Consider the following 56,744-nt stretch of genomic DNA (forward strand, 5'->3'; position numbering starts at 1 on the left):
GTCAGCGTTTCAGTTCGGCGACGAAGTCGTAGTAGTCGTCGCGGCAATACGTTTCGCTCACTTCGATCGCGCGCTGGTCGGCGCCATAGCCGATCCGCGTGATCACCAGCAGTGCCGAGCCCGGCTTCACCGCCATCCATTTCGCGATCGCGTGCGTCGCGTTCGCCGCGCGAAAGTGCTGCAGCGCGCGCACGACGGTCATGCCGCGCGCCTCGAGGTATTCGTACAGCGACGCGCCGAGCACCTGCGGATCGGGCACCACCGCGGCCGGCAGCGTCGAGTGCTCGACGGCCATCACGATGCCGTCCGCGCGGCGCAGCCGTTCGAGCCGCGCCACCGTCGCGCCGGGCGCGAGACCGAGACGTGCAATCTCGTCGCGGCTCGCGGCGCGCAGCGTGCGCGACAGCCACACCGAATCGGGCACGAAGCCGCGCTGCCGCATCTTCGCGGAGAAGCCGACGAGACGCGACAGCGGATCGGCAACGCGCGGCGTGATGAAACTGCCCGCCCCGCGCGCCCGCTTGATCAGCCCCTGCTCGACCAGCAGCGCCAGCGCGCGACGGGCCGTGATCCGCGATACGCCGACCGACACCGACAGCAGCCGCTCCGACGGCAGCGCCTCGCCGGCGCGCCACGCGCCGCCATGAATCGCGCTCGCCAGGTTGCGGGCGAGCTGCAGATAGAGCGGCGTGTCGTCGAGGGGATCGGGCGCCAGTTCGGACCAGCCGGTTTCCATGTGCCTCCGGGTGTCGGACGACGATCTCGGACCGTCGAAAGTGAACGCATTATATAACCACCATAATACCAGTCAACGAACTGGTATTAGCCTCTTGAAAATCCCCGAAAGCCTTGCCCCGCAAGCGTTTTAGTAGCGACAAAGCCTTTGTTTACAAAGGAGTACGGGGTAGGGATTTACCCGAATTGGTATGCAAGGGGACAGTTCCGGTGCTGGATTTGCCGGGTCAGGAGGGCTGGAAACGATACCGGAATAGAACCAGTTCGGCCGATTGGTATGCACCGGACTGCAGCCCACGGGCAGCGTGCCGGCGCTTGCGTCAGTGGAACTCGCGGCTCGATGTGCGCAGGCCACCGAGCAGCGGCGTCAGATCCTCGAAATGCTGCACGACGAGGTGCCTCACGTCGCTCGCGACCTGCCACACGCCGGACGCCGCGAGCAGCCGCGAATCGAGGGTTTCGCGGCGCTGCCGCGCGAGCAGCTCGGGCCGGACGATCAGGTTCACGCAACCCGTTTCGTCCTCGAGCGTCATGAACATCACGCCTTTCGCGGTGCCCGGCATCTGCCGTGCGGTCACGAGCCCGCACGCGCGCGCAAGCCGGCCGTCGGGGCGGTCGTGCAATTCGGCCGCGGACGACAGCCGCCGCGCGCGCAGCGCGGGCCGCAGCAGCGCGACGGGGTGGCGGTTCAGCGTGAGGCCGGTGGTGTGATAGTCGGCGAGGATGTCGTCGGCTTCCGACGGCGCGCCGAGTGCCGGCTTCTGCGCTTCGTCGATCGGTGCGGCGGCGAGCAGGTCGCGCTCGGGTGCCGCCGCAACCGCTTGCCACAACGCATCGCGGCGGTGGCCGGCGAGCGTCGCGAGCGCGTTCGCGGCGGCGAGCGCTTCGAGATCGCGGCGTTCGAGCTGCGCACGGCGCGCGAGCGTGTCGACGTTCTCGAACGGGCCCGCCGCGCGTGCGGCTTCGATCCTGCGGACAGCGGTTTCTCCCAGACCGCTCACGAGCGACAGCCCGAGCCGAACGGCCGGCTGGCCATGTGGGGGCGGCTGGCCGGGCAGCGCTTCGAGCGACGCATCCCAGCCGCTTTGCGTCACGTCGATCGGCAGCACCTGCACGCCGTGGCGCTTCGCGTCCTGCACGAGTTGCGACGGCGGATAGAAACCCATCGGCTGGCTGTTCAGCAGCGCGGCGAGGAAGATTGCCGGTTCGTGGCATTTGAGCCAGCTGCTCGCGTAGGCGAGTTTCGCGAAGCTCGCTGCGTGGCTCTCGGGAAAACCGTAATCGCCGAAGCCCTTGATCTGCTCGAAGATCTGTTCGGCGAACTCGGGCGGATAGTCGCGCTCGCGCATCCCGTCGACGATCTTGCGGTGATATTTCTCCAGATTGCCCTTGCGCTTCCACGCGGCCATCGCGCGGCGCAGCTCGTCGGCCTCGCCCGGCGTGAAGCCTGCCGCGATCATCGCGATCTGCATCACCTGCTCCTGGAAGATCGGCACGCCCTGCGTGCGTTCGAGCGCCGGCTTCAGATCTTCCTTTGGATAACTGACCTTTTCGATGCCCTGACGCCGTTTCAGATAGGGATGCACTGCCCCGCCCTGAATCGGCCCCGGACGCACGATCGCAACCTCGATCACCAGATCGTAATAGGTGCGCGGCCGCAGGCGTGGCAGCATCGACATCTGCGCGCGCGATTCGATCTGGAACACGCCAACCGTGTCGGCGCGGCAGATCATGTCGTAGGTCGCTTTGTCATCCTGCGGAATGTGCTTCAGCGTGAACGGCTCGCCATCCGGCTCCGGCGGCCCGCGCCACGCGGTACGCATGTCGAATGCGCGATGCAGCGCCGACAGCATGCCGAGCGCGAGCACGTCGACCTTCATCAGCCCGAGCGCTTCGAGATCGTCCTTGTCCCACTGGATCACGCGCCGCCCGTCCATCGCCGCGTTCTCGACCGGCACGAGCCGCGTGAGCTTGCCGCGGCTGATCACGAAACCGCCCGAGTGCTGCGACAGATGACGCGGAAAGTTCAGCAGCCGCGCGGCGAGCCGGGCCCACGCCTGGATGAGCGGCGTCGCGGGATCGAGCCCGGTCGTCGAGAATTGCTGCAGCAGGTCGCGGCTGCCGTCGAACCAGCGGTGCGCTTTCGCGACACGATCGACCAGCATCGGATCGACGCCGAGCGCCTTGCCGGTCTCGCGCAGCACGCCGCGCGGACGATAGGTCGAGACGGCGGCCGCCAGTGCGGCGCGGTTGTGCCCGTACTTCTTGTAGATATGCTGAATCACTTCTTCCCGGCGCTGATGCTCGAAATCGACATCGATATCGGGCGGCTCGCCGCGTTCCACGCTGATGAAGCGCTCGAACAGCATCGTGCTCTGATCGGGATCGACCTCGGTGATGCCGAGGCAGAAGCAGACGACGGAGTTCGCCGCCGAGCCGCGCCCCTGGCACAGGATGTTCTGGCTGCGCGCGTATTTGACGATGTCGTAGACGGTCAGGAAGAACGGTTCGTAGCTCAGTTGTGCAATCAGGTCGAGTTCATAGCGGATCTGCTTCTCGACTTTCTCCGGAATACCCTGCGGATAGCGCCCAGCCGCCCCTGCCCGGGTTTCCTGTTCCAGATAGCTCGTCGGCGTGAGCCCCTTCGGCACGATCTCGTCGGGATACTCGTAGCGAAGCGAGCTGAGTTTGAAATCGCACGCATCGAGAATCGCGCACGTCTGCGCGATCTCGTCCGCCGAATACAACTGCCCGATTCGCTGCCGCGAACGCAAATGCTGTTCCGCATTCGGCGCCAGTGCATAGCCGCACTCCGAAACCGGCATCCCGACGCGGATCGCCGTCATCACGTCCTGCAGTTCCTTGCACGAGCGCCGGTGCATCGTCACGTCGCCCAGCGCGACGATACGTACGCCCCGCCGCTCACCGGCCGCACGAATCTCCTCGCGCTGCGCGCCATCCAGCGCGCGCTGCAACTGCACGAGCCCGAGCCGCGCACGTTCGCCGAACGTCGTGCGAAACCACGCAACCTGTGCATCGAGCACGTCGGCCCGCACCGGGTACGCGGGCACGAGAATCGCGAAGCAATCGGGCATGCCGCGCAAGTGTGCGAACTTCGCAGGCGGCGCCGACAGCATCCGCGACGTCAGCGTGTAGGTCCCCTTCGGCGCTTCCATCCGCCGCCACGAAATCAGCTCGGAAAGATTGCCGTACCCCTCGCGATTCTGCGCAAGCAACACGAGCCCGAACGCACCGGGGCCCGGATCGTGGCCGGGCGCGACTTCATCCGGCGTGACGTCGAAGTACGAACCGATGACGAGCGGCAGCCCTTTCGCTTTCGCCGCGACGTGCATGCGCGGTGCGCCGGCGAGCGAGCATTCGTCGGTGATCGCGATCCCGCGATAGCCGAGTTCCGCCGCACGCTCGACCAGTTCTTCCGCATGCGACGCGCCATGCAGGAACGAAAAGTTCGAACGGCAGAACAACTCCGCGTAATCGGGCAGCCAGCTGAATTCCGCAACCATCTTCGTTCACCCGAACAAGCCGTGCAGGAACCAGTGCGGCTCGGACTCGCTCCCCGCCCGCTCCTTGAACACCCAGTAGCACGCCCCGGCCTCGTCCTGCGCAACGCAGTAATCGCGTGCAGCAAACTGACCGTCGAACCACCCGGCCTCGATCCGTTCCACCGACGACATCATCCTGAGCGGCGTATGAAATACCGGCCGGTCCCCGCGCATCAACAGCGGCAGCGGCTCGGCGAGCAGCCACGCGGGCCTCGGCGGCACCGCCGGCGGCCCGCCAGCCGGCTTGCCGGCCTGCGCATCGAGCGGCAGCCAGCGGTTCGCGGCCTCGGGCCGGTGATCGGCAACCGGGGCCGCACGCAATACGTTCTCCGCGCCCAGCCGCGCGACCAGTAATTCGAACAACCGCGCACGCGTCTCGCGCGTACCGCCCGGCTCCGGGAAGAGATCGTCGGCCGGCGGCGCGACCGATTCGACGCGCGTCGCCTTCAGGCGCACCGCGATCACCGCGGCCGGCAACTCGACGCGCGCGAGCCGCTCGCCGAGCAGCCGCATGAAATGCGCCTCGTCGCGCACGGGTGCGGCGAACGCGAGTTCGAGCGGTGTCGGCGGCACGGCCTGGCGGCCGCGCTCGTGTTCGAGATCGAACGTCATCGCGGCCAGCGACAGCTGCCGCGCGGCCAGCCAGCCGCACAGCTGCACGACGAGCCGTCGCGCGGCGAACAGCACGGCTTCCGCGTATTCGACGCGCTCCGGCAATTCGAGCCGCACGTCGAACACCGGCGGCACCGCCATCCACGCCAGCGGCTCGACCGCGTCGCCGTATGCGCGATCGAGCGCGGCCAGCAACGCGGGGCCGCAGCGGCGCTGCAACCCCGCGCGCGGCAGACCGCGCAAATCGGCGAGCGTGCGGCAGCCGAGGCCGTCGAACCAGCCCGCATACGGACGCGCATCGGGCAGCAGCACGCAGGGCAGCCGATCGAGCGAGCGGATGAGCGATGCATGGCCGGCAACGCGGCGGCGGATGCGTGCGCGCGCAGACGTACGCGCAAGCAGCCACGCGCCGCGCCCGGTCGGTGCGGCGGACAGGCGCGCCGCATAACCGAGCGCCGCGAGCGTCGCACGCACCTGGCGGCACAGCGACGGCAGGCCGCCGAACAGCCGCAGGCTCGAGCCGACGTCGACGATCAGCGTGGCTTCGTCGTCGAGCGCGACGCACGGCGAAAAGCGCAGCAACGCGAGCGCGACCGCGCGCAGCGCATCGGCCTCGCGCGCGGGATCGCGTTCGACGAGCTGCGTGTGCGGCGCGAGCGTGAGCACGCCGCCGCGCTTCATGCCCGCGCGCACGCCGTGCCGGCGCGCGGGCGCATCGGCAATCAGCACGACGCCTTGTTCGAGCACCGCGCAGCCTGCTTCGTCTGCTTCGCCTACGCCTTGCGCCGCGTCGTCAGACGGCGGCGGGGCGCACACGTCGAGCGGCAGGCGCGGCAGATGGATGCCGAGCAAGACGCGCATAGCGGCTCTCCACGATGGGCGACGGCAGGTCGAGCACGAGCGGCTCGCTGCGCGCGGGGCCGCGACGCTTGACGATGTCGAGCGACACGCCGCCCGGCACCGGATACAGCGCGACACGCAGCACGGCCGGCGACGGTTGCCGCGCAGCCGATAGCGGCCGCAGCATCACGAACAGCGTGTCGCCCGTGCGCGCGGCCGCGAGATGCAGGCGCCGCAGCGCATCGGGCCGCGCGTCCTGCCAGAGCAGCAGCGCGCCGCAACAGCCGGTCCTGAGCGCCTGCTCGGCGGCCCACAACGCATCGGTGCGGCTGCCGGCGCGCAGCCACAGCAGCGCGTCGGCCGGCACGCCGAGGCTGGCGAGCGCGGTTGCATGCGGCGATTGCGGCGGCGCGACGAGCGCGAGCGGACGCCGGGCGCTGACGGTGCGGGCCAGCGCGGGCGCGAGCAGCCGCATCTCGCCGCAGCCCGGCTGCGCGGCCAGCAGTTCGACGAGCCCGCCGACCGGCCAGCCGCCGCCCGGCAACTCGGCCGACAGCGGTGCGAAGCCGGTATCGATCGTGCGCGGGCCGCCGCGCGCGAGCTGGGAACCGCGCCAGAGCGACGGATGAAGGGATTCGGGAGAAATGGAGGATGCGAGCATGACGCCACCCACAACTGTATGGATATACAGTATATGGCAATGTGCTCGCGTCGCACAGCACCGGTGCGAAACCGGTTTTCATCAGAGGAAAAACGACGAGGAAGCCGGCGCGGCCGTCATGTTACGCCGCACCGCAGCGGGCGTGGCCGGATCGTGCCGCCCGAACGCGCTCCACCGCCATCCGGCCCGAATCGACGGGCCGGCACGCCAACCCGCCGGCGAACCGACACGACGCAGCACCCCGCACCGCGCCGGCCCGCCGGCTGCCCGTCAGCCGAGCAGCAATGCGTCGTCGTCGAGCTGCTCGTGGCGCACCTTCTCGAACATCTGCAGCAGGTCCGGCACATCGAGGCCCTTGCGTGCGTCGCCCGACACGTCGAGCACGACCTGCCCCTGGTGCAGCATCACCGTGCGGTCGCCGTAGTCGAGCGCCTGCCGCATGCTGTGCGTGACCATCATCGTCGTCAGCTTGCTCTCGGCGACGATGCGCGCGGTCAGCTCCAGCACGAACGCGGCCGTTTTCGGATCGAGCGCGGCCGTGTGCTCGTCGAGCAGCAGGATCCGCGACGGCCGCAGCGACGCCATCAAGAGGCTCACGGCCTGCCGCTGGCCGCCCGACAGCAGCCCGATCCGGTCGGTCAGCCGGTTTTCCAGCCCGAGGTTCAGGAGCCGCAGCTTGTCGCGGAACAGCTCGCGCGACGGCCGGTCGAGCGCCGCGCGGAAACCGCGCCGCACGCCGCGCGCCATCGCGAGCGCCATGTTCTCCTCGATCGTCAGCGCCTCGCAGGTGCCGGCCATCGGATCCTGGAACACGCGCGCGACGAGGTGCGCGCGATCCCACGCGGCCTTGCGCGTCACATCCGTGCCATCGATCGCGATACGCCCCGCATCGACCGGCTGGTCGCCGCTGACCGCATTGAGGAAGGTCGACTTGCCGGCGCCGTTCGAGCCGATCACCGCGACGAACTGGCCGTCGGGAATCTCGAGCGACAGCCCGCGCAGCGCGCGCGTCTCGATCGGCGTGCCGGGATTGAACGTGAGTTTGAGATCTTGTGCGGACAGCATGTCATGCCCCTCCGTTCTTGCGCGCGAACAGCTTCTTGCGCGTCGCCGGCAGCACCAGCGCGATCGTGACGAGCGCGGCCGTCACGAGGTTCAGGTCCTGCGCCTTCAGCCCGATGAATTCGCTGTTCAGCGCGAGCGCGATGAAGAAGCGGTAGACGATCGCGCCGAGCACGACCGCGAGCGTCGTCAGCACGAGCCGGCGCGCGGGCAGCAGCGTTTCGCCGATGATCACGGCGGCCAGCCCGATCACGATCGTGCCGATCCCCATCGAGATGTCCGCGCCGCCCTGCGTCTGCGCGAACAGTGCGCCTGCGAGCGCGACGAGCGCGTTCGACAGTGCCATCCCGGCGAGCGTCGCGCGGCCGGTCGCGATGCCTTGCGCACGCGCCATCCGCGGGTTCGCGCCGGTCGCGCGCATCGCGAGGCCGAGCTGCGACGAGAAGAACCAGTCGAGGCCGAGCTTCGCGACCACGACGACGATCGCGAGCAGCGCCGGGCGCAGCACGTAGTCGGGCATCCAGTCGGGCTGCAGCACGGTGAACAGCGTCGGCTCGGTGATCAGCGGCACGTTCGGCCGGCCCATGATCCGCAGGTTCACCGAATAGAGCGCGATCATCATCAGGATACTGGCGAGCAGATCCATGATCTTCAGGCGCACGTTCAGCCAGCCGGTGATGAAGCCGGCCGCCGCGCCCGCGACGATGGCGAACAGCGTCGACGTGAACGGGTCGTAGCCGGCCGAGATCAGCGTTGCGGCGACGGCGCCGCCGAGCGGAAAGCTGCCGTCGACGGTGAGGTCGGGGAAGTTGAGGATGCGGAACGAGATCAGCACCCCGAGGGCGACGAGACTGAAGATCAGGCCGATCTCCAGCGCGCCCAGAAACGAGAACAGAGACATGATGGGGAAATCCTGTTGCTTCCCGGCCGGACGTGTACGGCCGGGCGAAGCGAACGGGCGGCCCCGGGTGGGAGCCGCCCGTCCGGCGGTGTCGTTCAGGCCCGGATCGGACCCGCAAGCGCGGCGGTCGGGCCGCTTACTTGATGACCGTCTTCGCGTCCTTGAGCAGATCCGGCGACAGCGTCACGCCCTGCTTCGCAGCCGCGCCCGTGTTCGCGAACAACTCGAGGTTGCTGCTCGTCTCCGACGCGATCGCGCCCGGCTTCTCACCCTTCAGGATGCGCGCGACGACCTTGCCCGTCTGGCGGCCGAGGTCGCCGTAGTTGATGCCGAGCGCCGCGATGCCGCCGCGCTTCACGCTGTCGGTGTCGCCGGCGACGAGCGGGATCTTCGCTTCGTTCGCGACCTTCACGAGCGCTTCGTACGCGGACACGACGTTGTTGTCGGTGTTCGTGTAGATCACGTCGACCTTGCCGATCAGGCTCTTCGCGGCCGGGCCGATGTCGACGGTACGCGGTGCGGCCGCTTCCTTCAGCGTCATGCCCTGCTTCGCGAGGATCTCCTTGAGCTCCTTCACGACGACGACCGAATTCGCCTCGCCCGGGTTGTAGACCATGCCGACCGTCTTCGCATTCGGCACGACGCGCTTGATCAGCGCGACCTGGCGATCGAGCGGCAGCTTGTCGGACACGCCCGTCACGTTGGTGCCCGACGGGCCCCAGCCCTTCACGAGCTGCGCGGCGACCGGATCGGTGACGCCCGAATAGACGACCGGCACGCTCTTCGTCGCGGCGACGACCGACTGCGCGGCCGGCGTCGCGATCGCGACGATCACGTCGGGCTTGTCGCCGACGAACTTGCGCGCGATCTGCGCGGCCGTGCCCGTGTTGCCCTGTGCGCTCTGGTATTCCCACTTGAGCTTGTCGTCGCCGTAACCTTCCGCCTTCAGTTCGGCGCGCACGCCGTCGCGGATCGCATCGAGCGCCGGATGGTCGACGATCGACAGCACCTTGACGGTCTGTGCATGCGCGGCACCGGCCAGCGCGAGTGCAGCCACGCCGGCCGTGATCGAACGGATCGCGAAAGTCTTGAATCGCTTCATGGGTGAGTCTCCCCCGTATTGTGTCGGTTCTGGATGATGGATTCCCGCCGCCGTCGGGCGGGCGCCGCCGCGCGTGCGACACGCCGGCGATCGGCCCGCACACGCTCCGGGAAAGCGTGCAGCGGCGAACGCACGAGGATACCATTTCCGCAGACCACCGCCTGACTCCGCGCTTTCGCGCGGCACGCCGGATCGCGGCCTGCGCCGACGTCCGGCGACCGCGTGCAACGCCCGCCCGGCGGCGGCTCCGGCCCGCGTCGGCCAACGCGTCAGCCGTGCTCGCGGCTTTACGTTATGCTGTCGGCCGACCCAATCCACTCCATCGGAGGGCAGATGAAACGGGGGATCCGAGCCATCGTATTCGCGGCCGTCGCGCTGGCGCTGCCGGGTGCGGCGTTCGCGCTGACCGACGGCAGCGCGCAATACGACGACTGCATGCTCAACGCGCTGCGCGAAAGCCGCAACGGCGCGGCTGCGCAGTTGATCCAGCGCTCCTGCGACGCGCTGTATCGCAACAACGCGATGCTGCTGCCGCGCGAGCGGCGCTTTCACGAGTGCGTCGTGCAGTCGCTGCCGGGCGTGCGCGACAACTATGCGATCCAGCAGATCATGTCGATCTGCTCGCGGCGCGGCGAGATGTGAACGGACACCGGACGCCGAACACCGGGCGCCAATGAAAAAGGGCCTGCGCGATGCAGGCCCTTTGCGTTCAGCGGTCCGACCGGTGTGCGGCGTTCAGAACGACGCGACCATCGAGCCCTTGAACTGCTTCTTGATGAATTCCCGCACTTCCGGCGACTGGTACGCCTTGACCAGCTTCTTCACCCACGGCTGATCCTTGTCCTTCGCGCGCACGGCGATCAGGTTCGCATACGGGCTCGTCAGCGCTTCGAGTGCGATCGCGTCCTTGGTCGGCTGCAGGTTCGCGGCCAGCGCGTAGTTCGTGTTGATCACGGCTGCGTCGACGTCCGACAGCACGCGCGGCAGTTGCGCGGCGTCGAGTTCGGAGATCTTCAGCTTCTTCGGGTTCTCGGCGATGTCGAGCACCGTCGCGTTGTTGCCGCCCGTGCCGGCGCCCGCCTTCAGCTTGATCACGCCTTGCGTCTGCAGCAGCAGCAGCGCGCGGTTCTCGTTCGACGGATCGTTCGGCACCGCGAGCTTCGCGCCTTGCGGCAGGTCCTTCAGCGCCTTGAACTTCTTCGAGTACACGCCCATCGGCGAGATGTAGGTCAGGCCGGCGCTGACGATCTTGTAGCCGCGCTGCTTCACCTGGCTGTCGAGGTAGGGCTGGTGCTGGAAGCTGTTCGCGTCGAGGTCGCCCGAGTCGAGCGCCGCGTTCGGCTGCACGTAGTCGTTGAACTCGATGACCTTCACGTTCAGGCCTTCCTTCTCCTTCGCGACCTTCTGCACGAGCTGCCACACTTCCGAATCCGGGCCGGCGACCGTACCGACCTTGATCACCTTGTCTTCGGCGTGCGCGCCTGCCGACAGCGTCAGCGCTGCGCCGGTGGCCAGCACGGAAAATACCTTCAGGAGACTGCGACGCTTCATCTGTTTCTCGCTTTCTTGCTTACTGGAAATGGGGCGCGATACGGGTAAGCCCCGACTCGCAGGAAGGGGCAAATGGTGTCACAGGATCGGCGGGAAGTGAAATACATCCCGCTCATATGGGTATGCACCGCAGCGGTGCCGGCGGCCGTCGCACGATCTGGCCGTTAGTTGCGTTTCTAACGTGTCGCGCATCGGCCGGCACGCGTCACATCACCACCGCCTCGTCGGCCGCCTTCGTGCCGAACGCGGGTTCGGCCACCCGCTCGCCGGCCCGGCGCGACGCCAGCCCGCCCGCGTCACTGACGCGGAACGCGCCGATCGCATCGCGCAGCCGCGCGGCCTGTTCCTGCAGCGACGCGGCGGCCGCGGCAGCCTCCTCGACGAGCGCCGCGTTCTGCTGCGTGACCTGGTCCATCTGCGTGACCGCGCGCCCGACCTGCGTGATGCCGCTCGCCTGCTCCTCGGACGCGGCCGCGATCTCGCCCATGATGTCGGTCACGCGCGCGACGGCCTGCAGGATCTCGCCCATCGTCGTGCCGGCCTGGCCGACCAGTGTCGACCCGTTGCGCACGCGCTCGACCGAGTCGACGATCAGCTCGCGGATCTCCTTCGCGGCCGTCGCGCTGCGCTGCGCGAGCGAGCGCACTTCGCCCGCGACCACCGCGAACCCGCGGCCCTGCTCGCCCGCGCGCGCGGCTTCAACCGCCGCGTTCAGCGCGAGGATGTTGGTCTGGAAGGCGATACCCTCAATTACGCCGATGATGTCGGCGATCTTGCGCGAACTGTCGTCGATCTCGCCCATCGTGCCGATCACGCGGTTCACGACGTCGCTGCCGGTGCGCGCGATGTCCGATGCGTTGTTCGCCAGCCCGCTCGCCTGCCGCGCGTTGTCCGCGTTCTGCTTCACGGTCGCGGTCAGCTGCTCCATGCTCGCGGCCGTTTCTTCAAGCGACGCGGCCTGCTCCTCGGTGCGCTGCGACAGGTCGTCGTTGCCGGCCGAGATCTGGCGGCTCGCCGACGCGATCGATTCGGCCGATTGACGGATCCCGCCGATCGTCGCCTGCAGCCGCGCCTGCATGTCGTGCATCGCGGCCATCATGCTCGTGCGGTCGCCCGCGCGCACGGGTACCGGCTGCGTCAGGTCGCCCTGCGCGATGCGCGCCGCGAGCGCGGCCGCTTCGTCGGGCTCGCCGCCCAGGCTGCCGCGCACGTTGCGGATGATCACCAGCATCGCCGCGCTGATCACGAAGCCGATCACGAACACCACCGCGAGATGGACCAGAAGCGTCCGGTAATAGAGGGTGTCGATGTCCTTCAGGAACACGCCGCTCGAGATGTTCCAGTCCCACGGCGCGAACCGCGTGACGTAGCTGATCTTCGGCACGGCGGTTTCGCTGTGCGGCAGGCGCCCGCGGTACTCGGCGAAACCGCTGCCGGTCGCCTTCGCGGCGTTCAGGATCGTCACGAACAGCGGCTTGCCGTCCGGATCGAGATAGTCGCCGACCTGCGTGTTGACGAGTTTCGGCAGCGTCGGATGCATCAGCACGACCGGCTTCGAGTCCATCACGAACACGTAGCCCGAATCGCCGTAGCGCATCGCGGCAAGGCTCGCGAGCGCGTCGCGCTTCGCATCGGCCTCGGGTAGCGTGCCGCTCTGCGCGAGCGCGTGATACGCCTTCACGATGCCGGCCGCCGAATCGACGAGATTCGCGATGCCCGCCTTGCGTTCGTCCAGCATCGTCGCGCGCGTCTCGTACGCGCTCCATGCGCCGACGCCCAGGAGACCGATCCATACCAGCGCAAGCGCGAGCCACAGCTTGCGATTCAAACTCATTCTGCTCATCTGCGTGCCTTTGTCGATGTCGATGCGCGCGAACGGCCTGTCCCGCGCAAACGGTTGCTCTTTTATTTACGGCAACGAGGCTTACAACTTGAATACGCGACGGCACGGCGAGCCGGCGGGCGACGGACCGTGCCGGCGCGACAGCCCCGATCCGCTGTGCTACAAAGACCAGCCGACCGGTGCGCAACGCGCCGGCGTCATTCCAGGGCCATCCATGTACGTCATCGACATCCACTACACCGCGTCGCTCGAGCGCATCGACGACGCGCTCGAACGCCACCGCGCGTATCTGCAGCCGCAGTTCGACAAGGGCATCTTCATCGCGGCCGGGCCGAAGGTGCCGCGCGAAGGCGGCGTGATCCTCGCGGCCCGCATCGATCGCGACGAGCTGGACGCGATCCTCGCGACCGACCCGTTCGTCACCGAGGGGCTCGCCACGTATCGCGTGACGGAATTCCGGATGACGCGCGCCGCATCCGGCTTCAACGTGCCGGCGCTGCCGTAACGCGACGCCTGCGCGACGCGCGCGCAAGCCGACGCGCCGCCCGACGGGCAGCGCATGCAGACAACGGGAAATGGGGGAAAGCGTGACGGCGCAGATTGGCCGTCACGTCATCGCCGGGCCGTGCGCCCGGCGGCTGCCGGTCAGTCGACGAGCAGCTTCAAATCGTGGACCCACGGGCCGGGGCCCTGGCCGTCGCGCACGAACAGACGCAGCTTGCCGTCGCGATCGAACACGTAGCTCGCGGCCGTGTGATCCATCGTGTAGCTGCCGGGCGTCTTGCCGGGCACCTTCGCGTAGTACACGCGGAAATCCTTCGTGACCTTCTTCAGCGCCGCTTCGTCGGCCGGCCGCAGGCCGATGAACGACGGATCGAACGCGGGCACGTACTGGCCGAGCAGCGCCGGCGTGTCACGCTCCGGATCGACGGTGACGAACAGCACCTGCACGCGTTTCGCGGCATCGGGCCCGAGCTGCTTCAGCGCTTCGGACAGTTCGGCCATCGTCGTCGGGCATACGTCCGGACAGTGCGTATAGCCGAAGAACATCACGACCGCCTTTCCCTTGAAGTCGGCGAGCGTACGCACCTTGCCGGCCGTATCGGGCAGCGAGAAGTCGCTGCCGAACTGCGTGTTGCCGGTGATGTCGAGATTCTGGAATTTCGGCGCGTTGTCGCATCCGGCGAGCAGCAGCGCTGCCGTGAATGCGCACGCGAGCATCCAGCCTTGGCGCGCGCGGCGCCCGAACCGTGAATGGAGCATTGCGTTCAAACCGTGCGGTTACACGCCGAGCAGCGGGCGTGCGTAGTGATCGACGAGCAGCGCGGCGAACAGCAGCGACAGGTAGACGATCGAGTAGCGGAAGGCCTTGCGGGCGAGTTCATCCGAATAGTCGCGGTAGATCTTCCACGCATACGCGAGGAACACCGCGCCGAGCAGCACCGCGCTCGTCAGGTAGACGGCCCCGCTCATCCCGGAGATGAACGGCATCAGCGTGACCGCGAACAGGATCACCGTATACAGCAGGATGTGCAGCCGCGTGAACTTCTCGCCGTGCGTGACGGGCAGCATCGGCAGCCCCGCGTTCTCGTAATCCTTGCGGCGATACAGCGCGAGCACCCAGAAATGCGGCGGCGTCCACACGAAGATGATCAGCACGAGGATCCACGCGTCGCCCGGCACCGCGCCGGTGACGGCGGCCCAGCCGAGCGCCGGCGGCATCGCGCCCGATGCGCCGCCGATCACGATGTTCTGCGGCGTCATCGGCTTGAGCAGCAGCGTGTAGATCACCGCGTAGCCGACGAAGGTGGCGATCGTCAGCCACATCGTCAGCGGGTTCGTAAACGTATAGAGCGTCCATGCGCCGACGCTGCCCAGCAGCGCCGAGAACAGCAGGATCTGCGGCGTCGTGATCTCGCCGCGCGCGGACGGGCGCCATGCGGTACGGCGCATCATCGCGTCGATCTTCTGTTCGACGAGGCAGTTGATCGCGAACGCGGCGCCGGCAAGCAGCCAGATGCCGACCGTGCCGCCGATCAGCACATGCCAGGGCACCATGCCCGGCGTCGCGAGGAACATGCCGATCACCGCGCAGAACACCGCGAGCTGCGTGACACGCGGCTTCGTCAGCGCCATGTACTGGGAGAAGCGGCTACCGGGCGATTGGGAGAGGGTGCTTTGCATGGGGACGGTCACGCCGGGGCGGCGTCGCGCGCGGGCTGCGCGACACGGCCGGGGCGGCTTGAAAGGATGCGAAAGTTTAACATGACGACGAGCAGCAGCAGGATCGCGGCCCCGCCGTTGTGCGCGACGGCGACCGGCAGCGGCCACTGCAGCACGATGTTGGTCAGGCCCGTCACGAACTGCAGCAGCACGACCAGCAGCACGCCGTTCGCGGGCCGCCGCAGCGATTCGAAGCGGCGCATCTTCAGCGCGAACGCGACCAGGTACGCGACCACGACGAACGCGAACGTGCGGTGCGTCCAGTGGATCGCGACCAGCGCGTCCTGCGTGATCGCCTCGCCGTCCTTCGTCATCCCGAGCGCGCGCCACAGGTGGAAGCCGTGCTCAAAGTCCATCGGCGGGATCCACTGGCCGTTGCAGGTCGGGAAGTCGGTGCACGCGAGCACCGCGTAGTTGGTGCTCACCCAGCCGCCGAGCGCGATCTGCACGACCAGCAGCACGAGCGCCGCGAGCGCGGCAGCGCGATAGCGGCCGGCCTCCGGGTCATACGACGGCAGCGGCGTTTGCCGCGCCGCGAGCCAGCCGAGCGTGCCGAGCAGCGTGAGGCCGAGCAGCAGGTGGATCGTGACGATCACCGGCTGCAGCTTCATCGTGACCGTCCACGCGCCGAACGCGCCCTGCACGAGGATCAGCAGCAGCAGGCTCGTCGGCCACCACGGCGACACGTGCAGCGGGCGGCGGCGCAGGCGCGCGGCCCATGCGATCACGACCTGCGCGATGATCAGCACGCCGATCGCCATCGCGAAATAGCGGTGGATCATCTCGATCCACGCCTTCGACATGCTGACGGGGCCCGTCGGCATCGCCTGGTGCGCGGCCGTGATCGCGGCGTGCGCGATGAACGGCGACGACGTGCCGTAGCAGCCGGGCCAGTCAGGGCAGCCGAGCCCCGAGTCGGTCAGCCGCGTGAAGCCGCCGAACATCACGAGGTCGAGCGTCAGGAAGGTGGTGATCCACACCAGCTTGCGAAACTTGTTGTCGTCGGCCTTCACCCACACGTACGACAGCGGCAGCAGCGCGATGCAGAAGCCGATCAGGCCGAGTTGCAGTAGATACGACATCGGAATGGTGCCTCGTTCTCTTGCCTTAACCGATGCTCGACCACTTCAGCAGCTTCGTCACGTCCGACTTGATCTTGCTGGGATTCGGGTCTTTCGGGAAACGCATCATCAGGTTGCCGTTCGGGTCGACCATGTAGATGTGGTCGCTGTCCTTCGTGCCGGTGTCGGCCGGCAGCCATGCGGCAACCGCCGCCGGATCGGCGACGAGCCGGCGCGTGTCCGGGTACGCGTCGAGCACCTTCTGCGGCATCGCGCCGGCATCGCTGCGCAGCCACACCATCGTGATCCGGTGCCGCTCGCCCGCCTGCGTGACGCGGATCTGGCGCATGAAATAGAGCTTCTGCGCGCACGCGTCGTCGCACGCGCTGCTGTCGGTCATCACGAACAGCCACACGCCGCGCAGCGACGACAGCGGCACGGTCTTGCCGGTTTCGTCGGTCACCTGCAGACCGGCCGGGATCGGGCGCTGCGGCTCGATCAGCGTGCCGTAGTTCGTCGATCCGCCCTTCGGCTTGATCACGTAATAGGTGAAATACGACGCGATCATCGGCGCGGCGCACACGAGACCCAGCAGCACGAGCATCCAGCGGCCGCGCTTGCGGGCCGCAGGCGAGATCGGCGCAGCGGCCGGACCCTGACGGGAAGATTGCATGGACAAATCAGACCTCTCGAAACGAACCCGCGGCGCCAGCGCCGCGTCCTGGCATGGCGCTCATGCGCCGGCCGACTTCTTCGCCGCACGCCGCGCGGCGTACAGGCCGAAGCCGAGCGCGGCTGCCGCCATCGCCCACCACTGAAACATGTAACCGTAATTGCGCTCGACGCCGGTCGTTGCCGCCGGCCAGTCGCGCACGAGCTTGTCGCCGTCGTCGCTGGTCTGCTGGATCACGAACGGCTGCAGCGGCAGCCCCGTTTCCTTCGCATACCCGGCGACGTCCAGGTTCTGCCGGATCTTCTGGTGCGCGGCCGACCCGCCTTCACCAAGCTCGAACGCACGCGATGCGTCGGCACGCGCGATGCCGACGATCTCCACGTCGCCCGCCGGCGTCGCGAACGGCTCGATCGCCGTGCGATCGGAAATATTGCGCGGCAGCCAGCCGCGGTTCACGAGCACGACGCCGCCGCCCGTGAGTTTAAACGGCATCACCACGTAAAAACCCGGCTGGTCGTTATACGGCCGATTGTCGAGGAACACCGCCTGCTCGGGCAAAAACCGGCCCTTGGCCCGCACGCGATGGAACTCGATCGACGCGAGCGGCATCGGCTGCGCGCCGACGTCGACGGGCGAAGCCTGCTCGTAGCGCGCGATGCTCGCCTGCAGCGCTTCCTTCTGGTGCGCGCGGTCGCGCTGCCAGAAGCCGAGCCGGATCGTCACGGCGACGACGACGAGAATCAGCAGCGCGGGCAGCCAGCGGATCTTCATCATGCGGCCCGCCCGGCACATGCGCGAAAGCGAAGTGCGATAATTATCCTCTTCCTTTCGAATTGCCGTCGTCCGGTTCGTGTCATGCACATCCTCGTTCCCATCGCCTTCGTCCTCATCATTGCCAGCATGGGCTCGGCGCTCTACTTCATGATGCACGACCGCGGCCACACGAAGCGCATGGTCTGGTCGCTCGCCACCCGCGTCGGGCTGTCGGTGTCGCTGTTCCTGCTCATCCTGATCGCGAACCGGATGGGCTGGATCCATTCGACCGGCCTGCCGATCGGGCGTTGATCGATTCGACGCCGCGGCCGCTGTGACATTTCGCCGCACGGCCGCGCCACCAAGCAAAAGCGCCGCCTGACTGAGTCGCGGCGGCGCCAGGGTGGTGTCGCTCGCAGCCTCGCTGCCGCGCCCACGACACCAATGAAAACGGCCCGCGCATTACTGCGCAGGCCGTTGTTCCATTTACAGCCAGTAGACGACGACGTACAGGCCGAGCCAGACGACGTCGACGAAGTGCCAGTACCACGCGGCGCCTTCGAATGCGAAGTGATGATCGGGCTTGAAGTGGCCGCGGATCATCCGCACCAGCACCACCGCGAGCATCGTGCCGCCGAGGAACACGTGGAAACCGTGGAAGCCCGTCAGCAGGAAGAACGTCGAACCGTACACACCCGAGTTCAGCGTCAGGTTCAGTTCGTTGTACGCGTGGTAGTACTCGAAGCCCTGCAGGAACAGGAAGCAGATACCGAACGCGAGCGTCGCAGCCAGCCAGGCGATCGCCTTCTTGCGATGATCGTCACGCAGTGCGTGGTGCGAGATCGTCAGCGTCACGCCCGACGACAGCAGGAACGCGGTGTTCAGCGTCGGGATCGGCCACGGGCCCATCGTCTTGAAGTGACCGGCGAGCGCGGCAGGGCCTTCGTTCGGCCACACGGCGGAGAAGTCCGGCCAGATCAGCTTGTAGTCGAGGCTGCCGAGCTGGTGCAGTGCGATTTCACGCGCGTAGAACAGCGCACCGAAGAACGCGCCGAAGAACATCACTTCCGAGAAGATGAACCAGCTCATGCTCCAGCGGTACGACTTGTCGACGTTCTTGCCGTAATGACCGCCTTCCGATTCGGCGATCGCGTCGCCGAACCAGTGATACAGCGTGAAGAGCAACCACAGCAGGCCGAGCAGCGCCGTAAACGGCGCCCAGTCGTGACCGTTGATCCACAGCGCCGCCGATCCGAGCATGACCAGCAGGCCGATGGCCGCACTGATCGGATGGTGCGACGGATGCGGCACGAAATAGTACGGGGTCTGGTTTTGACCGCTCATGCTTGATTCTCCACTTCTGTCCAATTTGTGTACCGGAAACCGCTCCGGCTTTATTTCTTGCGCGGCACGACTGCTACCGCTCTTTCCTGCACGCAGCGCCGTGGCGCCGCGCACTGCATTCTTTCGTGACCGCGGGCCTCAGCTCACGACGGCGCGCACGATCAGGATCAGCACGCCGATGAACACGCCGGCCGCGAGCAACGCAACGATCAGCACGTGCAGCGGATTCAGTTGCGTCGCGTCGGCCTCCAGGTCGCGCCGCTTGCGCACCCCGAAGAACGACCACAGCACGGCTTTCAGCGCCTGGCCGAACGACCCGCCCCGCTTGACCTCCGTCATCGCCCCGCCTCCGTCGTCATGCGTCCGGCTTCGCCGCGCCCTGCGCCGCGGTGCTCCGCTGCGCCGGCGCCGGCGTAGCCGGCGTATTCAGCTCGAAGAACGTGTACGACAACGTGATCGTCTTCACATCCTTCGGCAGTTTCGGATCGATCACGAACACCACCGGCATCTTGCGCGATTCGTTCGCGGCCAGCGTCTGCTGCGTAAAGCAAAAGCACTCGATCTTCTTGAAAAACTCCGTCGCCTGCTTCGGCGCGTAGCTCGGAATCGCCTGCGCCACGACCGGCCGGCCCTGCCCGTTCGTCACGTCGTACACGATCGTCATCAGTTCGCCCGGGTGCACGTCGAGACTGTTGTGCTCCGGCTTGAAACCGAGCGGCCCGCGCGCGTTCGCATCGAACTCGACCGACACCGTGCGGCTGTAGTCGACCTGCGAGTTCTTCACCTCACGCTCGCTGACGTCGCGCTGCACCAGGTTGTTGATGCCGGTGATCTGGCAGATCGCCCGGTACATCGGGATCAGCGCGAAGCCGAAACCGAACATCAGCCCGGCCACGACGAAGAGCTTCACCAGCATCGAACGATTGAACGCGCGATCGACGGCGCCCTCTTCCGGCTTCGACATACGACTACTTCCTCGCTACTGCGTCAGTTACTGCATCAGTGAGTGGACAGCCACCACTGCTTGATCACGACACCCACAAAGAAAACGGCGGCGATGATGAGCAGGATGAGGCCGAGCCGCTTGTTGCCCGCGCGAATCTGCTCGGGCGTTCGTCTTTCTTGTGGATTCCGGTTCATCTGAAACTTCGCTGAAATCTCGATTCCGCCCCCCGCCGCGCCTGCCTGCGCGGCAGGCAGCGGCGGAGCGCCGGGTGAAACTTACTCGACGTGCGGCGGTTGCTCGAACGTGTGGAAGGGAGCCGGGCTCGGCACCGTCCACTCGAGGCCCGTCGCGCCATCCCACGGCTTGTCCGACGCCTTTTCCAGTTCGCCGCCACCACGGTAGGCCGGCAGCGCGACTGCGAACAGGAAGTACACCTGCGCGAGGCCGAAGCCGAATGCGCCGATCGTCGCGACCTGGTTGAAGTCCGTGAACTGCGCCGGGTAGTCCGCATAACGACGCGGCATGCCGGCGAGACCGACGAAGTGCATCGGGAAGAACGTCAGGTTGAAGAAGATCATCGACGCCCAGAAGTGGATCTTGCCGCGCGTCTCGTTGTACATCCAGCCCGTCCACTTCGGCGCCCAGTAGTACCAGCCCGAGAACAGCGCGAACAATGACCCGGCCACCAGCACGTAGTGGAAGTGCGCCACCACGAAGTAGGTGCCGTGATACTGGATGTCGAGCGGCGCCATCGCGAGCATCAGGCCCGTCAGGCCGCCGAACGTGAACACGAACAGGAAGCCGATCGCGAACAGCATCGGGGTTTCGAACGTCATCGAGCCGCGCCACATCGTCGCGAGCCAGTTGAACACCTTCACGCCCGTCGGCACCGCGATCAGCATCGTCGCGTACATGAAGAACAGCTGGCCGGTGACCGGCATGCCCGTCGCGAACATGTGGTGCGCCCAGACCATGAACGACAGGATCGCGATCGAAGCCGTCGCATACACCATCGAGCTATAGCCGAACAGCGTCTTGCGTGCGAACGCCGGGATCACCTGCGACACGATCCCGAACGCCGGCAGAATCATGATGTACACCTCGGGGTGGCCGAAGAACCAGAAGATGTGCTGGTACATCACCGGGTCGCCGCCGCCTGCCGCGTTGAAGAACGACGTGCCGAAGTGGCGGTCGAACAGCACCATCGTGATCGCGCCTGCCAGAACCGGCATCACCGCGATCAGCAGGTACGCCGTGATCAGCCACGTCCATGCGAACATCGGCATCTTCATCAGCGTCATGCCCGGTGCGCGCATGTTCAGGATCGTCACGACGATGTTGATCCCGCCCATGATCGACGATGCGCCCATGATGTGGACCGCGAAGATCGCGAAGTCCATGCCCGGGCCCATCTGCGTCGACAGCGGCGCGTACAGCGTCCAGCCGGCAGCCGTCGCGCCGCCCGGCGCGAAGAACGAACCGACCAGCAGCACGGCCGCGACCGGCAGCAGCCAGAAGCTGAAGTTGTTCATCCGCGCGAACGCCATGTCGGATGCGCCGATCTGCAGCGGAATCATCCAGTTCGCGAAGCCGACGAACGCCGGCATGATCGCGCCGAACACCATGATCAGGCCGTGCATCGTCGTGAGTTCGTTGAAGAACTCCGGACGCATGATCTGCAGGCCCGGCTCGAACAGCTCGGCACGGATGCCGAGCGCCATGACGCCGCCCGACAGGAACATGATGAACGAGAACAGCAGGTACAGCGTACCGATGTCCTTGTGGTTGGTGGCGAACAGCCAGCGCCGCCAGCCGTGCGGCATTTCGTGCGCGTGGTCGTCGTGCGCGTGGTCCGCGGCTACGTCGTGCCCGATGCTAGACATGAGAATCTCCTAATGCGAATACGTCGACTAACTCAGCGACACGTCAAGCCGCCGGACCGATCTCGACCCGCCGGGCTTCCTTAGCGTCAGCCCCGCCCGTGATCGTTTCCGGCTTTTTCATGATGATGTGGTCTTCCGCCACGCCTGCTGCCTTCAGCGCATCGCGCACGGCCTGTGCACGATGCTTCGCCAGCTCGGCGTTCGCGTCGGCCGAGCCCGTCTTGTCGGTGAAACCCGACAGCGCGAGCTTCGCGTCCGGATGTGCCTTCGCATAGTCGGCCGCAGCGGCGATCGCCGCTTTCGCGTCGGCCGGCAGCACGCTCTTGCCCGTTTCGAAGTAGATCGTCGACAGCGCGGCCGATGCCGCTGCTGCTGCCGGTTGCTCGGCGGCGCCCGACGCGGCTTGCGCCGGTGCCGAAGCCGCTTCCGCCGGCGCTGCCGCCGCGCCCGCCGCGTCTTCCGGCATCTTGCCGTTGCGCGCATCAGCCACTTGCTTCGGCTGCAGCAGGTCGTTCTTGTGGTTGCCCCACGAGTTGCGTTCGTACGTGATGACCGAAGCGATGTCGAGATCCGACAGCGACGCCCACGACGGCATCGCGCCCTTGCCGTGCAGCACGCGCTCGACGTGGCCGGCGATCGGGCCGTTCACGATCGGGCTGCCGTCCATGGCCGGGAATGCGCCAAGGCCCTTGCCGCTCACCTGGTGGCAGGCCGCGCAGTTCGCCTTGTAGACTTCCTCGCCGTGCGCGACGAGTTCAGCCATCGTGTAGACCTTGTTCGGATCGACCGCCGCGCTGGCCAGCTTGGCCTTCTGCGCGGTCACCCACTTCGCGTAGTCGTCTTCCGACAGCACTTCGACGACGACCGGCATGTACGCGTGTTCCTTGCCGCACAGCTCGGTACAGAAACCGCGGAACGTACCGACCTTGTCGGCCTTGAACCACGTGTCGCGCACGAAGCCGGGGATCGCATCCTGCTTCACGCCGAACGCGGGCACGTACCACGAGTGGACGACGTCGTTCGCGGTCGTGATGATGCGGATCTTCTTGTTGACCGGCACGACGAGCGGGTTGTCGACTTCCTGCAGATAGGTGTCGGTGATCGCCTTCTTGCCCATCACTTCGTCACGCGGGGTGCTGAGCGTCGACAGGAAGCCGATGCCCTCGCCCGGGCCCTTCACGTAGTCGTAGCCCCACTTCCACTGGTAGCCGGTGACCTTGATCGTGAGATCGGCGTTCGTCGTGTCCTTCATCGCGACGACGGCCTTCGTCGCCGGCAGCGCCATCAGCACGACGATGACGAACGGCACGATCGTCCAGATGATCTCGACGGTCGTGCTTTCATGGAAATTGGCGGCCTTGTGGCCTTTGGATTTGCGGTGCGCGAAGATCGAATAGAACATCACGCCGAACACGCCGACGAAGATCACCGTACACAGGATCAGCATCATCGTGTGGAGATCGTAGAGCTCCTCGGCGATCTTCGTGACAGGCGGCTGAAAGTTGATCTCGTTGACACGGGGGCCGCCCGGGCTATCACCGACCGCCAGGGCCGCACCGGCAAAGAGCAATCCGCTGCATGCCAGCACGCCCGCGAGGGCTCGCTTGATTGTTTTCATAGCATCCTTACCCAAAATTTCCATTCAAACCCTCCCCCGTCGCAAGTCGCCGGCCTGTTTCCGGCCGGTGCCCGCGCCTCGTCAGCCGCAGCGCCTGAGCGACACGCGCAGTTCGTCGGCGAACTGCGCACGCTTGTACTGCGCGAGATGCTGCCCGATTACGACGGTCTGCCCGCGCGATACCAGTCGAATCGGATCGCGTGGCGTCGCACCCGGCTCGACCCGCACCCAGCGCGGGTTGAATTCGATCTGCGTGAGCCGCTCCGCATCCATCCGCTCGATCACGAGCCGATGCGGAAACAGCCTGATGCGCTCGTAATCGACCGCATGGCGAGCATAAACCGCAAATGCGACACCTACCGCCAGCAACTCGATTCCGGTAAAGGGCATGACGAGCCAGGCCCCTCTCCACATCAGCAACGTCGCGATCACCAGCGAGAAGCCCGCGAGCGACGCGTAAAACAGCACGAACTGGCGTGGCGACACCGAACAGTTGCGTTTCATCAGCCAGTCTTCGAGGACCGGCTCGCCGTTCGTCGTCTCCGCCAAAACCCTCGCTGCTTCCATCGCCGCCTCACGCGAATGGCATGCGATGCATGCCTGCATCGGACTCATCGCCCCGTATTGCGGGGACCCCGGGACGACAAGCTGACGCATTATAGGCGGGTTCAATGGCATCCACAAGCAAGCGCCTATCGCCCCGCAAGCCAAGCGCGACAAGCTTTTCGGCCGTTTTTCGCGCTAATTCGACCCCGCTTTGCGCCGCTAATTTCAGACATAACAAAACCCCTCTTTACCGCTTTACCGATTCTTCGGACGCCCCTTGCCGATATCCTCGATGCGCACGATCCCGTGCCCTTCGGCGGTCGTGCGCGGTACGGCCTTCCATGCGTGGCCGTAGATCACCTCGAAGGTCAGCGGAATCGTGCCGTCCTCGCGCCGGCGCGCCTCCAGCGCGTCGCCGAGCGCCGCGCGAAAGCGCCGCGTCGCGTGCTGCGGCACCGTGCGCTCGAACGGATAGGCGCCCCAGCGGCGCACGTCGGCCAGCAGGGAATCGGGGGATTTGTAGGTGACGGTCAGCACTTCCTGATCCATCACGGGAATCTCGAAGCCGCTCTCGACGAGCATGTCGCCGAGGTCGTGCATGTCGACGAAATCGATGACGCGCGCGGCCGGCGGGGCCATGCCCAGCGCCGCTTCGGCGTCCGCGCAGGCCGCGCGCAGCTCGCGCAGCGTGTCGGGGCCGAGCGTGCTGAACATCAGCAGGCCGTTCACGCGCAGCACGCGCTGCCATTCGGGCAGCACCGCATCGGGGCGCGAATGCCAGTGGAGTGCGAGATTCGACCAGATCAGGTCGAACGCGCCGCCCGGGAACGGCAGCGCGGCGAAGTCGGCCTGCGCGACCCGCGGGCCGCGCTGGCCCAGCGCGCGACCGAGCGACGCCGGCAACCAGCGGCGCCAGTTGGTCTGCTCGACCTCGCGCTGACCGGCCCGCGCGAGCATCGCGCCGGACAGGTCGACACCGAACACGGGGGCTTCCGGAAAACGCGCACGCAGCGCCGGCAGGTCGTCGCCCGGGCCGCAGCCGGCATCGAGCACGGCCGTGGGGCTCACCTTGATGTATTCGAGACGCTCGTTCATCCGCTGCGCGATCTCGCGCGGCAGGAACGCGACCGCGTCGAACGTGGCGGCACGGCGGTCGAAGATCCGCCGCAGGCGCCTGGCGTCATTGGCCGGACGGCCGGTGGAAGTCGAAGCTGGGGACATGTCTGGCACACTGGCGAAGAGCCCGAAGTATACTCGCTCGCCCCGGAAGCTTCATTGAGGCGGGGTGGCAGGAGTGTTGCGATGATCCGCAGTTCCGCCGAGCGCACAATGCGCGTCGTTTTGTCGCAGGTTCGCGTGTTGGCGGCGAAGGTCGCCGCGGTCGCGCTGCCGAATCGCTGCGCACTGTGCGGCAATTTGTCACACGCCGTGATATGCGATGCCTGCGACGCCGCGTACTGGAATGAAGCGCGCTTGCGCTGCGATGCCTGCGCGCTGCCGCTGGGCGTCGGGCAGACGCGTTCGCGCGGTGGCGGCCGGACCGGCTCCGGCCACCCGGCCGCGTACCGGTGCGACGCGTGCCGCACCGCGCCGCCGCCGTTCGACGCCACGCTCGCGCTCGCGGATTACCGCGCACCGCTCGACGGGCTCGCGCGCGGCCTGAAGTTTCATGCACGACTCGCACTCGGCGCCGAATTCGCGACCCGGCTCGCGCGGCTGGTCGACGATACGCGCGGCGCGGACCGTTTCGACCTGGTCGCACCGGTACCGCTGTCGCACCGGCGGCTCGTCGCACGCGGCTACAACCAGGCGTGGGCGATTGCACGCCCGCTCGCACGCCGGCTCGACGTGCGCGCGGACGCATCGCTGCTCGTGCGCGTCGCCCACACGGCGCCGCAATCGCGGCTCGACCGGCAGGCACGGCGCGACAACGTGACGGCCGCGTTCGCGGTAACCGGCGACGTCGCCGGTCGCCACGTCGCGCTCGTCGACGACGTGATGACGTCCGGTGCGACGCTCGCGGCGGCCGCGCACGCACTGAAGGCGGCAGGCGCCGCGCGCGTGACGAATCTGGTTGCGCTGCGCACCGCCAGGGATTAATTAGATAGAGAGGCCGGCCGCGCCAACGTGGCCACGGCCGTCACGAACCGGCCCGCCGGGAACGCGCACGTTGCGCCGCCCCGGCCGGCCCAGCCAAACCGAAACATGTTCAACGTCGTCCTCGTCGCCCCCGAAATTCCGCCGAACACCGGCAACGTGATCCGCCTGTGCGCCAACACGGGCGCGCACCTGCACCTGATCGAACCGCTCGGCTTTCCGCTCGACGACGCGCGGATGCGCCGCGCCGGCCTCGACTATCACGAGTATGCGCAGATGCGCGTGCACCGCGACTGGGATGCGTTCCTCGCGTCCGAAGCGCCCGATCCCGCGCGGATGTTCGCGTTCACGACACGCGGCTCAGGCCGCTTCCACGATCATGCGTTCCTGCCGGGCGACTGGTTCGTGTTCGGCTCGGAAACCCGCGGCCTGCCCGCCGAGCTGCTCGAACGCTTTCCGAACGAACAGCGCGTGCGCCTGCCGATGCGGCCGGACAACCGCAGCCTGAACCTGTCGAACACGGTCGCGGTGGTCGTGTTCGAGGCATGGCGCCAGGCCGGCTTCGAAGGCGGCGCCTGACGCTCGCCGGGCGCAACCCGCGAGGCGGAATGCATCAGGCCCGCGTGAGTCGCACGCGATACAGATCGTAAATGTCGGGGGAAAAGCACGCGAACACCACGCGTGCGAGGCTCGGCGCCTGCGGCAGCGTTTCGGCGACGGCGCCCACCGCGATGCCGACGGCCTCTTCGACCGGATAACGGTAGATTCCGCAGCTGATTGCGGGGAACGCGATCGACGTCGCGGCGACCTCCTCGGCCAGCTCGATCGCCCGCCGGTAGCACGACGCGAGCAGGTCGGCCTCGCCGCGCCCGCCGCCGTACCACACGGGGCCGACCGCATGAATCACGTAGCGCGCCGGCAGCGCGTGGCCACGCGTGAGCTTCGCGTCGCCCGTGTCGCAGCCGCCGAGCGTGCGGCACTCGGCGAGCAGGCCGGGGCCGGCCGCGCGGTGGATTGCGCCGTCGACGCCGCCTCCGCCGAGCAACGAGCCGTTCGCGGCGTTGACGATCGCGTCGACATCGAGCGTCGTGATGTCGACGACCTGCGCGTCGAGCGTGGTGGAACCGATCTGCAGCATGACACCCTCCCGGAACGCCGGAGACTGTTCAAGCGTAGTCCGCTTTGGCGCCGCACGCCCGGCGCAACCGCACCGGGCAGCGCCGGTTCGCGCTACTCGGCGCGCGCGTCGCGCCGCAGCAGGCCGCTGACCGCGTCGCGCGGTGCGATGCCGTCGAACAGCACGCCGCATACGGCTTCGGTGATCGGCATTTCGATCGACTGCGCGCGCGCCAGCGCCAGCACGGCCTGCGCGCAGCGCACGCCTTCGGCCACGTGGCCGAGCGCACCGAGGATGTCGTTCAGCGTGCGGCCGGCCGCCAGTTGCAGGCCGACCGTGCGGTTGCGCGACAGGTCGCCCGTCGCGGTGAGGATCAGGTCGCCGAGGCCCGTGAGGCCCGTGAAGGTTTCCGCGCGGCCGCCGAGCGCCACGCCGAGCCGCGACATTTCGGCGAGGCCGCGCGTGATCAGCGCGGCGCGCGCGTTCAGCCCGAGGCCGAGGCCGTCGGCAATGCCGGTCGCGATCGCCAGCACGTTCTTCACCGCGCCGCCGACCTCGACGCCGACCACGTCGTCGCCCGTATAGATCCGCATTGCGCCATGATGGAACGCGGCAAGCGTGCGCTCGCGGCACGCGGCCGACGCGCTCGCCACCGTCAGCGCGACGGGCAGCGACTGCCCGACCTCGCGCGCGAAGCTCGGGCCCGACAGCACGCCGTTGCTCTGCTGCTCGGGCAGCTCGGCCGCGATCACCTGGTGCGGCAGCAGATGCGTATCGGCCTCGAAGCCCTTGCAGACCCAGACGATATGCGCAGGCACGCAGCCGGCGTCGCGCATCGCGTAGAACAGCGTGCGCAGCCCGGCCACCGGCGCGGCGATCACGCACAGCGCGTCGTCCGCGGCGCCATGCGCGAGCGCGACGCCGAGATCGGCGTCGTAGCGCAACGCGTCAGGCAGCGCGATGCCGTCCAGATAACGGGAATTTTCGTGCCGGGCCTGCAGCCCGGCGATGAGCGCGGCGTCGCGCGCCCACAGAAGCGTATCGTGCCGCGCGGCCAGATGGCCCGCGAGCGCGGTGCCCCAGGCACCGGCGCCGAGAACGGCTACTTTCATACCCAGCACCGGTCCGAGTGAAACGTCAGTTCAGCGTCGTGCCGTTCGGCGCGCCTGCTGCTGCGCCGGCCTGCTGCTGAAGCTGCGCGAGACGCTGCTCGTACAGCGCCTGGAAGTTGATTTCCGCCAGGTGGATCGGCGGGAAGCCTGCGCGCGTGATCGCGTCGGCGATGTTCGAACGCAGGTACGGGAACAGGATCGTCGGGCATGCGATGCCGACGAGCGGGTCGAGCTGTTCGTCCGGAATGTTGCGGATGTCGAAAATGCCGGCCTGCTTCGCTTCGATCAGGAACGCGACCTTGTCCTTCACCTTCGCCGTGACGGTACCCGACACGACGACTTCGAACACGCTTTCCGCGAGGCGGTCGGCCTTCACGTCGACTTCGACCTCAACCGACGGCATGTCCTGCTCGAGGAAGATCGCCGGTGAATTCGGCTGCTCGAGCGACATATCCTTCAGGTAGACGCGCTGAATGTTGAAGAACGGTTGGTTTTCGACGTCGGACATGGTGTTTCCCTAAAAGTGGTGACGGGGCGGCCCGGCTTCTCGCCGGCCGCCACGGATGAATCCTGCGCGCCCAAGCCGCGGCGCGGCCGGCGGCCATTCTGCCCTAATCAGGCTGCTTGCAGAAGCGGAACGAGCCCGCCTTCGCGGTCGAGCTTCGACAGATCGTCGTAGCCGCCGACGTGCGTGTCGCCGATATAGATCTGCGGCACCGTGCGGCGCCCCGTGCGCGTCATCATTTCCTCGCGGCGGGCCGGATCGCGATCGATCAGCACCTTCTCGATCTGCTCGACACCGCGCAGCTTCAACAGGCGCTCGGCCTGCATGCAATACGGACACACCTGCGTGCTGTACATCAAAACCTTGTTCACTTCGCCACTCCTTGTTTGACGACCGGCATCCCGGCCTGCTGCCAGGCGGCCACGCCGCCTTCGAGCACGTGCACCTCGGCGTAACCCGCCGCCTCGACCTCGCGCGCCGCCTTCTGCGACTGCTGGCCGTTCTGGCAGACGAGCAGCACCGGCGTGCTCTTGTTCTTCGCGACCTGCGCGATTTTCGCGCCGATCTCGCCCGCGGCGACCTGGCGCGCCGACGGCAGGTGGCCGGCAGCGAAATCGGCCGCGGCGCGCACGTCGATCACGATCGCGTTGCGGCGGTTGATGAGTTGCGTCGCCTCTGCGGCCGACAGGCCGCCACGGCCGCGGCGCAGTGCAGGCCAGGCCAGCAGGCCGCCGGAGACCACCAGGATCGCGATAAGGGCCAGGTTCGTGTAATCGGTAAAGAACGTCACGGAATTCCGCCGGAAAAAGAGAAATCGGATGAGGACAATCCCGCCATTATAAAATAACCGTCTTGCGCGATGGCGGGCCCCGGTCGGGTCCCGTGCGATGCGCCCCGCTTCCTTCACTACCGACCGCAAGATCCATGTACAAACTCGTTCTCATCCGCCACGGCGAATCGACGTGGAACAAGGAAAACCGCTTCACCGGCTGGGTCGACGTCGACCTGACCGAACAGGGTCGCAACGAGGCCTACCAGGCCGGCGAATTGCTCAAGGAGGCCGGCTACACGTTCGACATCGCGTACACGTCGGTGCTCAAGCGCGCGATCCGCACGCTGTGGCACGTGCAGGACCGGATGGACCAGATGTACCTGCCGGTCGTCCATTCGTGGCGCCTCAACGAGCGCCACTACGGCGCGCTGTCCGGCCTGAACAAGGCGGAAACGGCCGCGAAGTTCGGCGACGACCAGGTGCTCGTGTGGCGCCGCAGCTACGACACGCCGCCGCCCGCGCTGGAGCCGACCGACGAGCGCGCGCCGTTCAACGACCCGCGCTACGCGAAGGTGCCGCGCGAGCAGCTGCCGCTCACCGAGTGCCTGAAGGACACGGTCGCGCGCGTGCTGCCGCTGTGGAACGAGTCGATCGCGCCGGCCGTCCGTGCCGGCAAGCAGGTGCTGATCGCCGCGCACGGCAACTCGCTGCGCGCGCTGATCAAGTACCTCGACGGCATCTCGGACAGCGACATCGTCGGCCTGAACATCCCGAACGGCGTGCCGCTCGTGTATGAACTCGACGAGAACCTGAAGCCGATCAAGCACTATTACCTCGGCGACCAGGAAGCGATCGCGCAGGCGCAGGCCGCCGTCGCGAAGCAGGGCAAGGCGGGCTGACGCCCGTCGCGCCGGGCGTGCCGCGTCCGGCGCGGCGTGCCCGGCCACCGTCAGGCACGCCGCGCGAACCTTCGCGGCGCCGGCGCTGTCGAATCGGCTTTCGAACCCGCAGCGCGTCCGGCGGTGCCCTGCCGGGCTTGCTCCAGGCCCTTTTCGACGCTTTTCGCGCCGTTCCACTGAGTCATCGGACGAACAGTTATACTTGTCCGCTACATCCCCGCTACCGCCACGCGCTTCCCGACCGCACCAGATCTCTATGCGAATGAAATTGAAGAACATCGGCCTGATTGCCGCGGGCCTCGCCACGGGCGTGTTCGCCACGCTGCAGGTTTCCGCATCGGCCGAGCAGACCGCCACGGCGCCGCTTCCCCTCGACCAGCTCCGCCTGTTCGCGGAAGTCTTCGGCCAGATCAAGCGCGAGTACGTCGAACCGGTCGACGACAAGAAGCTGCTGACGGCGGCGATCAAGGGCATGGTGTCGAGCCTCGACCCGCACTCGTCGTTCCTCGACAAGACCGACTATGACGAGCTGCAGGAGCAGACGAAGGGCCGCTTCGCGGGTCTCGGCATCGAGATCTCGCAGGAAGACGGCCTCGTCAAGGTGATCTCGCCGATCGAAGATACCCCGGCATTCCGCGCCGGCATCCGTCCGGGCGACCTGATCACGCGCATCAACGACAAGCCGGTGCGCGGCATGACGCTCGACAAGGCCGTCAAGCAGATGCGCGGCGAGCCGGGCACCAAGGTCACGCTGACGATCTTCCGCAAGAGCGACGACCGCACGTTCCCGGTCACGGTCACGCGCGCGATCATCAAGGTCCAGAGCGTGAAGATGAAGATCCTCGATCCGGGCTACGCGTATGTCCGCATCACGAGCTTCCAGGAGCGCACGACGCCCGATCTCGCGCAGAAGCTGCAGGACATCGCACGCCAGCAGCCGAACCTGAAGGGCCTCGTCCTCGACCTGCGCAACAACGGCGGCGGCCTGCTGCAGAGCGCGGTCGGCGTGGCCGGCGCGTTCCTGCCGCCCGACTCGGTCGTCGTGTCGACCAACGGCCAGATCCCCGATTCGAAGCAGGTCTACCGCGATACGTACGACAACTATCGCCTGCCGTCCTTCGACGGCGATCCGCTGAAGAACCTGCCGCCGGTCTTCAAGACCGTGCCGATGATCGTGCTGACGAACGCGTATTCCGCGTCCGCGTCGGAAATCGTCGCCGGTGCGCTGCAGGATTCGAAGCGTGCGCAGATCATGGGCAAGACGACGTTCGGCAAGGGTTCGGTCCAGACGGTCCGCCCGATGACGGCCGACACCGCGCTGCGCCTGACCACCGCGTACTACTACACGCCGAGCGGCCGTTCGATCCAGAACAAGGGCATCACGCCGGATGTGCCGGTCGATCAGTACGCGGACGGCGATCCGGACGACGTGCTCGTGACGCGCGAGGTCGATTACACGAACCACCTCGCGAACACGCAGGATCCGAACGAGAAGAAGGAACAGGAAGAGCGCGAGCAGCGCCGGATGGATCAACTGCGCGTCCTCGAAGAGCAGAACGACAAGAAGACGCCGGAGCAGCGCCAGAAGGATCGCGATCGCAAGCCGATCGAGTTCGGCAGCGCCGACGACTTCATGATGCAGCAGGCGCTCAACAAGCTCGAAGGCAAGCCGGTGCAGGAATCGAAGTCGCTGCTCGCCGAGAGCACGACGAAGAGCCCGGCCAGCAAGGCCGCTCCCGCCGCGAAGGCGTCGGCCACGAAGGCCGCCGCACCGAAGGCCGCGTCGGCACCGCAGTAAGCGCCGACCGGCATCCGACGGGCCATCGCGGGAAGACCGCGATGGCCCGTTTTTCATGCGCGCCTAAAATAACGACACGTACGCCGCCTCGCCCACGACTCCCCATGAACGACGATCAACTCCTTCGCTACTCCCGTCACATCCTCGTCGACGAAATCGGCATCGAGGCGCAGCAGCGCTTTCTCGATGCGCATGCGATCGTCGTCGGCGCGGGCGGCCTCGGCTCGCCCGCCGCGATGTACCTCGCGGCCTCGGGTGTCGGCACGATCACGCTCGTCGACGCCGATACGGTCGACCTCACGAACCTGCAGCGGCAGATCCTGCACGCGACGGCATCGGTCGGCCGCAGCAAGGTCGAATCGGGACGCGACACGCTCGCGCAACTGAATCCCGGCGTGAAGGTGAATGCGGTCGCGGAGCGCGTCGACGACGCCTGGCTCGATGCGCACGTGCCGCGCGCGACCGTCGTGCTCGACTGCACCGACAACTTCGCGACGCGCCACGCGATCAACCGCGCGTGCGTCGCGCACGGCGTGCCGCTCGTGTCGGGCGCCGCGCTGCGTTTCGACGGCCAGATCAGCACGTTCGACTTCCGCGATCCGGCCGCGCCCTGCTATGCGTGCGTGTTCCCGGAAGACCAGCCGTTCGAGGAAGTCGCGTGCGCGACGATGGGCGTGTTCGCACCGACGGTCGGCATCATCGGCGCGATGCAGGCCGCCGAAGCGCTACGCGTGATCGGCGACATCGGCCGGACGCTCAACGGTCGGCTGATGATGCTCGATTCGCTGCGGATGGAGTGGACGACGATGAAAATCGCGCGCCAGGCCGACTGCCCCGTCTGCGGGGGCCGGCACTGACGCGCGACGGGCATGCGCCGAACGGCGCATGCGTGACACGCCGCTACGGTCAGCGGCGGCGGGAACGCCTAGGCAGCCGCATCCGCACGCGGCACGGCGACAGACAGGCGCTGCAGCGCCGCCTGCACTTCTTCCGGCTCGAACGCGGCCAGCACGTCGGCCGTCGGCTTCTCGAGCGCCTTCAGGTGGGCGCGCAGGATCTCCTGTTTCACGACGAGCAACTGGCTCGGGTGCATCGAAAACTCGGTGAGCCCCATCCCGAGCAACAGGCGCGTGAGCGCCGGATCGCCGGCCATCTCCCCGCATACCGACACCGACACTCCCGCGCGCTTCGCTTCGCGCAGCGTATAGGAGATCAGGTGCAGCACGGCCGGATGCAGCGGGTCGTACAGGTGTGCGACCGCGTTGTCCGCGCGGTCGATCGCGAGCGTGTACTGGATCAGGTCGTTCGTGCCGATCGACAGGAAATCGAACCGCTTCAGGAACAGCGGCAGCGCGATCGCCGCGGCCGGAATCTCGATCATCGCGCCGATGCGCACGTTCGGATCGTAGGCAAGCCCCGCATCGTCGAGCTGGTGCTTTGCCTCGCGGATCAGGTCGAGCGTCTGGTCGATCTCCTGCGCGTGCGCGAGCATCGGAATCAGGATCTTCACCTGGCCGAACGCGGACGCGCGCAGGATCGCCCGCAGCTGCGTGAGGAACATCTGCGGCTCGGACAGGCTCCAGCGGATCGCGCGCAGGCCGAGCGCCGGGTTCGGCGCCGTCTCGTAGCCTTCGTCGAGCGCTTCGAGCGGCTTGTCCGCGCCGACGTCGATCGTGCGGATCGTCACCGGCATGCCCTTCATCCACTCGACGGCGCGCTTGTACGCCGCGAACTGCTCCTCCTCCTCCGGCATCTCCTTCTGATGCATGAACAGGAACTCGGAGCGGAACAGGCCGACGCCGACCGCGCCGGCCTCGACGGCCGCCTTCGCGTCGTCGGGCAGCTCGATGTTCGCGTACAACTCGATCTTGGTGCCGCACAGCGTTTGCGTCGGCGAGAACTTCAGACGCTGCAGCTTGCGTTGCTCCAGCAGCTTCTCGGACTGGCGGTACGAATATTCCTCGAGGACGATCGGCGCGGGATCGACGATCACGATGCCCTGGTCGCCGTCGACGATGATCAGGTCGTCCTGGCGGATCAGCGCGCTTGCGTGCTGCACGCCGACCGCGGCCGGGATGCCGAGGCTGCGCGCGACGATCGCCGTGTGCGACGTGCGCCCGCCGAGGTCGGTGACGAACGCCTGGAACGACTGCGTCTTGAACTGCATCATGTCGGCCGGCGCGATGTCGTGCGCGACGACGATCATCTCGTTCGTGCCGTTCTTGGCCGCGCGGTCCAGCGCCTGCGACGCGGACGGCGCACCGGCGAGCGCCTTCAGCACGCGCTCGACCACCTGCTCGATGTCGGCCTTGCGCTCGCGCAGGTATTCATCCTCGATGTCGTCGAAATGGCGCGTGAGCAGTTCCAGCTGCTCGGTCAACGCCCATTCGACGTTGTAGCGGCGCGTGCGGATCAGGTCGATGGTTTCCTGCACGAGCATCTCGTCGCTCAGGATCATCGCGTGGACGTCGATGAATGCGGCGACTTCGCTCGGGGTGTCGTCGGTCAGGTCGGCGCGCAACGCTTCGAGTTCGTGATGCACGACGTCGAGCGCCGTGCGGAAGCGCTCGACCTCGGCGTCGATCTGGGGTGCCTCGACCAGGTAATGGGCGACGTCGAGCGCCGCCGGCGCGATCAGATACGCTCGCCCGATCGCGATACCACGTGAGACGGGAATGCCTTGCAGCGTGAAGGACACGCGCACCTCCTCTGTACAAGTAAAGCCGCGGCACACTGCTGCGATGCGCTTATGACCCCGGTTAGCGATTATAAATTCCGCGACTCCCTGCTGACTGCATGCACCGCAGCATTGCGCATTTCGCATCAATGCTGCCGACGAAAAAAATGCCGCGAAAAACGCGGCATTCCGACTGGAAACGGAAACGATCCCGCGTGGCGATCACTGGCCTTCGCCGAACTTGTCGGCGATCAGCTTCAGCAGCGCGTCCATCGCTTCCTGCTCGTCGGCCCCTTCGGTCTCGATCGTCACGGTGCTGCCGATGCCGGCCGCCAGCATCATCACGCCCATGATGCTCTTCGCATTGATCTTGCGCCCGTTGCGCGTCATCCAGACTTCCGACTGGAAGTTGCCGGCCAGTTGCGTGAGCTTGGCCGATGCGCGCGCATGGAGCCCCAATTTATTGACGATGGTGGTTTCTTGTTGAAGCATGATTCTCGGTCGGGTCGGTCGGGGCCGCCGGCGGCGCGCGTCGGCGGTGTTGTCTGAAACGGAAAACGGGTAATCAGTGCGATTCGGTGCGCGGCTGCGGTTCGGGCGGAATCGGCGCGCACTGGCCGCAGCCGGTTTCCGACGGCGGCGGCGGCGTGCCGGACGACACCTCGTGGACACCCTTCGCGCCGCCGGACAGCGCCTTGTCGACCAGCTTGTCGAGCGGTACGGTGCGGTAGCAGACGGCCCGCACGAGCATCGGCAGGTTCACGCCCGCCAGCACGCGCACGTTGTCGATTTTCGCGAGCTGGCCGGCGATGTTCGCGGGCGTCGCGCCGTACATGTCGGTCAGCACGATCACGCCGTTCTCTTCCTTGAGCCGCGCGAGTTCCGCGTGCGCGAACGCCATCACCTGGGTCGGATCGTTGTCCGGTAGCACGTCGATGCAGCCGATGCGCGCGGGCACGCCGCCGTAGATGTGCGCGATGCAATCCCGCAGCGCGGTGGCGAGCGGGGCGTGCGCGATGATCAGGATCCCGGCCATGTCAGATCGCTCCCGGCCGCCCCTGGCGGGCCGACACCCCGCGGCGGGGCAAAGAGCGTAGCGAGTGTGGGAAACGTTTCATGTTCAGCCTTGCAACAGTATCGGCCCGACCGCCGGGCCTTCGGTGCGCCGATCACGGCACCGGGCAAGCGGGCATTGTAGCAGGCCGGTCAAACTGCTCCGGCGACGGGGGACCTGCGCGGCCGCCGCCGGGGTTGCGCGGAATGCGGCCTACCCGGCCGCACGCTCCAGCGCGTCGATGAACATCGCGGCGACGTCGAAGCCCGTTTGCTCCATGATCTCGCGGAAGCACGTCGGGCTCGTGACGTTCACCTCGGTCAGCCAGTCGCCGATCGCATCGAGGCCGACCAGCAGCAGCCCGCGCGACGCGAGCACCGGGCCGAGCGTCTCGGCGATCTCGCGATCGCGGGCCGTCAGCGGCTGCGCGACACCCAGCCCGCCAGCGGCCAGATTACCGCGCACCTCGCTGCCCTGTGGAATCCGCGCGAGCGAATACGGCACGGCCTCGCCGCCGATCAGCAGGATGCGCTTGTCGCCGGCCTTGATCTCGGGAATGAATTTCTGCGCCATCACCGAGCGCGTGCCGTCGTGGCTCAGCATCTCGATGATCGAACCGAGGTTCATGCCGTCCGGCTTCACGCGAAACACGCCCATCCCGCCCATCCCGTCGAGCGGCTTCAGGATCACGTCGCCGTGCTCGGCGTGGAACGCGCGCAGCCGTTTCGCGTCGCGCGTGACCAGTGTCGGTGCGACGAATTGCGGAAACTCGCCGATCGCGAGCTTCTCCGAATGGTCGCGGATCGACTGCGCCTTGTTGAACACGCGAGCGCCTGCGCGCTCGGCGAGTTCGAGCAGCCAGGTCGACGTCACGTACTCCATGTCGAACGGCGGATCCTTGCGCATCAGCACCGCGCCGAACGATTCGAGACGGCGCGCATCGACCGGGCCCGCGTCGAACCAGGTCTCGCGATGCAGGTCGTCCAGCTCGCCGACGAACGTGATGCGCCGCACGTCGGCCTCGACCGAGGAGCCCGTCCACGCGAGGTGGTTCGGCTCGCATGCGTACACCGCATGCCCGCGGCGCGCGGCCTCGGCCATCATCGCGTAGGTCGAATCCTTGTAGATCTTGAAGCGCTCGAGCGGGTCGGCGATAAAGAGAATGTCCATGCGGGTCCTGTACGTAGCGAAGGTCCGTTATACCTGGATGGCTTCGGGATCGGTCTTTTCCAGTTCGATCGACGACGCGATCAGCGACAGCCGCGCGACGACGCCGTACATGTAGAAACGGTTCGGCGGCGCGGCACCCGGCTTCGCGCCGGCATCCGGCAGCGCGGTGTGCTCGAAGCCGAGCGGCACGTAGTGCATGCCGGGCGCGTTCAGGTTCTGGTCGCGCTCGCGGCCGCCGTGCGTGCGGTAGAAACCGCCGACCACGTAGCGGTCGATCATGTACACGACAGGCTCGGCCACTTCGTCGCCGACGCGCTCGAACGTATAGACACCTTCCTGCACGATCACGTCGCGCACCGCGAGGCCGGCCTTCGACTCGGCCATCTGCGCGCGCTCGGCCTTCGACATCCGGCCGATCTCGGCCGCGTCGTGCACCGTCATCACACCGCGCCCCGCGGTGCCCGCGTCGGCCTTCACGACGACGTACGGCTTCTCGCTGATCCCGTATTCGCGGTACTTGCGCGCGATCTTCTTCAATACGCTGTCGATTGCTTCGGCGAGCGCCTGCTCGCCTTCATGCGCCTGCCAGTCGACACCTTCCACGTGCGAGAAATACGGATTCACCATCCACGGATCGACGCCGACCATCTTCGCGAACTTCTTCGCGACGTCGTCGTAGCACGAGAAATGCGTCGACTTGCGACGCACGGCCCAGCCCGCGTGCAGCGGCGGCAGCAGGTACTGCTCGTGCAGGTTTTCCAGCACGGCCGGGATGCCGGCCGACAGGTCGTTGTTCAGCAGGATCGAGCACGGATCGAAATTCTTCAGGCCGAGGCGGCGCTGCGAACGCTCGAGCGGTTCGAGCACGATCTTCTGGCCGTCGGCCAGCGTGATCGGCGTCATGTCGGTGATGCTCGGGTCGAGCGAGCCGAAACGCACGTTCAGGCCGGCCTGGCGCATGATCGTCGCGAGGCGCGCGACGTTTTCGAGGTAGAACGCGTTGCGGGTCGGCAGCTCGGGAATCACGAGCAGGTTCTTCGCGTCCGGGCAGATCTTCTCGATCGCGGCCATCGCCGCCTGCACGGCAAGCGGCAGCACTTCGGACGGCAGATTGTTGAACGCGCCGGGGAACAGGTTCGCGTCGACGGGCGCCAGCTTGAAGCCGGCGTTGCGCAGGTCCACCGAACAATAGAACGGCGGGGTGTGTTCCTGCCATTCGAGCCTGAACCAGCGTTCGATTGCAGGCGTCGCGTCGAGGATCTTCTGCTCGAGCTCGAGCAGCGGACCGTTCAACGCGGTAACGAGGTGGGGAACCATGAATCACTCGCGAGCGGGAGAATGAAGATTGTAGAGCAATTGCCTTGCCCATTTGGGGATTGTTCCCGGCTTCGCAAGGGTTTGGAGGAAGTTTTCGGCTATTGACCCGATAGCGCGCAGGGTTATGCGCTACGGCAGTGGGTGGCAGGAGAAAAAAAAGCCCGCCGGGTGGGGCGGGCCGAAGTCGCTGCGCTCATTCAGTGGCGGACGCCGTCTTTGCGGCGGCCCGCCGGTCATCCTTATGACTTATTCGACATGCTCGCCGTGCAGGACCACGTCGAGGCCTTCGCGCTCTTCCTCTTCGGACACGCGCAGGCCCATCGTGATGTCGATCAGCTTCAGCAGCACGAAGCTCAGCACGCCGCTGTAGACCAGCGTGATCAGCACGCCCTTGGCCTGCAGCAGCAGGCTGCCGTCGGCGCCGCCGATGTCCTTGACCGCGAACACGCCCGTCAGCAACGCGCCGAGAATCCCGCCCACGCCGTGCACGCCGAACGCGTCGAGCGAGTCGTCGTAGCCGAGCTTCGACTTCAGCCACGTCGCCGACCAGAAGCACACGACACCCGCGGCGATACCGATCACCAGCGCACCCGGCACACCGACGAAACCGGCCGCCGGCGTGATCGCAACCAGACCCGCGACCGCACCCGACACGATGCCGAGCACCGACGGCTTGCCGTGCGTGAGCCATTCGGCAAACATCCAGCCGAGCGCCGCGCAGGCCGTCGCGACTTGCGTCGTCAGCATCGCGAACCCGGCACGGCCGTCGGCCGCGACCGCGGAACCCGCGTTGAAGCCGAACCAGCCGACCCACAGCATCGAGCCGCCGATCATCGTCAGCACGAGGTTGTGCGGCGCCATCGATTCACGGCCGAAGCCGACGCGCTTGCCGAGCATCAGGCACGACACGAGGCCCGCGATACCGGCGTTGATGTGCACGACGGTGCCGCCTGCGAAGTCGAGCACGCCGTCCGACGACAGCCAGCCGGTCGGCTCCCACACCATGTGCGCGATCGGCACGTAGACGATCAGCGACCAGAGCGTCATGAACACGAGCATCGCCGAGAACTTCATCCGGTCGGCGAACGCGCCGCAGATCAGTGCCGGCGTGATGATCGCGAACGTCATCTGGTAGACGAAGTAGACCGATTCCGGAATCGTCGGCGCCAGGTGGCTGACGGTCAGCGTCGTCGCCTTGTCGCCGTGGATGTAGTTCATCCCGTGCAGGAACGCGCGCGACAGGCCGCCGATGAAGCCGTTGCCCGGCGTGAACGCGAGGCTGTAGCCGACCACCGTCCACAGCACCGTGATCACCGCGGTGATCGCGAAGCTCTGCATCACGGTCGCGAGCACGTTCTTCTTGCGAACCATGCCGGCGTAGAACAGCGCGAGGCCGGGGATCGTCATGAACAGCACGAGCGCGGTGGAGGTCAGCATCCACGCGGTGTCGCCCGAGTTGATCTTCGACGAATCGACGGAGAACGGTGCGGTCGGTGCGGCGGGGGCGGCCGGTGCCGAAGCGGCGGCGGCGGCCGACGCGTCGGTGGCGCCCGAGGCCGGTGCGGCGGCAGCGGCAGTCGCCGATGCGTCGGTGGCAGCCGGTGCCGAAGCAGCCGGCGCGGCGGCGGCCGATGCGTCGGAAGCCGTAGCGGCGGGCGCGGACGCAGCCGCGGCGGACGCCGCGTCATCGGCGAGCGCGGGGCCGACGCCAGCCGCAATCAGCGAGCCGGCCATCAGCAGGGACATCAAAAGTTTGCGCATCTTGGGTTTCCTCTTGTCGCTTGTCTTGTCTGTTCTGTTACAGCGCGTCAGCGCCGGTCTCCCCGGTGCGAATCCGGATTACCTGCTCGATCTGCGTCACGAAGATCTTGCCGTCGCCGATCTTGCCGGTGCGCGCGGCCCGCTCGATCGCTTCCACCGCCTGGTCGACGAGATCGTCCGACACGGCCGCCTCGATCTTCATCTTCGGCAGGAAATCGACCACGTATTCGGCGCCGCGATACAGCTCGGTGTGCCCCTTCTGGCGCCCGAACCCTTTCACCTCCGTCACCGTGATGCCGGAGACGCCGAGGGCCGACAGCGCCTCGCGCGTCTCATCGAGCTTGAACGGCTTGATGATTGCGGTAATGAGTTTCATGAAGTCCTCTCGCTGGGTTGTCCCGTCGAATTGGTTGGAATGTTGTAACGGACTCTTCTCAGCAACTCGCATGCCATGTTCGTCCGAGCACCGTCTCGAAGGGCCCGGGAACGGGGTCGCATCCCGTGATGTAAGGCGCGGAAGCCCGGCCGAATGGCCAACGTGGCCCGGTTTGCTGGCGCGGCGAAAGGAACGTTGCTAGAGTGCACGCACGTCCCGGATCGCCGGGCCATTCACCCATGCCGGCGCCATGCCCGGAATTCGCGCCCCCGGCGCACCATTTCCGGTCATGCGTGCATCATGGGCACGTACGCAACTGAAGATGCACATTTTTTGTGCAAGGAAGGGGAATCACATGAAGCAACCCAGCGACGTTTTCAACGATCTGCAGTCGCGCGTCAGCGACCTGCTGAAAAACTCGCCGGCCAAGGACGTCGAGCGCAACGTGAAGGCCATGCTGTCGCAAGGCTTCTCGAAGCTCGATCTCGTCACGCGCGAGGAATTCGACACGCAGGCCCAGGTGCTCGCCCGCACCCGCGTGCGCCTCGAGGAACTCGAAAAGCGCGTCGCGGAACTCGAGCAGAAGCTCGCCGCGCCGCAGGCCTGACGCCCCACCCGGCCACAAGGTCGGGCGCGGGCCGCCTCGCGCGGCCCGCGCCCGCCGCCCTGAAGGTGTTCCGCCGCTCCCCATAGTCCGTCGTTCTTCGCAGCTCCCCCGCTCTTCGCAGTCCATCGCTCTTCGCAGTTCGTCGTTCCGCAGTCCCTCGTTCTTTCCCCGCGCCACGCCGGCACGCGCGCACCGATTTCTCCGATTCCCGCGGCATGCGGCCCCGAACGGCCGTCAGCCGTCTGTCATGCAGGAGCCTCGCCATGTCGCTTGCCGTGGTGCGCAGTCGCGCGCCCGCCTCCGGCCGCGCGCCGGACGTTACCGTCGAAGTCCATCTCGCCAACGGGCTGCCATCGTTCTCGATCGTCGGCCTGCCCGATCTCGAAGTCCGCGAAAGTCGCGAGCGCGTCCGCGCCGCGCTGCAGAACTGCGGCTTCGAGTTTCCCGTGCGCCGCATCACGGTCAATCTCGCACCGGCCGATCTGCCGAAGGAATCGGGCCGGTTCGACCTGCCGATCGCGCTCGGCATCCTTGCCGCGAACGGCCAGATCCCGGCCGACGCGCTGGCCGGCCGCGAATTCGCGGGCGAACTGTCGCTGACGGGCGCGCTGCGGCCGATGCGCGGTGCGTTCGCGATGGCGTGCGGCGCCGCGCGGGACTGGCGTGCGAGCGAATCAGGATCGGGATTGCGCTCGGGCCCGGACGTCGTCACAACGCAGGGAACCGCGGCGGCATCGCAAGCACCCGAGCTCTATCTGCCGTTCGACAGCGCGGCCGAGGCCGCGCTCGTGCCGGGAGTGACCGTGTTCGGCGCACGCGACCTGCCCGCGCTGTGCGCGCATCTCGCCGATGCGCCCGACGGGCGGCTCACGCCGGTCGCGGCGCCCTGCCTCGACGGCCTGCCTGCGCCGGCCGCGCCCGATCTCGCCGACGTGGTCGGCCAGCGTGGCGCCCGGCGCGCGCTCGAAGTCGCTGCCGCGGGCGGCCATCACATGCTGATGGTCGGGCCGCCAGGGGCCGGCAAGTCGATGCTGGCCGCGCGGTTGGCCGGCCTCCTGCCGCCGTTGACCGACGACGAGGCGCTGACGTCGGCGGCGCTCCTGTCCGCGAGCCGCCTCGGCTTCTCGCCCGCGCAGTGGCGCCGGCGGCCGTTTCGTTCGCCGCATCATTCGTCGAGCGCCGCCGCGCTGGTCGGCGGCCGCAATCCGCCGCAGCCGGGTGAAATCACGCTCGCGCACCTCGGCGTGCTGTTTCTCGACGAGCTGCCCGAATTCGACCGGCACGTGCTCGAAATGCTGCGCGAGCCGCTGGAAGCCGGCCGCATCACGATCTCGCGCGCGGCCCAGCAGGCGGACTTCCCGGCCGCGTGCCAGTTGATCGCCGCGATGAACCCGTGCCCGTGCGGCTGGCACGGCGATCCGTCCGGGCGCTGCCGCTGCTCGCCGGACGTCGCCGCGCGCTATCTGCGCAAGCTGTCGGGGCCGCTGCTCGACCGCATCGACATCCAGATCGACCTGCCCGCGCTGTCGCCGGCCGAACTCGCGTCGCGCACGACGGCGCCCGGCGAGCCAAGCGCGGCGGTGGCCGCACGCGTCGCACAGGCGCGGGCGCTGCAGCTCGACCGGCAGGGCAAGACGAATCACATGCTGAGCGGCCGCGAGACCGACGACCTGTGCCGGCCGACCGACGAAGGCGAGCGACTGCTGCGCGAAGCCGGCGAGCGCTTCGGCTGGTCGGCGCGCGCATATTTCCGCGTGCTGAAGGTCGCACGGACGATCGCCGACCTGGCCGGCGACCCACTGCCGACGGCCGCGCAGATCGCCGAGGCGATTCGCTACCGGCGCGCGCTCACGGCGCTCTGAGCGCCCTCGGAGGACAAAATCCGGCTGTCAAGACTTGACTTATGCACAATTTCACGAATCCGGCCCCGGATCAGGGCTCGCCGGCACCGCCTCGAGAGAGGTTCCGTATCCCATTGTTTTTATTGATTTTTCTCAAACACCGGGAGAGCAACCAAACACGCCGGAGGGCCGTCCGGCGCGGCTCAGCGGGAAATCCGGGCAACTTTTCAACAAAGTTATCCACATGCGCTGTGGATAGTCGAAAAAACCTCGCAAAATCCGGCCACTAGCGTCGAAAGCTGCGAATGAACTTTCAATTGTCATAGAGTGCCCGGGCACCCTCGACGACGGTGATCAATCGAGTTTGAACGAGCCGAAAAACTGGTCGAGCTGCTCCTGCGTGAGCGACCCGTCGGCGATCACGACGGCCTGGTACGCGTGCCGGCCGCGCGCGGCAAGCCGTGCGACGATCGTCTTGCGTGCGCGATCGCCGCCGGCAGCCGCCCCCGCGATGCGCAGCTCGATCCCGTTCACCGCGCCGCCGGCCGCGAGCGGCACCGGCACCGACACCGTCTGCGGCGCGCCTTCGAGGTTGCGCGACAGCCCGGCGCGCAGGAATTCGAGCGCGGCGCGGCGCGTGTCGTCGCGGTCATCGGGCAGCGTCAGCGTGCCGACCGCGAACACCGCGCCGTCGACGTGCGCGGCCTGCATCCGCATCGGCATCGACGTGCCGCCGACCGCCACCGGCTGCTCCTCGACGGTCGGCTTCGCCGGCAGGTCGATCGTGTAGCCGGCGTCGTTGTGCAGCGTACGCCAGTCGAACGACGGCGAGCACGCGGCCAGCGCGGCGCTCACGCAGGCGAGCGCGGCGAAGTGTCGCAGCGGACGAAAAAGGGGGCGCAACGAATCGATGACTTCCTTCGGCATGGCGTGAATCTGGCAGGCAAAAACGGGCATTATCCGCCGAACCTGAAAACCGGGATGTGTGGCGGCCGCCGGTGCGCGCGCCGCATTCGCGTTAAAATAAGCGCCGAATTTCGACGTCCTTTGCATCGACCCGCGTCATCGACCGACTCCGAGAGCACCAGATGAACACCACGCCTCCCGCCCGCCGCAGTGCCGGCCCCGTCCGCTACATCGTCGCGGCTGCCGTCGTCGCGGCCATCGCCGTCGCCGGCTTCTTCGCGTTCAACGGCAAGTCCAGCGTGCCGGACGCGACGTTCACGCTGCTGTCGGGCCAGAAAGTCTCGACCGCCGGCGACCTGAAGGGCAAGGTCTATCTCGTGAACTTCTGGGCGACGAGCTGCGCGACCTGCATGCAGGAAATGCCGCAGATGGTCGATACCTACAATCGCTTCAAGGGTCAGGGTCTGGAATTCGTCGCGGTCGCGATGAACTACGATCCGCCGATGTACGTCGCGAACTATGCGCAGACGCGCCAGTTGCCGTTCAAGGTCGCGCTCGACGACGGCAGCGTCGCGAAGCAATTCGGCAACGTGCAGCTCACGCCGACGACCTTCGTCGTCGACAAGGACGGCAAGATCCTGAAGCGCTACGTCGGCGCACCGCAGTTCGCGGAACTCGACGCGCTGCTCAAGAAGGCGCTCGACAGCAACGCGGCCTGAGCGCCGCCAGATCCGGGATCCGGCTCGAAGGGCAGCAGTTGCGCCCTTCCCGCACAAACGGACCGTACGACCGGGCAACCCGGTCCTGCGGTCCGTTTGCTTTTCAGCGCTCGGTTTCGCCTTTCGCCGACAGCCCGTAGCGCTTCATCTTCTCGTACAGCGTCGCCTTGCCGACATGCAGCCGGTCGGCCGTCGCGGCGACCGCGCCACCCGTCTGGTTCAGCGCCTCGGCAATCACCGCGCGCTCGAATTGCTCGATGCGCTCCTTCAGCGTCTGGTCGTTGTCGGCGTCGTCGCCGCCCGCGCCCGTTTCCTGCGGCATGTCGGCCACGCCAAGCACGAAGCGGTCGGCCGCATTGCGCAGCTCGCGCACGTTGCCGGGCCAGTCGCGCTGCATCAGGCTCGCGCGCTGCCGGTCGGTCAGCACCGGCGCGGGGCGTGCGTAGCGCACGGCCGCGTCGAGCATGAAGTGCTCGAACAGCGGCACGATGTCCTCGCGACGCTCCGCGAGCGGCGGCAGCGCGATCGTCACGACGTTGAGCCGGTACAGCAGGTCGCGCCGGAACGTGCCGGCCGCGACGAGCTCGCTCATGTCGCCCTTCGCGGCCGCGACCACGCGGCAGTTCACGCGGATCGGCTGGTTCGAGCCGAGCCGCTCCAGCACGCCGTCCTGCAGCACGCGCAGCAGCTTCACCTGCAGCGCGAGCGGCATGCTTTCGATTTCGTCGAGGAACAGCGTGCCGCCGGACGCATATTCGAGCTTGCCGACGCGCCGTTTCGCCGCGCCCGTGAATGCACCGGGCTCGTAGCCGAACATCTCCGATTCGAACATCGGCTCGGGCAACGCGCCGCAATTCACCGCGATGAACGGCTTGTCGCGGCGCGGCGACAGCTCGTGCAGGCTGCGCGCGATCAGCTCCTTGCCGGCGCCCGTGTCGCCGTTGATCAGCACCGACGCGTCGGTCGGCGCGACGTTCGCGATCAGCTTGCGCACCTGCTCGATCGCAGGGCTGCGGCCGATGATGCGCGGCGCGACGACGTTCTGCCCGGCCAGCTCGCGCCGCAGCGCGTGGTTCTCGAGCACGAGCTCGCGGCGCTCCAGCGCGCGGCGCACCGTCTCGATCAGGCGCTCGGCCGCGAACGGTTTTTCGATGAAGTCGTACGCGCCGTCGCGCATCGCCTGCACGGCCATCGAGATGTCGCCGTGACCGGTGACGAGGATCACCGGCACGTCGGGCACGCGCTCGCGGCACTGCGCGAGCACGTCGAGCCCGCTCGCGCCGGGCAGCCGGATGTCGCTGACGATCGCGCCGGCGGTATCCGCGACGATCGCCTTCTCGGCCGCTTCGGCCGACTCGAAGCCGGCGACGTCGAAGCCCGCCAGCTGAAGGCTCTGCACGCTCGCCCGGCGAACGAGCGCATCGTCTTCGATATAGATCACTTGCAGCCGGTTGGCCATCGTACTCACTTGCTCCTGACAGGCCGCGCGGCGGTCTCGCGCGCGGCTGCGTTGATGCCGGTCGTGCGACGACCGGGCCTGCGACGGGTCCAGGGCCTGTTCGCGCTAATAACGGGCTTGCGCCGGCCCTGGCGAACCCGCCGGCTCGGACACGGAGTCCGGATGATGCGTGCGTGCACGCCGCAGCGTCAAGACGAACAGCGCGCCGCCCGACGGCGCATTTCGCGCGGTCAGCGCGCCGCCCGCGTCGCTCGCGATCGACGACGAGATCGCGAGGCCAAGGCCGAGCCCGCGCCCCATTTCCTTCGTCGTGAAGAACGGTTCGAACAGCCGCGGCAGCAGGTCCGGCGCAATGCCGGAGCCGTTGTCGCGCACTTCGACCGCGAGCGTCGCGGCCGACACCGCGATCGTCACTTCGATCGCCGGCGCAGCGACGCCGGCCACCGCGTCGAGCGCGTTGCCGAGCAGGTTGATCAGCACCTGTTCGAGGCGCAAATCCTCGCAGCGCGCGACGAGCTCGGGATAGTCGCGTGCCAGGTCGAGCGGCTCATCGTGCGCGGGCGACACGGTCGCGTCCTGCAGCGTCAGCGTGAGCGCGACTCCGCTCAGGCGCTCGCCAAGCAGCGACAGCACGCTGCGCAGCGCGCGCACGACGAGCGCACGCTCGTTGCGTGGCTTCGCGCGGCCGACGAACAGCTTCAGCTGGTTCGTGATCTTGCCCATCCGCTCGGTGAGCGCCGCGATCGCCTCGAGGTTCTCGCGCGCGGCCGCCTGCTCGCCGCGATCGAGCAGCACACGCGTGTTGTCCGAGAAACTGCGCAGCGCCGCGAGCGGCTGGTTCAGTTCATGCGTGATGCCGGCCGCCATCTGGCCGAGCGCCGCGAGCTTGCTCGCCTGGATCAGTTCGTCGTGCGCGGCGCGCAGCTCCTGCTCCGCGCGGATCCGGTCGCCGACTTCCTTCTGCAACTGTTCGTTCGCCTCCGACAGGTCGGCCGTGCGCTCCTCGACGCGCTGGTTCAACTCCGCGTACGCCTGCTGCAACAGCGCGCGGCCGCGGATCATTTCGCGCACGCGCGCACGGCGCATGCGCCAGTAGAACGCGAGCAGCACGACCGACACGAAGCCGAAGCCGGTGACGATCGTCGCGTTGCGCGCATCGGTATCGATGGGTGCGATCGGCGCGAGCGTGACGAGCAGCCAGTCGGGCTCGCCGATCCGGCGCTTGCTGGCGAGGAAACGTGGTGCGCGCCGGCCAAGGCCGAGGCGCACGATCTCCGCATCGGCGCCGAGCGTCTGCTCGATGCGCAGCGGCAGCGGTGTGACGGGCTGCTGCGCGTACTGGCGCGTCTCGTAGATCGACGCAGTGACGGGGCCCGTGAGCGGGCGCAGCGTGTGGTACTTCCACGCGGGCACCGACGACAGGAACACGACGCCGTGATCGTCCGCGACGACGAGCGGCTCGGACGCATCGGCGCCCTGGAACCATTCGAGGTTGAGCTTCACGACGACGACGCCCGCGATCTTGCCGTCGCGCCACACGGGCTGCGAGATGTAGTAGCCGGGGTCGCGCGAGATCGTGCCGATCCCGAAGAAGCGGCCGACCTGGCCGTTCATCGCGTCGACGAAATACGGGCGGAAGCGGTATTCGATCCCGACGAAGCTGTCGGGTGCGCGCCAGTTGCTGGCGGCGACGCACAGGCCGTCCGCGCCGATCACGTAGGTGACGGTCGCGTGTGCGTGCTCGTTGAGATCTTCGAGATAGCGGTTGACGCGCGCGGTGTAGTCGCCGCGCTTCGGCTCGGCGAGCAGGTCCTGCACGTACGGATGACTGCCGAGCAGATAAGGCAGCGACTCGTAGCGGTCGAGCGTGCTCTTGAGCGCGTTGGTGGTGCGATCGACGCGCACCGCGGCGTTGCGCTGCAGCTCGGCGACGCCGCGCCGCCAGGTGATCGTCCACGTCAGCGCGCACGCCGCGACGAGCGCGGCGGCAAGCACGACGAGGATGAGCAGGCGGCGCGTCACGGTCGAGGCTTCCTGGCGATGCGGATCGCCTATTGTGTCATAGGCCTCCGCATCCACGCGTCGATCGCCCCGTGTCGCGCCGCCGGCGGGCGGCGGCGCCACCTGCTCCTTCATGACGTCAGACGCCGGCCGTCTCGGTCGGCGTGACTTCGCCGCCGCCCTTCAGCGCCTGGCGCAGCTTGTTGCGGTCGAGTTCCTTTTCCCATGCCGACACGACGACCGTCGCGACGCCGTTGCCGACGATGTTGGTCAGCGCGCGGCATTCGCTCATGAAGCGGTCGATGCCGAGGATCAGCACCATGCCCGACAGCGGGATCGTCGGCACGACGGCCAGCGTCGCGGCGAGCGTGATGAAACCCGCGCCCGTCACGCCGCTCGCGCCCTTCGACGTCAGCATCGCGACCGCCAGCAGCGTGAGCTGCTGCATCCACGTCAGTTCGATGTTGGTCGCCTGCGCGATGAACAGCACGGCCATCGTCATGTAGATGTTGGTGCCGTCAAGGTTGAACGAATAGCCAGTCGGCACGACGAGACCGACGACCGAACGCGAGCAGCCTGCCTTCTCGAGCTTTTCCATCAGCTGCGGCAGCGCGGCTTCCGACGAACTCGTGCCGAGCACGATCAGCAGCTCTTCCTTGATGTACGACACGAAGCGGATGATCGAGAAGCCCGTGAAGCGCGCGATCGTCCCGAGCACGACGAGCACGAACACGACCGACGTCAGGTAGAACGTGCCGATCAGCTTGAGCAGCGGCACCAGCGAGCCGACGCCGTACTTGCCGATCGTGAACGCCATCGCGCCGAACGCGCCGATCGGGGCCAGCTTCGTGACGATGTGCACGATGCCGAACAGCACGCGCGTGAGCCCGTCGATGAAGTCGGTGACGACGCGGCCGCGCTCGCCGAGGTGCGCAAGCACGCTGCCGAACAGCAATGCGATCAGCAGGATCTGCAGGATTTCACCCTGCGCGAACGCATCGACCATCGTGTTCGGGATGATGTGCATCAGGAAGTCGACCGTCGACTGCCCATGCGCCTTCGCTGCGTACGACGCGACGGCCTTGCCGTCGAGCGTCGCCGGATCGATGTTGAAGCCGACGCCCGGACGCAGGATGTGCGTGGCCGCGAGGCCCAACAGCAGCGCGAAGGTCGACACGATCTCGAAATACAGCAGCGCCTTGCCGCCGACGCGGCCCACCTTCTTCATGTCCTCCATGCCGGCGATGCCGGTGACGACCGTACAGAAGATGATCGGACCGATCACCATCTTGATCAGCTTGATGAAGCCGTCGCCGAGCGGCTTCATGTCGGTGGCGAGCGCCGGGTAGTAGTGGCCGAGGATCACGCCGACGATGATAGCGAAGATCACTTGCACATAGAGCACTTTGTAGAAGGGTTTCTTCTTCACGATGGTTCCTGCTGAAGTGGATGAGCCGGTGGAAACGGCGTCACGCGCGCAGAAAGATGACGCTGAAGGGGGCAATGCCCCCCTGGGCCATTCGCCTGCGCGGCTGCCGTGCCGCAACAAGCGATGCCTCAGGACATCCGACAGGGGAGGAAGGCATTGGTCATCGATTGTCTCCTTGCTTGCTGTAGTAGTTCGGCCGGGGGGTGGCCGTGCGTTTTATATCGCAAGGTCGATGCCAGGTTCCCGTAACCCCTCAAACCGTTGTTTTCATTGTATTTCTCATAATGCGGCAGGCAAGGAAATCCGGGATTCCGGATTTCCGGAAAATATCCGTCCGGGGATTCGGACGGATGGGCGCATTCTTCCGATGAATCAGTGCTGCACGGCGCGGCCGGCCAGCAGGTTCGTCTGCGCGTAGAAGTCCTGCTGCTCGAATGCAGCGCGTTCGCGGCTCGATTCTCCTTGCGAAAAGCTTACTTATCCACGGTGGAGCTACCTCCGGCGTCCCAAGCCGGCCTGCCCTCCAGGATGGGCACCTGTCGGCGAATCGTCACGACGTTCCCAACATGATCGGTATAAGTAATCACAAATCGGTGATCTTCGACTGCAGCCTCTTTGATGGCGACAAAAGCATCCATCCCTTGGGGTATATCCAACGCAACCTCCCCAACGACTCGAGATTGCTTTGAGAACATGGCATACATGGGAAGCGGATTCCGCTGGCTGAGCAAAACAACGCCGCGCTCCACGTCATGGGCTTCGACGAAGGGGAACGGACCACTCAGCCCTTTCCTCTCGCTATAGAAGTAGGCTGCGGAACACTGTGTTCCACAAGGAAAGTCAATAACAAAAACCCCGGAAGTCATCGATATATTCGTTGGCGCACTAGGGTAATCGATGATCTTCTTCTCACCGGCAGCTCCGGATGCATAGATCCCGCAATTCACGCCATTGCCAGATTCCAGACATCGCACCGTGATCTGAACAGAACTGTCAGGAAAATTCGTTGATTCATCCAGCGCGACAGCTAAAGCACTATTTTTTATCAGAACAAGGCCACTACATACGATAAAACTGACAGCCCTCACCGCCAACACCTTCCGAATTCTTCTCTCGTTCACTCGACACCAAGAACAGGTCATTTCATAGTTGTGCAGCCACGCATCATCGACGTTATCGCCCGAATGTTCGCGCCATCTTTGCTCAAAACGAAATACCTTTCGTTACAGATCTCTCGACTACCATCCTGAGATTCAGCGTGATATTTAGCTTGAATCAGAAAACTATCCGGACGACTATATAGGTCAATGACGGTGGTCCGCCCCTGTATATCCTTCATGGGCTCAATGCCATTGTTAGAAAACTCTGCGAGCGCCGTTGATTCCCACCCACTCGAAAGGTCGGAAAGCGTAAAGTATCGACACTCCGCGCCGCAGCTATGTCTGGCAATATAAAATCGACCACCGACATTCACATCGGGCTGACCTATCAGCTTCCCATAATTATCTCGCCACAACCCCTCGTCCTTTCTAGCAAAGGACGGAATCTGTAGCGAACCACGATATACATCCGCCCGATGCTTCGAGAATGTTGGAACTTCATTCTGAGCACTGGAAGTCAAAACGTAGAAATTCTGAACCACAATAAATACGATGAACAAGATGCCCCGCAAGATGCACCTCTTATCAATCAATAAGATCATCTAGTACACCTCGACTCGCTGCCAGATCAGATTTTCCGGCAAGCTCCTCACGAACGAACGTGGTGAATTTTGCATTCAAATCTTCCCAGCTTACCCCTCCTTGATCATACGGAGCCCCTGGAAAACTTGCCCACTCCAGCTTGCAATTTGCCTGAAAAACAGCCTTCGAAAGCTCTCCGTTCTTTATGAAATCAAGCGCCTTTCTTTTCATTTTTAGAATGACAACGCAATATCTGTCCTGCGAAACGGGCGAGAAATCGCTCACATAAAATCGCTCTCGCCATCTTATCGATGGGGGATCATCCCATGTGTAACCCATGACCTGATAAGCGCCAGCGGCAGTAGAACTGTATCCCGAATCTTTAATTAATATCCTCGGATGATCAGCAAATGATTTACCAAAATCCTTTATGAACGATTTACCGCCAAAGAGCCTCTCATATCCTGCCACGCCCTCTGTTCCCTCACTGTATCTTACAGTTCGAAGAAATGCCCTAACACGCGCCTCCTCAATGGAAATACTACCGTCAAGAAAATTACTCAATTGTCCAACGGGGTGAATATGGAACACAAACGGATCGACCGGAAAGTCCTTAACTTTCCCAGCGACCGCATCCCACCACACCAATTGTGTGATACGCGCTTTCTCCGCCTCCCAAGCCGCCTTCGATGACGGGGGAATCAGCGCATCGTAGGCATCCCACGCCTTCTTGTCTGCCTTCCATTCGCTCGGATAGCGCAGGATGACACGCGACAGTTGGCGGATGGTGTCACGATCGCGCTGCGCTGCCTTCACTTCGGCCAAGGTGAGCTGACCGTCGTGATTGGCATCGAGCAGCGCTCGCACTTCGCGCAGCGGCACGTCGAGGTCGGCGTCCTTCAATCCCAATCGCCCGCGCTGAAACTCCTCCATCTGCTTGAAGTCGGCAAAATAGCTGCCGTAGGCGGCTGTGGTTGGCTTGGACTCAATCAGTTTGAAGTCCACCCACTCATGCGGCGAGTGCAGGGAAACACCGGCATGGCCCGCTTCGCCTACCCAGCCGATGGCGGTGGTGCCACCGGTTTTCAGTTGCACCTGCCACCAGCCGTTACCCGCTTCATCCAGGGCAAACACCTTGGGCAGCTCCGTGGGGATTTGTTTGTCCGGTCTCGATTGCTGCAACATGAGCCGCGACACGTGCTGGGGCTGCACACCGTTCTTGGGACCGTTGGCCGCGAACGCCAGTGGAAAACCTTCCCACCCTTGCACCAGGTTCGCCGTCAACAACTTGCCTCCTTGGACACTGACCAGCGTTGCATATGTGTCTTTAGCAATCCAGACCGGTGTTTGGCTGGCAGCCCCGACGAAAATGCCGCGGAAGCGCGTAGCTCCAGGTTGTCCGACCGTCCCTTGCCGAGGCACGCGAACGATATCCGCTGCCGTGTACACGGCCCCATCGTTGAGACGGAACAGATTGGCCTCCTTGGCACCCGTCGGCAACTTGGCTTTGCGGTCGATCCACTGCATAGCCCCCGTTGGCTTCACCTTGACGTACAGCGCATCGTCAGGCGGCGTACCGTCCAAGGCGACAATGGTGTTCACCGGCAGCAAACCGGCCTGCGGCGACGCGAGTACCGGGTTATGCAACTGGGTATCTGGCGCCACCCTCAGCAGCGTCTTCTGCTGAGGCGTGGCCTTTGCCGCAGCAGCACGACTCTTTTCCAGAAAGGCTCGCAGTTCCGGGCCGACGATAACCTCGTGGTGCATCAGCCTGCGGCTCTGCCCCGGATCCTGTACTCGCCGGTACTCACCCATGTGGCCCAACAGTTCCCCAGCTTTGACCGCCGGCGGGCTCGCTGGCGTAACCACGACATCAAAGTCCTCCGGCGCCTGGCCCAGTGCTTCCAGCCAGCTCATCGAGACCCATCCGCTATGCGCGGTGGCAGGCACCTCCGTCTGCGCGGTCGATGGCGGCACGATCGCTTTCTCGATCACCCGCTTAATCTTGACCCACTGTTTGTCGCGCTGGAGCACCGTAAAGCGAGCACCGTGTGGCAGGTAGCCAAGGACGGGCGAGTCTCTGGCAAACGAAGGTTTTGCACGCACGCTCAAACCGATGACCGGCTGATCGGTGGCCCCTTTCGGTACAGCTTGTTTCTCTTTGGCGGTTTCCTTGACGCGGCAGATCTTGGCCGGCCAGTACGCGGGACGCTTGACCACATTCCCCATGCGTTCGTATTCGCCAAACGAGCGCAGGTGCATTGCCAAGCAGAAGTACGTGAGCTTATTGCCGGTTGGGTATTCCAACGTGTGCCGTGTCAGGACAAAGCCGGTACTAAAGGCGGCCGAGGTGGATTCGGCCGTCGTCGGCCCTTTGGCCCCCCCGGGAGAGGTCGGGTAGTCGCGATTGATCCGGTAAGCGACCACTTCGCCTTTGGTCATGGCGCCGATGCCCTCGTCGAGGGACAGTAGGTTGGCCATCGCCGACTCATAGTGAATGCCGCTATGTACGCCCGACGGTCCGAACACGTAATAGCCGCCGCTGGCCATGCCGAGCGCACTGTAGTAGACATCGGCGTCGACCACGTCCTTTCCGGCCTTGTCCTTGAAGGGGTATTTGTAGTTAGCCATAAAATCCCGTGTGCTTAGGCATCGCCCGAGAAGGTCAGGTAGAAAGCGTCATCCAGCGAATCACCGAATACCGAATCGCCAGATAGCGAAAGCGCGCGCCCTGCCCCCTTACGATCGTGGACCATTGGGCCCTTCATGCGGATAGCGATGGCTTCGATCTCCACGCCGCAATCGTCAAGCGTGATCGTGCCGCCGGGGCCACGCAGGCGGATTACCTCGCCGGCTTGCAACTCGACGACCTTGGTGCGATGCCGAATTGCTTGCCCCGCCTCCAGCTCGGCATACCCCTGCACGCGCTGCGTCAGGTGCCCGCCGATATCTACCGTGTGATCGGACACGGTCTTGTCGCGGCGATGGTTGCCGACTTCCTCGGTTCTGTCCTTGCCCGTGTGGATCGTGTGGTTTCGGCCGATGCTCAGGAAGTCGTCCTGCCCGATATCGTGGCGTCGCTCCTGGCCGATGGTGACCTGCTCGTCGCGACCCACGGTTTCTTTGCGGTCGTTACCGATGACGATCGTTTCGTCGTGTCCCACCTGCTCGCTGCGGTCATTGCCCACGAAGGTGGTTTCGTCGTGGTTGACGTGGATGTTCTGATCCCTCTGCGCGTGGACGTAGATTTCCTCCTGATCCTTCTCGTCCTCGAAGCGCAGTTCGTTGTAGCCCTCGCCCTTGTGCGTCTGACTTTTGATCGTCATCCGCGTCTTGTGTCGCGGCAGTTCGTACGGCGGCAACTGCAGGCGGTTGTACGCCCGCCCGATGATGAGCGGCTGGTCCGGATCGCCATCCAGGTTGACCACGATCACTTCCTGCCCGATGCGCGGGATCGCCATGTGACCCCACGTCGCGCCAGCCCAGTTCTGCGCGACCTGGATCCAGCACGAGCTGTGCTCGTCGTGCTTGCCCTCGCGATCCCATGGGAACTGCACCTTCACCCGGCCGTACTCGTCGGTATAGATCTCTTCGCCTTCGGGGCCCACCACCGTTGCCGGCTGCGGACCGTCGATACGTGGGCGCGGCAGTGGCTCGGCGCGCCATTCCGCGTCGTCGGGCACCAGCACCGCTTCGTAGCGATAGTTCGTGCCCTGTTGCGCATCGGCACTCTCTTCCGCCTGACTGGTGGTCTGCTTGCCGTGATGGACGAGGCTGACCGTACGCCAGCCGCGATTCATGTCTTCGCGCGGGTGGCCGGTGAGGTCGAAGGCGATGCCGGGTTGCAGGCGCGCATCGTCACCGCTTACACGGGCCATTCGCGCATCGCGACGGTGGCCACGCAGGCGGTCCTGCGTGAAAGCCTTGCCGCTGGCTTCGTGCTTGTAGCGGCCCGGATAGTCGTAGCGCCCGTAGCCGCGGCCCTGGTGATCCAGGTCCGCGCCCTCGCGCGGGTATTCGTGCGGATAGCGTGGACTCTTGAACGTGTAGTCGCGCTGCACCTGACGCGCGGTGCGCACGTTCTCGGTGTACGCGAAGGTGCGCAGGCACGGCTGCGGCTGGTCGCCACCGGGCGTGGAGTTGTACAGCCCCGGCTCGCCCTGCTGGCGGCCGAAGATAAACAGTCGATCGCAGTGGATCAGGCGGTGGCCGTCGGCGCGGTGCTGGAAGGCGTAGAAGAAGCCTTCCTCGCGCAAAATGCGCTCGATGAAGTCGTAGTCGGTGTCGCCAGCCTGCACGCAGTACTCGCGCGCCAGATGCTCGTTGGTGACACGCTGCTCGTAGTCCAGCGTTTGATGGTGTGCCTTGAGCACGGCCGTGGCGATCTCGGGCGCGCTCAGGGTCTGGAAGATGCGCCAGTCGGACGACAGCTTCAGGCGCGCCAGGCGCGGCTCGACCACCGCGGAATAACGGGTGCGTCGAAAGCCCGTGTCACGCTGAACGAACGATGAAATGGCGCCGTGCACGTAACGCACGGGCACGCCGCCCTGCCAGATCGTGAGTAAACCGTTGTGGTCAAGCACCTGGCCGAAGTCGATAGCGGCGTTGGCGCTGGCCAGCTCCACCTGCAACAGGAAAGTCTCGGACAACCCCTCATGCAGGGTGAACTCCACCACCTCGAACGACTCGTCGCCGGCGGTAAAGGTAAAGCGCAGGTCAGATTGGATAGCCATGGTTAAGCTGCTCGCTGAACGCCCAGCGGCAACGATTAACTATTGCGAGATCCGCGTCTATTGGACGAATCCGAAAGTAGAGTTTCCCGCGACTTGGCGTCCGCCATATCAGTGAATTGCCCCGGTCCTATCCGCAACCAAACCAGACTGCCCCGCTCAACCTTTGTCGCACGTACTGTCTGCCCCGACGATGACCTCGGCGCTCCCCCCCAAAACGAGCACCCCCGAAAGATCTCGATCCTCCGGGGGTTTCACCGCCATCAATCACGAATCAGTGTTGCACGGCCTCACCCGCCAGCACCCCCGTCTGCGCATAAAACTCCTGCTGCTCAAACGCGTCACGCTCGCGCCGTGCGCGCTCGCCGCGATCCGCGAGCGAGCCGACGACGATCCCGATGAACGCGAGCGGCACCGACACGAGCGCCGGGTTGTCGAGGAACACCAGCGCATGCGCGTGGTGCAGCACGTCGACCCACACCGACTTCGACAACACCGTGAGCGTGACCGCCGACACGAGGCCGAGGCCGCCGCCGAGCACCGCGCCGCGGGTCGTCATCCCGCGCCAGAAGATCGACATCGCAAGCACCGGGAAATTCGCGCTCGCGGCCACCGCCGCGACGAGCCCGACCATGAACGCGACGTTCACGTGCTCGAACAGGATCGACAGCCCGATCGCGATGGCCGACAGCACGATCGTCGCCGCGCGCGAGATGCGCATCTCGAGGCGCTCGTCGGGCTTGCCGCGCGCCCACATCTGCGCATACAGGTCGTGCGAGATCGTCGTCGCGCCGGCCA

At 66.2% G+C, this 56,744-nt stretch carries 54 protein-coding genes (1 of these 54 cut by a window edge); 11 read left to right on the top strand and 43 right to left on the bottom strand.

What is annotated here, in order from left to right; genetic code table 11:
* Position 1: 1 nt before the first annotated feature.
* The 7 genes from U5809_RS28355 to U5809_RS28385 all read right to left on the bottom strand — a co-directional run bounded on the left by U5809_RS28355 (position 2) and on the right by U5809_RS28385 (position 9,476).
* A complete protein-coding gene (locus tag U5809_RS28355; RefSeq protein ID WP_176049620.1) occupies positions 2-736 on the bottom strand; it encodes a GntR family transcriptional regulator in 735 nt (244 codons plus the stop codon).
* A gap of 319 nt (positions 737-1,055) precedes the next feature.
* Entirely contained in the window at positions 1,056-4,259 is a 3,204-nt protein-coding gene (locus U5809_RS28360; RefSeq protein WP_322088958.1) for an error-prone DNA polymerase, read from the bottom strand.
* A 6-nt stretch (positions 4,260-4,265) separates the two neighbouring features.
* Positions 4,266-5,771, bottom strand: coding sequence for a DNA polymerase Y family protein (locus U5809_RS28365; RefSeq protein ID WP_322088959.1), 1,506 nt, complete (start codon positions 5,769-5,771; stop codon positions 4,266-4,268).
* A complete protein-coding gene (imuA, locus tag U5809_RS28370) occupies positions 5,704-6,411 on the bottom strand; it encodes a translesion DNA synthesis-associated protein ImuA (protein WP_322088960.1) in 708 nt (235 codons plus the stop codon). Before imuA ends, U5809_RS28365 begins: the two co-directional genes overlap by 68 nt.
* Positions 6,412-6,681: 270 nt before the next feature.
* Entirely contained in the window at positions 6,682-7,476 is a 795-nt protein-coding gene (locus U5809_RS28375) for an ABC transporter ATP-binding protein (protein WP_124452114.1), read from the bottom strand.
* Position 7,477: 1 nt separating this feature from the next.
* Entirely contained in the window at positions 7,478-8,374 is an 897-nt protein-coding gene (locus U5809_RS28380; protein ID WP_282506017.1) for an ABC transporter permease, read from the bottom strand.
* A 136-nt stretch (positions 8,375-8,510) separates the two neighbouring features.
* On the bottom strand, positions 8,511-9,476 hold the full coding sequence (locus U5809_RS28385) for an ABC transporter substrate-binding protein (protein WP_282506018.1): 966 nt from the start codon (positions 9,474-9,476) through the stop codon (positions 8,511-8,513).
* Positions 9,477-9,809: 333 nt separating this feature from the next.
* On the opposite strand from U5809_RS28385, the gene U5809_RS28390 reads away from it, so the two are divergent.
* Complete coding sequence (locus U5809_RS28390) at positions 9,810-10,118, top strand: VF_A0006 family four-cysteine protein (RefSeq protein ID WP_176049613.1); 309 nt, start codon at positions 9,810-9,812, stop codon at positions 10,116-10,118.
* Positions 10,119-10,211: 93 nt separating this feature from the next.
* Here U5809_RS28390 and U5809_RS28395 read toward each other — a convergent pair whose 3' ends face one another.
* The gene (locus tag U5809_RS28395; protein ID WP_174986233.1) at positions 10,212-11,027 is read right to left on the bottom strand and encodes a MetQ/NlpA family ABC transporter substrate-binding protein; all 816 of its coding nucleotides are present in this window, start codon (positions 11,025-11,027) and stop codon (positions 10,212-10,214) included.
* 205 nt (positions 11,028-11,232) lie between these two features.
* Complete coding sequence (locus U5809_RS28400) at positions 11,233-12,870, bottom strand: methyl-accepting chemotaxis protein (protein WP_322088961.1); 1,638 nt, start codon at positions 12,868-12,870, stop codon at positions 11,233-11,235.
* 214 nt (positions 12,871-13,084) lie between these two features.
* On the opposite strand from U5809_RS28400, the gene U5809_RS28405 reads away from it, so the two are divergent.
* Positions 13,085-13,375, top strand: coding sequence for a YciI family protein (locus tag U5809_RS28405; RefSeq protein WP_322088992.1), 291 nt, complete (start codon positions 13,085-13,087; stop codon positions 13,373-13,375).
* Positions 13,376-13,515: 140 nt separating this feature from the next.
* Here U5809_RS28405 and U5809_RS28410 read toward each other — a convergent pair whose 3' ends face one another.
* Genes U5809_RS28410 through U5809_RS28430 form a run of 5 tightly spaced genes read right to left on the bottom strand, consistent with a single transcriptional unit; the run spans position 13,516 to position 17,598 of the window.
* Positions 13,516-14,133 (bottom strand): SCO family protein, encoded by a 618-nt coding sequence (locus U5809_RS28410; RefSeq protein ID WP_322088962.1) that lies wholly within the window; start codon positions 14,131-14,133, stop codon positions 13,516-13,518.
* A gap of 18 nt (positions 14,134-14,151) precedes the next feature.
* Complete coding sequence (gene cyoE, locus U5809_RS28415; protein ID WP_176049610.1) at positions 14,152-15,054, bottom strand: heme o synthase; 903 nt, start codon at positions 15,052-15,054, stop codon at positions 14,152-14,154.
* Positions 15,055-15,062: 8 nt separating this feature from the next.
* Positions 15,063-16,175 carry a COX15/CtaA family protein gene (locus tag U5809_RS28420; RefSeq protein ID WP_322088963.1) on the bottom strand — a complete coding sequence of 371 codons (1,113 nt, stop codon included), beginning with the start codon at positions 16,173-16,175 and terminating at the stop codon, positions 15,063-15,065.
* Positions 16,176-16,200: 25 nt separating this feature from the next.
* Positions 16,201-16,827: an SCO family protein gene (locus tag U5809_RS28425; RefSeq protein WP_282506022.1), complete on the bottom strand. Its 627-nt coding sequence runs from the start codon at positions 16,825-16,827 to the stop codon at positions 16,201-16,203.
* A gap of 60 nt (positions 16,828-16,887) precedes the next feature.
* Complete coding sequence (locus tag U5809_RS28430; protein ID WP_322088993.1) at positions 16,888-17,598, bottom strand: SURF1 family protein; 711 nt, start codon at positions 17,596-17,598, stop codon at positions 16,888-16,890.
* A gap of 84 nt (positions 17,599-17,682) precedes the next feature.
* On the opposite strand from U5809_RS28430, the gene U5809_RS28435 reads away from it, so the two are divergent.
* The gene (locus tag U5809_RS28435; protein WP_174952993.1) at positions 17,683-17,892 is read left to right on the top strand and encodes a twin transmembrane helix small protein; all 210 of its coding nucleotides are present in this window, start codon (positions 17,683-17,685) and stop codon (positions 17,890-17,892) included.
* Between the two features lie 174 nt (positions 17,893-18,066).
* Here the strand turns inward: U5809_RS28435 and U5809_RS28440 are convergent, their stop codons facing one another.
* From U5809_RS28440 to U5809_RS28475, 8 genes are all read right to left on the bottom strand, one after another.
* Positions 18,067-18,924, bottom strand: a complete 858-nt coding sequence (locus U5809_RS28440; RefSeq protein ID WP_059233128.1) for a cytochrome c oxidase subunit 3 — start codon at positions 18,922-18,924, stop codon at positions 18,067-18,069.
* Positions 18,925-19,062: 138 nt separating this feature from the next.
* A complete protein-coding gene (locus U5809_RS28445; RefSeq protein ID WP_322088964.1) occupies positions 19,063-19,263 on the bottom strand; it encodes a DUF2970 domain-containing protein in 201 nt (66 codons plus the stop codon).
* A 16-nt stretch (positions 19,264-19,279) separates the two neighbouring features.
* Positions 19,280-19,888 carry a cytochrome c oxidase assembly protein gene (locus tag U5809_RS28450; RefSeq protein ID WP_282506024.1) on the bottom strand — a complete coding sequence of 203 codons (609 nt, stop codon included), beginning with the start codon at positions 19,886-19,888 and terminating at the stop codon, positions 19,280-19,282.
* Between the two features lie 35 nt (positions 19,889-19,923).
* Entirely contained in the window at positions 19,924-20,064 is a 141-nt protein-coding gene (locus U5809_RS28455; protein ID WP_282506025.1) for a cytochrome oxidase small assembly protein, read from the bottom strand.
* 81 nt (positions 20,065-20,145) lie between these two features.
* On the bottom strand, positions 20,146-21,753 hold the full coding sequence (gene ctaD / locus U5809_RS28460; RefSeq protein WP_021163746.1) for a cytochrome c oxidase subunit I: 1,608 nt from the start codon (positions 21,751-21,753) through the stop codon (positions 20,146-20,148).
* A gap of 43 nt (positions 21,754-21,796) precedes the next feature.
* Positions 21,797-23,395 (bottom strand): cytochrome c oxidase subunit II, encoded by a 1,599-nt coding sequence (gene coxB / locus U5809_RS28465; protein WP_322088965.1) that lies wholly within the window; start codon positions 23,393-23,395, stop codon positions 21,797-21,799.
* Between the two features lie 57 nt (positions 23,396-23,452).
* Positions 23,453-23,977: a DUF2244 domain-containing protein gene (locus U5809_RS28470; RefSeq protein ID WP_059233125.1), complete on the bottom strand. Its 525-nt coding sequence runs from the start codon at positions 23,975-23,977 to the stop codon at positions 23,453-23,455.
* 195 nt (positions 23,978-24,172) lie between these two features.
* Positions 24,173-25,138, bottom strand: coding sequence for a methyltransferase domain-containing protein (locus tag U5809_RS28475; RefSeq protein ID WP_322088966.1), 966 nt, complete (start codon positions 25,136-25,138; stop codon positions 24,173-24,175).
* Between the two features lie 81 nt (positions 25,139-25,219).
* On the opposite strand from U5809_RS28475, the gene U5809_RS28480 reads away from it, so the two are divergent.
* Positions 25,220-26,017, top strand: coding sequence for a ComF family protein (locus U5809_RS28480; RefSeq protein WP_322088967.1), 798 nt, complete (start codon positions 25,220-25,222; stop codon positions 26,015-26,017).
* Positions 26,018-26,122: 105 nt separating this feature from the next.
* Complete coding sequence (gene trmL / locus U5809_RS28485) at positions 26,123-26,593, top strand: tRNA (uridine(34)/cytosine(34)/5-carboxymethylaminomethyluridine(34)-2'-O)-methyltransferase TrmL (protein WP_282506028.1); 471 nt, start codon at positions 26,123-26,125, stop codon at positions 26,591-26,593.
* Positions 26,594-26,627: 34 nt separating this feature from the next.
* On the opposite strand, the gene U5809_RS28490 is transcribed toward trmL, so the two are convergent.
* From U5809_RS28490 to U5809_RS28510, 5 genes are all read right to left on the bottom strand, one after another.
* On the bottom strand, positions 26,628-27,152 hold the full coding sequence (locus tag U5809_RS28490; protein ID WP_322088968.1) for an O-acetyl-ADP-ribose deacetylase: 525 nt from the start codon (positions 27,150-27,152) through the stop codon (positions 26,628-26,630).
* Between the two features lie 92 nt (positions 27,153-27,244).
* A complete protein-coding gene (locus U5809_RS28495; RefSeq protein WP_322088969.1) occupies positions 27,245-28,243 on the bottom strand; it encodes an NAD(P)H-dependent glycerol-3-phosphate dehydrogenase in 999 nt (332 codons plus the stop codon).
* A 25-nt stretch (positions 28,244-28,268) separates the two neighbouring features.
* A complete protein-coding gene (gene secB / locus U5809_RS28500) occupies positions 28,269-28,751 on the bottom strand; it encodes a protein-export chaperone SecB (RefSeq protein WP_011353285.1) in 483 nt (160 codons plus the stop codon).
* A gap of 107 nt (positions 28,752-28,858) precedes the next feature.
* A complete protein-coding gene (grxC, locus tag U5809_RS28505) occupies positions 28,859-29,119 on the bottom strand; it encodes a glutaredoxin 3 (protein ID WP_006477722.1) in 261 nt (86 codons plus the stop codon).
* Entirely contained in the window at positions 29,116-29,538 is a 423-nt protein-coding gene (locus U5809_RS28510; protein ID WP_124452157.1) for a rhodanese-like domain-containing protein, read from the bottom strand. Before U5809_RS28510 ends, grxC begins: the two co-directional genes overlap by 4 nt.
* A gap of 134 nt (positions 29,539-29,672) precedes the next feature.
* Between U5809_RS28510 and gpmA the strand changes: the two genes are divergently transcribed.
* The 3 genes from gpmA to U5809_RS28525 all read left to right on the top strand — a co-directional run bounded on the left by gpmA (position 29,673) and on the right by U5809_RS28525 (position 33,074).
* The gene (gene gpmA, locus U5809_RS28515) at positions 29,673-30,419 is read left to right on the top strand and encodes a 2,3-diphosphoglycerate-dependent phosphoglycerate mutase (protein WP_176049599.1); all 747 of its coding nucleotides are present in this window, start codon (positions 29,673-29,675) and stop codon (positions 30,417-30,419) included.
* Positions 30,420-30,675: 256 nt separating this feature from the next.
* Positions 30,676-32,217, top strand: coding sequence for a S41 family peptidase (locus U5809_RS28520; RefSeq protein WP_322088970.1), 1,542 nt, complete (start codon positions 30,676-30,678; stop codon positions 32,215-32,217).
* A 104-nt stretch (positions 32,218-32,321) separates the two neighbouring features.
* Positions 32,322-33,074 carry a HesA/MoeB/ThiF family protein gene (locus U5809_RS28525; protein ID WP_282506032.1) on the top strand — a complete coding sequence of 251 codons (753 nt, stop codon included), beginning with the start codon at positions 32,322-32,324 and terminating at the stop codon, positions 33,072-33,074.
* A 68-nt stretch (positions 33,075-33,142) separates the two neighbouring features.
* Here the strand turns inward: U5809_RS28525 and ptsP are convergent, their stop codons facing one another.
* The 7 genes from ptsP to U5809_RS28560 all read right to left on the bottom strand — a co-directional run bounded on the left by ptsP (position 33,143) and on the right by U5809_RS28560 (position 40,572).
* Entirely contained in the window at positions 33,143-34,915 is a 1,773-nt protein-coding gene (gene ptsP, locus U5809_RS28530; protein ID WP_176049596.1) for a phosphoenolpyruvate--protein phosphotransferase, read from the bottom strand.
* A gap of 201 nt (positions 34,916-35,116) precedes the next feature.
* Positions 35,117-35,386, bottom strand: coding sequence for an HPr family phosphocarrier protein (locus U5809_RS28535; RefSeq protein ID WP_059233115.1), 270 nt, complete (start codon positions 35,384-35,386; stop codon positions 35,117-35,119).
* Between the two features lie 73 nt (positions 35,387-35,459).
* Positions 35,460-35,930 (bottom strand): PTS sugar transporter subunit IIA, encoded by a 471-nt coding sequence (locus U5809_RS28540; protein WP_282506034.1) that lies wholly within the window; start codon positions 35,928-35,930, stop codon positions 35,460-35,462.
* Between the two features lie 231 nt (positions 35,931-36,161).
* Positions 36,162-37,118, bottom strand: a complete 957-nt coding sequence (gshB, locus tag U5809_RS28545; RefSeq protein ID WP_322088971.1) for a glutathione synthase — start codon at positions 37,116-37,118, stop codon at positions 36,162-36,164.
* A 27-nt stretch (positions 37,119-37,145) separates the two neighbouring features.
* Positions 37,146-38,435 (bottom strand): glutamate--cysteine ligase, encoded by a 1,290-nt coding sequence (gene gshA, locus U5809_RS28550; RefSeq protein ID WP_322088972.1) that lies wholly within the window; start codon positions 38,433-38,435, stop codon positions 37,146-37,148.
* 246 nt (positions 38,436-38,681) lie between these two features.
* On the bottom strand, positions 38,682-40,196 hold the full coding sequence (locus U5809_RS28555) for an ammonium transporter (RefSeq protein ID WP_282506037.1): 1,515 nt from the start codon (positions 40,194-40,196) through the stop codon (positions 38,682-38,684).
* 37 nt (positions 40,197-40,233) lie between these two features.
* Positions 40,234-40,572, bottom strand: coding sequence for a P-II family nitrogen regulator (locus tag U5809_RS28560; protein ID WP_038711752.1), 339 nt, complete (start codon positions 40,570-40,572; stop codon positions 40,234-40,236).
* Between the two features lie 355 nt (positions 40,573-40,927).
* On the opposite strand from U5809_RS28560, the gene U5809_RS28565 reads away from it, so the two are divergent.
* Positions 40,928-41,179 carry an accessory factor UbiK family protein gene (locus U5809_RS28565; protein ID WP_006489451.1) on the top strand — a complete coding sequence of 84 codons (252 nt, stop codon included), beginning with the start codon at positions 40,928-40,930 and terminating at the stop codon, positions 41,177-41,179.
* Positions 41,180-41,442: 263 nt separating this feature from the next.
* Entirely contained in the window at positions 41,443-43,041 is a 1,599-nt protein-coding gene (locus U5809_RS28570) for a YifB family Mg chelatase-like AAA ATPase (RefSeq protein WP_322088973.1), read from the top strand.
* A 333-nt stretch (positions 43,042-43,374) separates the two neighbouring features.
* Here the strand turns inward: U5809_RS28570 and U5809_RS28575 are convergent, their stop codons facing one another.
* Positions 43,375-43,947: a hypothetical protein gene (locus U5809_RS28575; protein ID WP_322088974.1), complete on the bottom strand. Its 573-nt coding sequence runs from the start codon at positions 43,945-43,947 to the stop codon at positions 43,375-43,377.
* 161 nt (positions 43,948-44,108) lie between these two features.
* Here U5809_RS28575 and U5809_RS28580 point away from each other — a divergent pair, with 161 nt between their 5' ends.
* A complete protein-coding gene (locus U5809_RS28580) occupies positions 44,109-44,645 on the top strand; it encodes a TlpA disulfide reductase family protein (protein WP_124819691.1) in 537 nt (178 codons plus the stop codon).
* 103 nt (positions 44,646-44,748) lie between these two features.
* On the opposite strand, the gene U5809_RS28585 is transcribed toward U5809_RS28580, so the two are convergent.
* The 8 genes from U5809_RS28585 to U5809_RS28620 all read right to left on the bottom strand — a co-directional run.
* Positions 44,749-46,104, bottom strand: coding sequence for a sigma-54-dependent transcriptional regulator (locus U5809_RS28585; protein WP_282507538.1), 1,356 nt, complete (start codon positions 46,102-46,104; stop codon positions 44,749-44,751).
* A 105-nt stretch (positions 46,105-46,209) separates the two neighbouring features.
* Complete coding sequence (locus tag U5809_RS28590; RefSeq protein WP_322088975.1) at positions 46,210-48,240, bottom strand: sensor histidine kinase; 2,031 nt, start codon at positions 48,238-48,240, stop codon at positions 46,210-46,212.
* 4 nt (positions 48,241-48,244) lie between these two features.
* The gene (locus U5809_RS28595; protein ID WP_282506041.1) at positions 48,245-49,534 is read right to left on the bottom strand and encodes a dicarboxylate/amino acid:cation symporter; all 1,290 of its coding nucleotides are present in this window, start codon (positions 49,532-49,534) and stop codon (positions 48,245-48,247) included.
* Positions 49,535-50,007: 473 nt separating this feature from the next.
* Complete coding sequence (locus U5809_RS28600; protein WP_322088976.1) at positions 50,008-50,622, bottom strand: hypothetical protein; 615 nt, start codon at positions 50,620-50,622, stop codon at positions 50,008-50,010.
* A gap of 50 nt (positions 50,623-50,672) precedes the next feature.
* Positions 50,673-51,236, bottom strand: coding sequence for a hypothetical protein (locus tag U5809_RS28605; RefSeq protein ID WP_322088977.1), 564 nt, complete (start codon positions 51,234-51,236; stop codon positions 50,673-50,675).
* Positions 51,220-53,847 (bottom strand): SH3 domain-containing protein, encoded by a 2,628-nt coding sequence (locus U5809_RS28610; protein WP_322088978.1) that lies wholly within the window; start codon positions 53,845-53,847, stop codon positions 51,220-51,222. The genes U5809_RS28605 and U5809_RS28610 overlap by 17 nt, the downstream gene beginning before the upstream one ends.
* A 14-nt stretch (positions 53,848-53,861) precedes the next feature.
* Positions 53,862-55,949 (bottom strand): type VI secretion system Vgr family protein, encoded by a 2,088-nt coding sequence (locus U5809_RS28615; RefSeq protein WP_322088979.1) that lies wholly within the window; start codon positions 55,947-55,949, stop codon positions 53,862-53,864.
* Between the two features lie 271 nt (positions 55,950-56,220).
* On the bottom strand, positions 56,221-56,744 hold the end of the coding sequence (locus U5809_RS28620; protein WP_322088980.1) for a cation acetate symporter. 1,171 nt of this gene lie beyond the right edge of the window; only the last 524 of its 1,695 coding nucleotides appear in the window; the start codon falls outside the window, past its right edge; the stop codon is at positions 56,221-56,223.

The organism is Burkholderia sp. BCC1999 (genome assembly GCF_905339975.1).
GTDB lineage: Bacteria > Pseudomonadota > Gammaproteobacteria > Burkholderiales > Burkholderiaceae > Burkholderia.

Excerpts from the sequence above, each read along its gene's own strand:
- U5809_RS28355 (WP_176049620.1), bottom strand. The coding sequence starts at position 736 with ATGGAAACCGGCTGGTCCGAACTGGCGCCCGATCCCCTCGACGACACG.
- U5809_RS28360 (WP_322088958.1), bottom strand. The coding sequence starts at position 4,259 with ATGGTTGCGGAATTCAGCTGGCTGCCCGATTACGCGGAGTTGTTCTGC.
- U5809_RS28365 (WP_322088959.1), bottom strand. The coding sequence starts at position 5,771 with ATGCGCGTCTTGCTCGGCATCCATCTGCCGCGCCTGCCGCTCGACGTG.
- imuA (WP_322088960.1), bottom strand. The coding sequence starts at position 6,411 with ATGCTCGCATCCTCCATTTCTCCCGAATCCCTTCATCCGTCGCTCTGG.
- U5809_RS28375 (WP_124452114.1), bottom strand. The coding sequence starts at position 7,476 with ATGCTGTCCGCACAAGATCTCAAACTCACGTTCAATCCCGGCACGCCG.
- U5809_RS28380 (WP_282506017.1), bottom strand. The coding sequence starts at position 8,374 with ATGTCTCTGTTCTCGTTTCTGGGCGCGCTGGAGATCGGCCTGATCTTC.
- U5809_RS28385 (WP_282506018.1), bottom strand. The coding sequence starts at position 9,476 with ATGAAGCGATTCAAGACTTTCGCGATCCGTTCGATCACGGCCGGCGTG.
- U5809_RS28390 (WP_176049613.1), top strand. The coding sequence starts at position 9,810 with ATGAAACGGGGGATCCGAGCCATCGTATTCGCGGCCGTCGCGCTGGCG.
- U5809_RS28395 (WP_174986233.1), bottom strand. The coding sequence starts at position 11,027 with ATGAAGCGTCGCAGTCTCCTGAAGGTATTTTCCGTGCTGGCCACCGGC.
- U5809_RS28400 (WP_322088961.1), bottom strand. The coding sequence starts at position 12,870 with ATGAGCAGAATGAGTTTGAATCGCAAGCTGTGGCTCGCGCTTGCGCTG.
- U5809_RS28405 (WP_322088992.1), top strand. The coding sequence starts at position 13,085 with ATGTACGTCATCGACATCCACTACACCGCGTCGCTCGAGCGCATCGAC.
- U5809_RS28410 (WP_322088962.1), bottom strand. The coding sequence starts at position 14,133 with ATGCTCCATTCACGGTTCGGGCGCCGCGCGCGCCAAGGCTGGATGCTC.
- cyoE (WP_176049610.1), bottom strand. The coding sequence starts at position 15,054 with ATGCAAAGCACCCTCTCCCAATCGCCCGGTAGCCGCTTCTCCCAGTAC.
- U5809_RS28420 (WP_322088963.1), bottom strand. The coding sequence starts at position 16,175 with ATGTCGTATCTACTGCAACTCGGCCTGATCGGCTTCTGCATCGCGCTG.
- U5809_RS28425 (WP_282506022.1), bottom strand. The coding sequence starts at position 16,827 with ATGCAATCTTCCCGTCAGGGTCCGGCCGCTGCGCCGATCTCGCCTGCG.
- U5809_RS28430 (WP_322088993.1), bottom strand. The coding sequence starts at position 17,598 with ATGAAGATCCGCTGGCTGCCCGCGCTGCTGATTCTCGTCGTCGTCGCC.
- U5809_RS28435 (WP_174952993.1), top strand. The coding sequence starts at position 17,683 with ATGCACATCCTCGTTCCCATCGCCTTCGTCCTCATCATTGCCAGCATG.
- U5809_RS28440 (WP_059233128.1), bottom strand. The coding sequence starts at position 18,924 with ATGAGCGGTCAAAACCAGACCCCGTACTATTTCGTGCCGCATCCGTCG.
- U5809_RS28445 (WP_322088964.1), bottom strand. The coding sequence starts at position 19,263 with ATGACGGAGGTCAAGCGGGGCGGGTCGTTCGGCCAGGCGCTGAAAGCC.
- U5809_RS28450 (WP_282506024.1), bottom strand. The coding sequence starts at position 19,888 with ATGTCGAAGCCGGAAGAGGGCGCCGTCGATCGCGCGTTCAATCGTTCG.
- U5809_RS28455 (WP_282506025.1), bottom strand. The coding sequence starts at position 20,064 with ATGAACCGGAATCCACAAGAAAGACGAACGCCCGAGCAGATTCGCGCG.
- ctaD (WP_021163746.1), bottom strand. The coding sequence starts at position 21,753 with ATGTCTAGCATCGGGCACGACGTAGCCGCGGACCACGCGCACGACGAC.
- coxB (WP_322088965.1), bottom strand. The coding sequence starts at position 23,395 with ATGGAAATTTTGGGTAAGGATGCTATGAAAACAATCAAGCGAGCCCTC.
- U5809_RS28470 (WP_059233125.1), bottom strand. The coding sequence starts at position 23,977 with ATGCAGGCATGCATCGCATGCCATTCGCGTGAGGCGGCGATGGAAGCA.
- U5809_RS28475 (WP_322088966.1), bottom strand. The coding sequence starts at position 25,138 with ATGTCCCCAGCTTCGACTTCCACCGGCCGTCCGGCCAATGACGCCAGG.
- U5809_RS28480 (WP_322088967.1), top strand. The coding sequence starts at position 25,220 with ATGATCCGCAGTTCCGCCGAGCGCACAATGCGCGTCGTTTTGTCGCAG.
- trmL (WP_282506028.1), top strand. The coding sequence starts at position 26,123 with ATGTTCAACGTCGTCCTCGTCGCCCCCGAAATTCCGCCGAACACCGGC.
- U5809_RS28490 (WP_322088968.1), bottom strand. The coding sequence starts at position 27,152 with ATGCTGCAGATCGGTTCCACCACGCTCGACGCGCAGGTCGTCGACATC.
- U5809_RS28495 (WP_322088969.1), bottom strand. The coding sequence starts at position 28,243 with ATGAAAGTAGCCGTTCTCGGCGCCGGTGCCTGGGGCACCGCGCTCGCG.
- secB (WP_011353285.1), bottom strand. The coding sequence starts at position 28,751 with ATGTCCGACGTCGAAAACCAACCGTTCTTCAACATTCAGCGCGTCTAC.
- gpmA (WP_176049599.1), top strand. The coding sequence starts at position 29,673 with ATGTACAAACTCGTTCTCATCCGCCACGGCGAATCGACGTGGAACAAG.
- U5809_RS28520 (WP_322088970.1), top strand. The coding sequence starts at position 30,676 with ATGCGAATGAAATTGAAGAACATCGGCCTGATTGCCGCGGGCCTCGCC.
- U5809_RS28525 (WP_282506032.1), top strand. The coding sequence starts at position 32,322 with ATGAACGACGATCAACTCCTTCGCTACTCCCGTCACATCCTCGTCGAC.
- U5809_RS28535 (WP_059233115.1), bottom strand. The coding sequence starts at position 35,386 with ATGCTTCAACAAGAAACCACCATCGTCAATAAATTGGGGCTCCATGCG.
- U5809_RS28540 (WP_282506034.1), bottom strand. The coding sequence starts at position 35,930 with ATGGCCGGGATCCTGATCATCGCGCACGCCCCGCTCGCCACCGCGCTG.
- gshB (WP_322088971.1), bottom strand. The coding sequence starts at position 37,118 with ATGGACATTCTCTTTATCGCCGACCCGCTCGAGCGCTTCAAGATCTAC.
- gshA (WP_322088972.1), bottom strand. The coding sequence starts at position 38,435 with ATGGTTCCCCACCTCGTTACCGCGTTGAACGGTCCGCTGCTCGAGCTC.
- U5809_RS28555 (WP_282506037.1), bottom strand. The coding sequence starts at position 40,196 with ATGCGCAAACTTTTGATGTCCCTGCTGATGGCCGGCTCGCTGATTGCG.
- U5809_RS28560 (WP_038711752.1), bottom strand. The coding sequence starts at position 40,572 with ATGAAACTCATTACCGCAATCATCAAGCCGTTCAAGCTCGATGAGACG.
- U5809_RS28565 (WP_006489451.1), top strand. The coding sequence starts at position 40,928 with ATGAAGCAACCCAGCGACGTTTTCAACGATCTGCAGTCGCGCGTCAGC.
- U5809_RS28570 (WP_322088973.1), top strand. The coding sequence starts at position 41,443 with ATGTCGCTTGCCGTGGTGCGCAGTCGCGCGCCCGCCTCCGGCCGCGCG.
- U5809_RS28575 (WP_322088974.1), bottom strand. The coding sequence starts at position 43,947 with ATGCCGAAGGAAGTCATCGATTCGTTGCGCCCCCTTTTTCGTCCGCTG.
- U5809_RS28580 (WP_124819691.1), top strand. The coding sequence starts at position 44,109 with ATGAACACCACGCCTCCCGCCCGCCGCAGTGCCGGCCCCGTCCGCTAC.
- U5809_RS28585 (WP_282507538.1), bottom strand. The coding sequence starts at position 46,104 with ATGGCCAACCGGCTGCAAGTGATCTATATCGAAGACGATGCGCTCGTT.
- U5809_RS28590 (WP_322088975.1), bottom strand. The coding sequence starts at position 48,240 with ATGAAGGAGCAGGTGGCGCCGCCGCCCGCCGGCGGCGCGACACGGGGC.
- U5809_RS28605 (WP_322088977.1), bottom strand. The coding sequence starts at position 51,236 with ATGATCTTATTGATTGATAAGAGGTGCATCTTGCGGGGCATCTTGTTC.
- U5809_RS28610 (WP_322088978.1), bottom strand. The coding sequence starts at position 53,847 with ATGGCTAACTACAAATACCCCTTCAAGGACAAGGCCGGAAAGGACGTG.
- U5809_RS28615 (WP_322088979.1), bottom strand. The coding sequence starts at position 55,949 with ATGGCTATCCAATCTGACCTGCGCTTTACCTTTACCGCCGGCGACGAG.